Origin of the sequence: Rhodococcus sp. T2V (assembly GCF_029269925.1) — a bacterium.
Taxonomy (GTDB): Bacteria; Actinomycetota; Actinomycetes; order Mycobacteriales; family Mycobacteriaceae; genus Rhodococcus_F; species Rhodococcus_F koreensis.
Genome location: NZ_JARJBD010000076.1, coordinates 1 through 50,289, shown reverse-complemented (window position 1 = coordinate 50,289; position 50,289 = coordinate 1). Strand labels below are relative to the sequence as shown.

Below are 50,289 nucleotides of genomic sequence, written 5' to 3'. Positions count from 1 at the left end.
CGGTGGGTCGGTCGGGTATCGACCGCACTGCCCGCAGCAGGGTGTCCCGGCTGACGGCGACTCCGAGTCGGCCGGAGAGTCGGGCGCCGGCCCGGCCCGCGGCGGCCAGGCCGATCGCTTCGATCATCGCTGTCCCCGCCGGTGTTCGCCGACTCCAGCGCTCGGTCAACCCCGCGATTTGCTCGGCGAAAGTTGTTGCCGCGCAGTCAGTGGTGTCGCAGAAGAACCGGCGGGCCCGGACATCGATCAGGACCGGATGCCCGCCGATCGCGGTGTCGGCCAGCTGTCGGCGATACCGCGAATGCACACGAGTGGCTTCACCATCGCACCGCGGGCACCACGCTCGGTCACCTCGGGAACGGGCCTGGATTCGGATCGTCGATCCGACTCGCCAAACACCCACAACATCGATACCTGCCAGATGCGGGAGTAAGACCCGCACATCGTCTTCAGCGCACTCGGAGAATCCTCACCCGACCTCGTCGATGCAGGTCAGTGACACGCCAGGAGGCTTCACGAAATTTGCGCCAGATCCAATTACGTGACGGACAAACCCCTCAACCTGGGGAATTAGATGACCGCTGACACCCACCGTGTGCCCGAGTGCTGATCTCGGGAGTGTGGGTGTGGCCGTTCTTCGGCCGCACCCCACCATTCATTCCGTCGCGCCCGGGCCACGGACCGCAGGCCTGGTTGGGTTTGGGGGCACTGATCGACTTCTGCGGAGAGATGAGCACGCCCTTGTCGTGCCGCTCATTGACATGCCTCGTCCCGCCGAGCCGGACGAGGGGATGTTTCTCGCGCCGGCACGGGGGTCGATGACGCTGCGGCGCTTCTACGCTGGGGGGGGACCACGATCAGCGGCGGGAGACGATCATGAGTTACGAAGCGATCTACGACGGGGTCCGGTATCCGCTCGCCGATGCGGCCACCGCCCACGGCCTCGAGGACGCCATCCGCGGCCTGTTCGACAACGGCAACGGCGGTTTCGTCGGTTTCGTCAGCCAGAACTCGACGGTGCGCCTGTTGATTACACCGGCGACGCCGGTCGCGATTCGGGGCAGCGACGAGCCGAACCCGAGCGTCGTCTACCGCTGGTAGCCCCGCCCACAGCCGGCACCAACCGGCGGCCCCAGCCGAGAGACGGTGCTCGCCATGTCGACGGCCAGAGCACCAGCGGAGAGTGAACCGTCAACGGTGAGGCGGATCGGCCCTCCCGCCCTCCGGTCACGCGGGATCGCGATGGTCAGCTAGGCCGGCCGGGTCGGCGCCAGAAGTCGTCTCCCATGAAGGGTTTTCGTACCGGCCGGTCTGCGTGATGGGGCCCGGGGCCGGGCACCCTCTTGTATGGGATCGAACGCAGGCAACCCCACCAGCTCGCCGGCCGCGACTCTCGGCGGTCGACTGTTGCAACTGGTCGGTGACCGGGACGCCGCCCGGTTCTCGCGCGAGGTATCCCGGGTGTGCGCGGAGCTGCACCCGACCGGGGGTCGGCCGGTGTACGGCGATGTGCTCGCCTGGGTCGTCGACGCCACCGTCGGTGTCATCGTCGCGCGGCTGGGCGGCGCGGGTCCGGAGGAGACGGTGATCCTCGACGTCCGCTTCACCGATGGTCGACGGTACGTCGACGGTGAGGCTCTGCCGGCGTCGGAGCGGTGGGTGCTGCGGACCGTGGCGGAGTTCCTGGCCGAGGATGTGGTGGAAGGGGAGCGGTCGCTCACGGCCGCCGAACAATTCGACATCGCCCTGCGCGCGGAGATCTTGGCCGATGCCCTGATCTGGCTGGACTTCGTTCTCGATGTCGACCTTCCCGACCCACCCGACATGGCTGCCGTGTAGAAGGCGCATCCAGGCTCGGAAAGTGTTTCGGGCCGGGGCGTTTTCGTGCGACGGGCGGGTGCCGGTTCGGGTGCGCGGGTGTTGAGCTCCCGGTGTGGGGACCGCCGGTCGATTCTGTCACTTGTTGGGGCTATGTGATGCGCGGAGGGCGGTGGTGGGCGGTGAGCAACAGGTGATCGAACCGGGTGCGGAGGCCGGTGTCGGGTTCGAGTTCGCCGAATGCGGCGACGATCCGTTCGGCCAAGGTGCGGAGCCGGGTATTGGTTTCCTGGGAGCGCCAGGTCAGGATGTCGAACGCGCGGTCGGCGGGAATGCCGTAGACCAGCATCAGCGCGCCCTTGGCCTGCTCGATCATCGCACGCGATTGTTCGAGGGCGGCGACGGTTTCGTCGACCGAGTCCTTGACGTCGCTGCGGTGGGAGTCGGTGATGTCGATGTAGAACCCGGTCGTGCCGATCACGGCGCCGGTGTCGTCGTGCATGCGGTCGCCGACGACCACGACCTGGTGGATTGTGCCGGTGGTGTCGATGATGCGGTGTTTGCTGCTGAAGGGTTCGGCGTCGTTGATCATCCGGTCCAGGACCCGGGCGACGTGCGGGTGGTCCTCGGGGTGTTTGTGGGAGAGCAGCAGTTCGGTGGTCGGGGTGACCTCGCCGGGCCGGTAGCCGTGCATCTGGGCGACGGTGTCGGACCATTCCCACCGCTGCCCCTCCAGGTAGAAGCGGAAACTGCCCACCCGTTGCGGCTCACCGCCGCCGAACACCTGCTCTGAATCCACGCCCTATTTTCTAGCAAATCGATAGCTCGAAAGTTGCACGAGTTGCCGGGGCGGGCCACGCCCGTTGGCCGGTACACCTTCGACGAGGGTGGCCACCGCACCTGTGACGTGCGACCTGGGGTGCGGGGCGAGCGTGCGTGCGCTCCTGCGCGGCCCCACGAAGGGAGAGGAGAGCGACGAATCTCGGCCTACGCGGCGGAGAGGTCGCGCCCCCTACCGGGACCGAAGGGCCGCCGTTCGGCACACTCTGGTTGCGGCGGCAGGAACTGCGGACCCTGCCTGCAGCGTGGCTGGCCCGAAAGTCACGGAACTCTGCTCGGGGCCCGCGGCGCTCCACAGACCCGCAACGCTCACCCGGGTGCAGTACCCCGCCACTCGACGAGGTGGCAGGGGTACACCGCAGGTGAGAGGAGGTGTTCTCCTGCGCATCTGGCGGTGCGCGGTCTGTCGCCCACCCGTTCGGCCCTGCTGCTCTCGTAACCGCACCCCTGCCGTTTCCGGCCCGTCTGACGGGGCACTCGGCAAAAGGGCACATTCCCCGGGAAACGGCGTCCCCGCCAGGTCGGTCCGGGGACCGAAACATGGAGGCACGGATGAGTATGCGGGTGTGTGACACCGTCGATCACGACGAGATCCGCCGGTGGATCCAACTGCATCGTGGTGCGCCCGCCCGGGTTCCGGACCCGGCGGCGGTGTGCTCGGCGGAGGTGCTGCTCGTCGACTTCCTCGGGGCCCGGTCGGGTCACTATTTCGAGCACATTTCGTGGGCGGAATGGTTCGCCTGGTCCGATGATCACCGGCTGTGTTTCCGCTGCCCGGCCGATCCGGAGAGACTGTCGTTTCACCTGTTCCCGCGCGGAGCGGCACCGCCGACCGTCCATGCGGTCAACCTGAGCCCGTAACCCGAACCCGGCAGCCCTGCTCCGGGTGGCGGGCAAGGGGAGTACGGCGGCGTCCGAGAATGGGTTGGCGCGACTGTGCGGCTGCGTGGCGGTGTTGCTCGGTATCCGGCTCAGCTGAGGATGCCGGCGGGGTGTGGTTAGAAGTCCTCGTCGATGCAGGCCAGCCGGTCGCCGGCCATCCCGGCCTGCCCTGGGGCGGTCTGGGTGTGCTGGTCGTGGACCACCACGGACTTGGCTTCCCCGGGACGGAACTCCCAGTCGACCGTCGTCGAGGCCTGGGCGTTGCCGCCCGGGTCGGTGGTGATGTCGAGCCAGATCTCGTTCTGCGGGTTGGCATAGGCCGGATCGGATGACGGGGCTTGTGGGGTGGCGGCGGGGTCGACGGTGTTCTGGTAGTGCGGTCCCGAGTCCGCCGGGGCCGGCCCGCAGGGTTGGGTGTGCACGTGCACCCCGAAGTCACGATTGGGTGCGAGGCCGGTGGCGTCGAGGGTGATGGTGGTGCGGCCGTCGTTCTCGTCGGATTCGATGTTCACGGTCGATCCGACCGGGACGGCGGCCTCGTTGTAGGTGAAGGCGTTGTTGTCCTCGGTGAGGGCGGTCCCGGGCAGCACGAAGGCGCCTCCGGAGGTGTCGGGGACCGGCAGCATGTCGGTGGCCGTCGCGGCTGAGGATGCGGGCGGTGTTTGGACGGTGGGTTCCTCCGTCGCATCGTTGCTGCCGCATCCGGCGACGACCCGGGCGGTCAGCGACACGCCGGCGAGAACTGTGGTGCTGCGTCGGGTAGCCATACTTGTCGCAGTACCCGGGACCCGGAGATGCCGAATCACGGTGCCGTTCCGGGTCTGCCGCCCGCGGGCAGCGCTACGCCCGGCCGCACGCGCACCGCGGCGACAGTTCCCCTGGTCCTGTGGGATTTCATGGAACATCGCTGAGCTCGCCGGACTACCTGATACTTCCAGTACTGTCATCAGGTCCGTACCGAAGAACGCGAGGAGTGGATCTGTGGCACGCAAGGTCGTGGTCGAACTGGTCGACGACATCGACGGCACCGTGTTCGGTGAGGACGGCGAGAGCATCAGCTACGCCGTCGACGGCGTCGAGTACGTGATCGACCTGAAGGACGAGCACGCGACAGAGCTCCGCGAGATCTTCGAGTACTACATCGCCCACTCCACCCGGGTCGGAGGCCGTAAACACCGCTCGGACCGGACGGCCACCCCGGGTCCCACGCGGCGGCTATCGGGGGAGGCGAAGAAGATCCGGGCCTGGGCGCTCGAGCAGGGCTATACGCTCTCCTCCCGCGGTCGTATCCCCGCTGAGATCGAGCAGGCCTACCGCGACGCCCACTGACCATGGGTGTGACCCGGTGGCAGGGTCGTTCGCTGTCGGCGAACGCCCCCGGTCGCGGAATGCCCGCGGAGGGTCCCATGCTGAAGAGGCCGACGATGGCGTGCATACCCCGGGTACCCAGACCAGAACTGTCGCTGCGCGCGGCCACGTGCTTTCCTCTGGACTATCTACAAGTCCTCCACCGGCACCGATTGAGTATCGACACGGGCGCGATTGTTCCCCTGACCTGAGATCTGTGCAGGTAGAAGGCTCAGTCAGCGGTGATTGCATCGATCAGCGATCGTGGTCTCCATCCTCACCCGGCACCTGGTTGCCGCGATAGGTTAGCGTGTCGGCACAGATAAGGGGGAGTTCATGTTTGCTTGGTTTCGTCGGCCCCGCCGACCCACACGATCGCACTCTTCTGCCGAGCGCAACGAGCGGTTGATCGACGAGGCGCTGGTTGCGGCGCTGACCGGTGATCAACGCGAGAAGTACATCGAGGCCTTGCTCGAGCGGGCCGAGGTCATGAAGGAATTCAACATCGACGGTGTTCGGTCGTGTTCCCGCGGCGTCACGCCGCGGGGGCAGCTGGTGCGCTCGCCGGAGGAGATCCGAGAAGAGACCGCGTTTCTGCGCAGCCAACTGAGTTCGCAATAGGCGCCAGCACAAGCACGGTGCGGGCAACGCACAGCTGACAACCAGAAAGGGGCGTGGCGATTTCCCTTCTACCGTGGAGACGACGTGCCGCCACGTGGGGTGGGAGGTGTCAGACCCACCGCCCTGGACCGGACAATGCGACGTAAAGGGTGCAGCGTCTGACGATCTCGCGGACGGCGTCGGCGTGAGCCCCCGTCGGTATCAGCCTTGGTTGTCTGGCACGACGGTACCGACCCGGTCATGATTGGCCGCCCGCCCCGCGTGACTCGACATCACCTCACCCGCGCGCACGATCACGGCTCAGACTTCGCCGTGCAGCACACAATGCATCCTTACCCAGGCGGAGTGGGTGTTTCTTCGTTGTCGTCGACCCGGGCCGCGTGTCTCGGCGGGTTGTGCTGCCACCTCATCGGGAGGCGAAACGTGGTGACTGTTGGTGCGGGATAGGGACGAACCCCTGAAGGAACGGTTCGACTGCGACAGTAGACCATCCGCCCCGGAGTGTGGGTCCGGGGCGCCGAGGCGAAGGTATCAGCGCAGGGTGACGACGGTCGTGGTGCGACAGCCCGTGGCCGCCCACCATCCACCACCCGATCATCGCACCGCCGACTGCGGTCTCGGTTGTCCGATCCGCACCTTCTCGCTGAGCGCTGGTAGCGTTGTGCAGCTAATTGCGGTGTGTGCATTCGTCTATCGGATTTCTCGCCCCGGACGGGGCAGGGAAGGTGTGGGTAGTGGCTCAACAACAGGCGCGGGCGGTGGCGACCCGAGCGCAGATCGTTCGTGGAGCGGCGGAGACGTTCGAGAAGCAGGGCTATGTCGGAGCCAGCCTCGGAACGATCATCGAGAACACCGGCCTCACCAAGGGTGCGTTGTACTTTCATTTCAGGTCGAAGGAAGAGTTGGCGCGGTGCATCGTCGCCGAGCAGCACGCCACCTCCATCGCCTCGGTCGCGGCGATCGGCCGCGAGCAGGCTCCGGCGATCGAGCAGATCGTGATGCTCTGCCATGAGATGGCCCGGCAGATCGTGCACGACCCGATCGTGCGCGCCGGCATCCGGATCACCCTGGAGCTCAGTGCCGACGAGGACGGCCCCACCGATCCCTACCTGGACTGGATCACTACGTGCGAGCAGTTGGCGCGGCGCGCCCTCGTGGAGGGCGATCTCGAGCCTGGCATCGACCCGCCGCGGTTCGCCCGGTTCGTGATCGGTGCCTTCACCGGTGTCCAGACGGTCTCGCAGGTGCTGGCGCACCGCACCGATTTGGAGCAGCGGGTCGACGACATGTGGACGTTCCTGCTGCCCGGGATCATGCCCACCGGCCGGCGTCCGGACATCGATCGGATCCGCAAGGCGCGCTGCATCGGCGCACCCCTTGCGCGGGTCGCCGCGCCGCTGCCGCCGCGGCGTTGAGTCGTTCAGCGGTGGGCAAGCCGCACGTGTCCGGTGGCAATCTCGCTCCCTGCTTGCCGGATCACCGCCCGCACCGACAGCGGATCCGCATCGAGGGCCCGGACACCGACGGTGGTGTGCTGATCGAGTTCGGCGAAGCGGTGGAACACCGCGTCGATCGACGCCAGGTGTGCATCCGGGACCTGCAGCGCCGCGAACGCCCCCTGCCGCAGTACCTCCAGGAGCAGCATTCCGGGCAGGTGATCGAGCGGATGGTCGAACAACACCGGGTGCGTCACGTCGACCCGCACCTCCCACTCGCCCCGCCCGGTCGGCCGCCCGAGCACCACGTCCCGTTCGTCGACCTGCCCCACCACGGCGGGTGCGATGGCGGTGCTACACCGCGCTGGGCCGGGGGTGCGCGGCCCGGCGGTGCCCCAGCGCGCCCTGCTGTAGGCGGACGGCGGGAGGGCCACGGCGACACCGGATGCCGATCCGATCTCCCGACCGGCGAACCAGTACCGCAGCTCGATGCGGAAACTCGTCACCACCTCACCGCGGTGCACCAGATCAGACAGCGTGGTCTCCGCCGTCACGTCCGCGGCTGACATCCCGACCCGCAGCGCGTCGAGGTGAGCGCGAACATGCATCTCCTGCATGACGAATCGCCAGCTCGGTGGCACCCGGTATCGGGTGTGGGCAAGGTAGATCGCCGCCTGTCGCAGCGTTTCTGCCAGCAGCATCGGGTCGAATCGACCGTGTTTGGCGCGGTAGAAGCCGTGCAGTCGGGGCCACTGCGCCGCGAGGGCGAACCGGTTCGGCTCACCGAGCTCCGCGCAGTCGGTGAGGAAGACCTCGGCGATGGCCTGACGGTGCACGTAGCGGCGGGCGACGGTCCGCTCGAACGAGAGGACGGGTAATGCCTCACGAACCGGTTGGCGAGCTTGCGTCACGTACCCCTCCACAGAAACCGACCGGTCCGTTGTGCCGGGAAGCCGAACTATAGAACTGGAGTCGGACATGTGAGCAGTCGGGGTCGTCGGCGAGGCGGATCCGACGAGAACCTGCGCCCTTCGGTGAAGTGTGACCGCGACGTCGCCGGCCTGACCCGGGGTGGTCGCCTCTGCCCACACCCATGGGCCGGTCTCCGGTGGCGCGACCTGGTGTCGTTCCGGCGCCGTTGCTCATCTGCCAGGAGGTGCCTGAAGATTCGCCTGCCCTTGATGCGAGCAGGCGTTGATGGGAGCTGAGCGCACGACGATCCGTGATGGTGCTCGGGTGTGGCCGCGGCGACGCACTTACCCGCCACCACATCGGTCAAATCCCTACCTGCGCAGCAGATATGGGCGCCGCTGGCGCCATCGGCCGGCAGTCGATCGACCGCGCCGTGCATACCGTAACCGCTGACTGTGGTCACCCGAGTTCGCCCCAGCCGACCCCCACGACGAGTCCGACTGTTGCGACATTCACCGGAATCTGCCTGCCGATCAACGGGGCCAGACCAAACGGCGAAACTCAACGTACGTCTGCGGCGGTGTTGGAGCCGGCGTTGCCCGGTCGCACCATCATCGCCAACGGCTCTCCCGTGCCGTCGGGTCCGTGGTCGACGAACGCGCACAGCGGGTGGAAACCGAACCCTCTCTTGTAGGTGGCGGCAGCCCTTTCCTTTTCCGAGTGGGCGGTGACCAGGGTGGCGTCGAGGTCGATGATCAGCGGATGGCCGGCGTCGATCTCATGGTCGGGAGCCTGTTCGCCGGCGGCGTTCCAGGCGATCCGTCGGGCTGTCGAACGGGCGGAGTTGATTGCCGCCAACGCTTTCGGGGCGTCAGCGGCCAATGCGGCAATCAGTCTCGAGACGGTGGGATCGGTCGCAACCAGGCCGAAGGCTGCGGGTTCTTCCCGCAGCAGCGCGATATCGGCCAGGCAGTCGCCGCCCAGGGCGAGTGCCATCGTCAGATCGGCGATGATCTTGCCCGGATCGTGGGAGGTCGTCGGTTTACGCCACGGCTCGAGCGCACTCGACAACGCGGTCGTCAGACCTGCCATCTCTGCGGTGCGTAGCAACAACACCGCCCCGGCGTGCGACACGACACCAGTTCCGGCGGGGTCAACGGACAGTGTGGCGGGCACCACGAAATAGACTTGCCCACAAGAAAGGTGCTCGAACGCAGTGAAGATCGGCCCTTAGCAAGCCATATTCTCCCAGTTCAGAGCACCTTTCTTTATGATCAACACGCGGCCCGGGCATGACCAGCGTGAAAGCGCGAGGTTAGCGATCAGCCTCTTGCTGCTCGCCGAGCGTCTGGTCGAGACCCTCGACCGTGACCAGCTCATCCGGAACCTTGAGGATATGAAGAGCGCCACCATCAACCACGAAGTCCGACGCTGTGACATACCCCGACTCGTCGGAGGCAAGGTAGAGGGCGCAATAGCCGATGTCCTCTGGTCGTCCAAAGCGACCACGGAATTTGGGTGCGATGAAGCTCACCCGCCCCTTGCTCACTGAAGCGCGCATATTCGGCGTTGCGATAAAGCCGGGGCTGATCGAGTTCGCTCGAATACCGTGATCATAACCATCGGCCGCGATCTGACGCGTGAGCGCGATCACGCCGGCTTTAGCAGCGGCGTGGCTTGCTTCGGGCACGCCATACCAGCCGCGCTGCCCTGCGCCCGAGGCTGTGTTGACAATCGAGCCTCCGCCACGCTTGACTAGATGTGGCCAGGCAGCCTGCGTCGTCCACAGAACTAGATCGAGTTCATTGCGAATCGTGAATGACCAGTCTTCAGGTGTGATCTCACCGACTAAGCCAAATTTCGGCAGGCTGGCGTTGTTGTAGAGAATATCGATTCCGCCGAATTCGGCAACGCCCCGCTCAATCCAGTCGCGTGCGGCATCTGGATCACTGAGGTCAACCGGAGCGAAGGAGACCATTTCTCCGCCGGCCTCTCGAACTATTGCGGCGGTCGCTTCGGACTTCTCGGCGTCAAGGTCGCAGCCAACGACGCGGGCGCCCTCTGCGGCGAACAGCCGCGCAGCAGCGCTACCTTGGCCGCCGCCGGTCCCAGTGATGAAGGCGATCTTTCCCGCGAGCCGACCGGGTCGCGTGATCTCTGATGACATAGCTTCACTCCTTGTGAGCGCCGAGTGGGCGCCGCGAAAATTGTGGGCAGTACGTTCTTTACGTTCTGTTGGCGTTGGGTCCAGTGCGGCGGGTGTTTCCGAGGCCAACTCCCGGCCTAGGCCGAGGAGATTCGTGACTCGTCGACCACGCGAGGCCGTGCGAATCTAAGGGCTAGCAAACACTATCCAGTGCTTCTAGAACAGTAATCTAGAACTACAATCGAATCCATGTCAACACTGCGGCGGCAGCCCGAGGTAGGCTTGTCGAAATTTGCAGCACACTTATAAGATGTCCCTGCTAACGCAGGGATGTGGTCGGGTCACAGCGTCCAGCCTCAATCGACGGACTGTCTTCGGCGGAACTGTAAGCGGCAAGAGAAGGCACACTGCCAGGTTGTAATAGTCCGACGTTCGTCCTGATTTTCGTCAAGGAGCGACCGCTTCTAGAAGTGGGATGCCGCGAGATGCCGGAAACCATGCTCGAAGGTGTTGTGTTCGAGGTAGTTGTCCGTGTTGAACGCCGACAGAGGGCCCAACCGACCTTTCGCATTGCGACTTCGGATCCGGCCGCGGCGGTTTGAGATGATGTTCTAGATCTGCTTTCCCGCAGATGCTTTCGAGTGATCCGGTGCGAACACTCCTGTCGGTCAGCAGACGGAGCACTTCGGTGTCGTGGGCGCGGTGCGCGCCGAGCAGCAGCATCAACGTGCCGCGCAAGGTTGTCGGTGAGGGCGGGGATCTTCGTGCTCAGCCCGCCGCGGAGGCGTTCCGCCCCAACTCGGTCAGCGCTGACGCTGCCGAGAGCCCCACCGGCCTCGGTCAAACCCTCTTATGCCAAACCTCCTGGATATCTCGACGTGATGCCACCAGGATCGCTTCACGAGCCTGGGTGCACGACGTATCTACTTCGCGCGCCCAATTCGCCGCATCCGAGTGCGTCAGCTGGACCGGAATGGGCAGAACGCGGTAGGGAAAGGAGCGAAGACCCCCGAAAGGGTGTGTGGACCTTCCTGCATTGGTGTTCTTCGACTCCGATTGTTGGACATAGGCGGCCGCGGGGCATATAGTGCGCTTCTACAATCGATTGCATGCCCTGCCTGGGTCAGCACCTTGGTGCGGCGCAATGTACACGTAGACAAATCATTCAATTGGTACGGCATCGTGAGCCCGACCTGGTGTGCGTAGACGAACACGCTGCTGGTTCACATGTAGCCGGGCCGAAACAACCGGCATGTGGTGTCCGCGGGCACCACCACCGCACGTCTTACCCCGGAGCCTCACGTGTGCGGAGTTCGGTTAGAGCGAGGAGGAACAATGCCCGACAAAGGGGAAGCAATTTTGTGCCTGGTGGCTGACTGGGGTGGCCGACATCCGTCAGCGTGGCGTGACGCGGACGCGCCGAACGACCCGCCCATGAACTTCGATTACATTCGGCGCGTTGCGCAGACAGCGGAGCGAGGTAAGTTCCACGGGTTGTTTCTGGCGGATTCTCCTGCGGTAGGATTTCTCGGACACCAGGTCACCACGGAGGCTCTCTCGCGAACACACAAGGGCGTTCGCGGACCTGAGCCGCTCACGTTGCTTGCTGCTTTGTCGGCGCACACCGAGCATCTCGGTCTGCTGGCGACGGCCAGCACGACCTACTGCGAGCCTTTCAACGTGGCGCGGATGTTCGCCTCTCTGGATTTTCTCTCTGGCGGGCGCGCAGGGTGGAACGCGGTTGCCACGGCGTCGACGGCCGCAGCCCTCAACTTCGGACGCGAGGAGCACTTGGGTCATGCCGAACGTTACGACCGCGCGCAAGAGTTTGTCGATGTCGTGACTGGATTGTGGAACAGTTGGGAGGATGACGCCTTCCTGAACGAGAGGGATTCCGGGCGGTACTTCGACCCCGATAAGCTTCACGCTCTGAACTACCACGGGAAATACTTCTCGGCGGCAGGCCCATTAGATATATCGCGCTCACCGCAGGGCCAACCTGTGATCGTCCAGGCTGGATCCTCCGGACCCGGACGTGCTTTTGCTGCACGAAACGCGGAGGTCGTGTTCACACTTCAGGCCGACCCTGAAAAAGGCAAGAGCTTCTATACAGAGGTCAAGGAAGAGGCTGCCGCTTTCGGGCGAGATCCCGGTCAGGTGAAGGTCCTTCCGGGGCTGGCGTTGATCGTCGGACACAGCGAAGCCCACGCGCAAGAGAAGTTGGAGCACCTCGATTCGCTAGTGCCTGAGGAAGTCGGACGAGAGATGCTTTTGACAGTGCTCGGGAGGGATGTGGATCTGTCCGCTGTGGCGCTCGATGACCCTGTCCCGGATGTGCCGATGTCCGAAGTCGGTTCGCAAGGTGCGCAGAAGTACTTCCTAGACATGGTAAGGAGGGAGAACCTCACCGTCCGTCAAGCGATGGGCCGCTCGACACGTACCTCCGCGCATACGGTCGATCCAACCGGGGCGGCCGACATCATCGAGGAGTGGCTTGAGGCCGGGGCGGCCGACGGTTTCAATCTGATGTTCGCAGACGCGGTCGACTCACTCGAGATCTTCGTCGACAAAGTCGTCCCGGAGTTACAGCGGCGGAATCTTTTTCACACCGAGTACAGAGGTAAGACGTTGCGGGAAAACCTGGGGCTCTCGCGTCCGACTGCACGCCACGGCGCATGAAGATCGAGCCGGCGGTTTACGTCGCCGGGTAGAGGCGAACAGCCGGTGTCCACTCGACTTCCCACAGCCAATCCAGGGGCAAGTACAGGGTGAGGCGGCGGGCCGAAGACGCGATCCGGGCCGGTGCAGATACCAGGGTCCTGCGGATGGTGGCGGTCGTTGTCCCTGGCCAGCCGTTGTCCAGTAACGGCACCGGTGGCGCGGGTGAGGTTGAACGCACCGACCGCGAATTCCAGTCGGGAACTGCTGGCGTGTCCTGACGGCAGGCGTGCGAGCGCGGAGTTTTCAGGTTCGCGTGGACCTGTTCGACGATGGCGTGCCCGCGGTGGCCCCTGTCCGGGACGTCATAGTCTGTAGTGTTGAAGAGCGCGAGAAATTGCCAGACGTTGAACATCCTGCCCATGTTCCTGGCCTGCAGATTGAGGTCGGGGATGCGGCGCACCACCAACAGTCCCCGTGCCCCTTGTGGAGGCGGGCCAGGTGAATGCGGTGAAGTCGATCTCGGCGGCCTCGACCCGGGAAATCCACCGGACGCTCGGTTCGCGAACACCGCTTTCACCGTTGCGGTGATCCCGCACGGTTTGCCGAGACGTCGGCGCCAGGCGCGCAGTGCCGCAGACACGGTCGTGCCCGTAGAAAGCTGACTCGGTCCGCGCCATCTCAGACCTTTGCGACACCTGCGGGCGCAGGCGACCGAGCTTGGCGAGGGCGTCGCTGCCCATGGGAACCGTTCGTGGGGATCCGCAGTCATCGCGGCGCAGGCGCTGCCCGACCGTCATTGGTGCCTGTCCGTCGATGGTGCTGAAAATCAACGCGTTTAACCCGCGCACCCCGGTGTATCCGAAGTCGGAGCCCTGCTTCCGGTGCCCGTGCACCGGGATTGACGGTGGGGGTACCGACCCGACGAAGGTCCTGGGACAGCGTCGTTATTGTCCAGCACACGCCCGCCGACGTCGAGCCATCGATCAGCGGTGTCCGTTCGAGGCCATCAGGAATCGGGTGGCAACGACACCGAGTTGGCGGATCTATGCGAAAGTGAACGACCGCAGGAGTGAGCCCAGTTTCGACGGGAAATATGGGGCGGTCAAAGAGCGCATCTGAAAACTCGGGGTGATCGGCGTGTGACTGGTGAGGAATGGGTGAACTCCTGGTAGGTCAGTAGGTGCTTACGCCACGACCCGACCAGGAGTTCACTTGCCATCATCGCTCATCGCACTGTGTCCGTCATGCCCTACCCCGGATCAGGGGATCGGGCATCGGTGCGCGGTGTACTCGTCATCGTCGGTGACCGACGCTCAATGGGCGATTCTTGAACCACTGCTTCCTCCACCCGGCAACACCACGGGCAGTGGTGGTCGTCCCGAAAAGCACTGCCGCCGTCTGGTACTTGATGCGATCTTCTATGTCGTTCGAGGTGGGATCGCCTGGCGGCAGTTGCCGACGGAGTTCCCGCCCGCGACCACGGTGTACGCGATCTTCGTCCGCTGGGTCCGGGCAGGAGTGTGGCAGCGGATTCACGACGCGCTACGCGACAGGGTGCGGGTCCAGGGCGGCCGCCACCCGCTGCCGTCCGCGGCGATCGTCGACTCCCAATCGGTGCAGGGTTCCGACACCGTGCCCGGGTCGAGTCGTGGATACGATGCGGGGAAGAAGACGAACGGCCGTAAACGGCACATCGCTGTGGATTCGAGCGGGCTGTTGTTGGCGGTCGTGGTGACGATGGCCGGGATCCAGGACCGGGACGGCGCGGTCCGGCTGCTGGCTGCGATGCGCGCCCAGTGCTCGACGATTTCTTTGGTCTGGGCCGACGGCGGCTATGCGGGCAGGCTGATCGATTGGTCGAAACATGTTCTGTCCCTCACGGTTCAGGTTGTCAAACGCACCGACGATGTCAAAGGATTTAAGGTTCTGCCCCGGCGGTGGGTGGTCGAGCGGACCTTCGCCTGGATCTGCAAACATCGCCGATGCGTCCGCGACTACGAGACCAGACTCGACCACCACGAAGCCATCGTCTACATCGCCATGATCGCGACCATGTCACGCCGACTCGCCCGCACTGCGTGACACGAACCAGAGTTCTCAGACGCGCTCAAAGATCGTAGGCATGGTGCTGCGCTGCAGGAGCGCCACGTCGTCGAGCCGTTCGGGCCGACGACCACGTGCGCGGACACGAAAGGATATATCCCGGGCGGGATGCGAACCCTTGTCGGTCGGTACTTCTTCATCCGCCAAAGATTTCGAGCAAGCAGATGGTGTGCCGGCTTCCGCGCCGGGATCATTGCCCGCGGGGAGGGGGAGAATATCGCCCGACTGCCGCGCACCGACGGTCACCGCCGAAGGCGGGTTGATCACCTTGGTATTGAGTCACGACCAGACCGTGAAAATATGATTTGGGTATGCGCTCGCTAGGTCGCGAATTTCTTCTTGCGTGCAGCTCGATTCGGGTATGACTTGCCACAACCGCTTTATAAAGTTGTGTGTTGTCATTCCGAAGTTTATGAAGATTTCCTCCTTGGGGGCGCCCCCGTATGGTGCCCATCTTCTGGCGAAATCGATGATGAGGTTTGCTTCACTCTCCGGATGTTTGCGCTTGCGGTTGATTTCGTTCCATACGCGGCGGTGATGATGACGAAGACGGCGCTTCTTCTGATAGCTCATGGGATTTGCGTACCTATCCGGGCACGAGAGACGATTTGAAGATTGAGATGTCCTGGTAGGAGGACGGCAAGGTGAGCGAGTGCACGCGATTATGCCCGCTTGACCGAGCTTGGTGGAGACGTGCATCACGGGAGTGTGAAGTCGATGATTGTCGCTAGCCTGCTCGCGACAGCAGATCATCGAGCTGTGCAGAGGTATGGTCACGCCCCGTCGCGGAACATCGTCTCAGGCGGAGATGTCGTCGGAATTGAGAATTCTCGATGACGAGATTGGGAGATCATGATGTCCTTTCGGAGTGGCCCGGCACCACTTGGTCCCTCTCGTTGGCGCTAGAGTCACGCCGCCGCAGTGTAGGTCCGCAAGCGATCTGGGGTGGTGCCGCGCCGTGAGCTGCGGTTCGCCACTTGTTTCGGCCGTGCTCGAGATCGGCAGGGGTCGAACCATCGCGCGGCCGCCATCTGTCCTGATCCCAGTCGAGACGGAAGCCTTCCCCTGGGGTGAAGCCCTGCGACTCAGAGCATTCCACGACTCCGGTGTCCTGCAATCGATTGTTGTCAGATTAAGCGGGGTGCCGAATGTTGTCAACCCCTGGGCTAGGCCCGTTTGTAGCGCTGTTCCTGCGTATATGTAACGTGGATTCTTCCCGCGCTTCCTATGGTTGACAGGAAAGGGTTACAGGCCTAATACTCAAATCGCACACGATTGCATCATCCTCTTGAAGGGTGGAGAATGCCGAGGGGGGATATGTTCAACCTTTCGATCCGCGGAACACGTCCCCAGGTTGTCGTCGGCATTGCGGCGTTCGGTGACGCAGTGCCTGGCAATAGCCCGTCGAGCGATGGCAACTTGCCGAGCAAAGTGGGTGCGTTCCTGCCATGGACCGACGAGTTCTTTCAACCTGGTCGGGCGGCCCTGCGCAGCTGCGAGTACTGGTCGACCACGGTTAACGAGGAGGATGGGTTGCGCGGGCGCGACGTCGATCTCGTGATCAAGGACGACGCTTCGAGTCATAGCTCGATGGTGGAGCGCACCGCGCCGATCAGCCTGCCCGCATCCGTGGTTGCCGAACGAAATCAACTACCGCTCGTTGGACCCGTCAGTGGTCGATCCGACGCTCCACCTGCTCGACGAGCCGACTCTGGGCCTCAATTGCAGACTGCGCGGATCGGTGATCGGATGGCCGAGAGCGGCAAGAGGACCCTGATCGTCGAGCACACCGTCCGGTTCGGCATGCGATGGACGACCGATGGAATCGAAGGCGATACGGTAAGCGGCACGGCCGAGGCCGCAGCATCCTGCAGCGAGTCCGAGTCACTGCCATACCGCACCACACGAACCGAGGCGGCATCGGACCTCCCCCAGTGCGGTGTAATGCCGGATGAACCAACCCGTTAGGATGGCGCACGTGCGAGAACCGACGCTCCGAGATGTCGCCGACGCCGCCGGTGTGCACACTGGAACGGCCTCGCGAGCACTGAATCCGGAGAAGCGGTACCAGGTTAATGCGGAGACCGTACGCCGTGTGCTCAAGGCTGCCCAGTCTCTCGGATACACGCCGAATCCGATCGCACGCAGCCTTAAGACCGCGCGGTCCCGGACGGTGGGTGTGATCATTCCCGATCTGACCAACCCCCTTTTTCCGCCGATCGTCCGTGGAATCGACGAGGTTCTCGGTTCGCACGGCTACAGCGCATGGATTGTCAGTACCGACAACGATCCCGAGCGTGAGAAAAGGCTGGTCGAATCGCTCCGATCGCGCCAGGTCGAAGGTCTCATCATCGCGACGGCACAGCTCGAGCATCCCCTGCTTTCGACGCTCCACCAAAAAGGAGTGAAGGTCGTTCTTGTCAACCGAGGGGTCGAGAAATTGGAAATCCCCTCCGTTACGCCGGACGACGCGGCCGGTGTCATCCTCGCGGTGGACCACCTCGCCGAGTTAGGGCACACCCGTATCGCCCACATTGGGGGTCCGCAGACCACGTCAACCGGTACATCTCGGGCGCGTGCCTACCGGCACGCGATCCGCGACCGGCGCCTGGACGACGACCCCTCTCTGCTCATCGAATGCTCGGACTGGAAAGAACGCGACGGTGCGGCCGCGTTGCGATCGCTGCTCGACCGCAACGTCAAGTTCACCGCCATCGTCGCCGGGAACGATCTCCTCGCCTTGGGCTGCTACGACGTGTTCGCTGAGCGGGGCATCCAGTGTCCGGACGACATTAGCGTGGTCGGGTTCAACGATATGCCTTTCCTCGACAAGTTCCGCCCACCGATGACTTCGGTGCGAGTGCCTCAATTCGACGTGGGAGTAGAGGCCGGGCGCATGCTTCTCGACCTCCTGAAAGAGCCTAATCGGCACCCACGCTCAATACTTTTGCCGGTCAGCCTTGTGGTGCGAGGATCGACCGCGACCGCCCCGCGCTAAGCGCTTCTCTATACCGCAAGCACCCCACCACAAATCCTTCTCGAGGCGGCGCGGCGGGTCGGGCCTAGCATCCGCGCAAAGGACGCAGCCGATCCGCTCGGGAATGCGGCAGATGTGATCGTCGAGCGTCAGGCGACAACCAGCGTCCCGGCCTATTCGGTCAACGCTTCGTTTCCCTCGATCGCAACCCTCACCCGCTAATCCGACTATTGACCACGAATACTCTACCAGCCCAATCAAATACGAAGAGGAGTCCTTCATGAGCGAGTCCACGAGAATCACGGCGGTCACGAGTAACCCCAAATTGTCCGAAGAGGAGATCTTCGCCGGACATCTCGGGGGCAAGCTATCGGTCGAAGCGACGGTGCCCCTCGACACTGCGCGTGCTCTGTCGATTGCGTACACCCCCGGCGTCGCAGAGGTCAGTCGTGCGATCGCGACCGACCAGACCCTCGCCAAGCGCTACACCTGGGCGGACCGTCTGGTCGCTGTGGTCTCTGACGGTTCCGCGGTCCTCGGTCTCGGCGACATCGGAGCGCGCGCTTCACTGCCGGTGATGGAAGGCAAGTCAGCTCTTTTCAAGGCATTCGCCGGGCTGAACTCGATTCCTCTCGTGCTCGACACCAACGATGTCGACGAGATTGTTGAGACGTTGATCCGGCTGCGCCCAAGCTTTGGTGCGGTGAACCTCGAGGACATCTCCGCGCCCCGCTGTTTTGAAATCGAGCGCCGCCTTGTCGAGGCGCTCGACTGCCCGGTCATGCACGACGACCAGCACGGCACCGCGATTGTGGTGCTCGCCGCGCTCAATGGCGCCGCGAAGCTCCAGGACCGCGACCTCAAGGGGCTGCGCGTGGTGATCTCCGGTGCTGGGTCTGCGGGCGTGGCCTGCGCCAACATCCTGTTGGCGGCCGGAATTGAGGACGTTGTCGTGCTCGACTCCACCGGCATCGTGTCCGTTAGCCGGGAGAATCTTAACGACCATAAGCTGAACCTCGCGGGCCGCACGAATCCGTTCGGCCGAACCGGCGGGATCGCGGAGGCACTCGATGGTGCCGATGTGTTTATTGGAGTATCCGCCGGCACCGTCCCAGAGGAACTCGTCGCGACGATGGCCGATGATGCCATCATCTTCGCGCTAGCGAACCCGGATCCGGAGGTGCACCCAGACGTTGCGAACAGGCACGCGGCGATCACTGCGACGGGCCGCAGCGATTTCCCGAATCAGATCAATAACGTGCTCGCCTATCCGGGGGTGTTCAAAGGTGCGCTCGACGCCGGTGCGCGGCGGATCACTGAAGGTATGAAGATCGCTGCGGCCGAGGCCATCATGTCGGTCGTCAGTGATGAGCTGGCAGCCGACAAGATCGTCCCGTCGCCGCTCGACCCGCGCGTGGCCCCCGCGGTGGCTGCGGCGGTCGCGGCCGCCGCGAAGGTCGACGGCGTCGCCTAAGCTTATCTCGGTTGTAGGTGGGTCGTATCGGCGAGATGCGCTTGCGTGCTGAAAGAATTGGACTTCTCACAGAGCCGGTTCGGTCCCCGCGAAGGGCATCTCGTCGGTGCACCTATCCCATTACGTTCCAGCAGGCGGCCACATTCATCGAGTACACCGACGCGATCTAAGGCGAGCGGATTGGCAGGCCGAGAAGACCCGGCCGGCTGATGGTGCGGCGAAGCCCGACTGCGCAATCATGAAGGCGATCTGGTTACCCTGTTCGACACCTGGCAGGTTCCACACGTTCTTCACCACCAGTCCCGGCCGTGCACGGCAACGTGACCGTCGACAAAGTCCCCCGCGGGCGCGCGACCAGCGAGCAGGTCCACGCGGACTTGGAGATCTCCGTCCATGCGCAACTGCCATCGGGACGATTCAGCGCGCACGCCGCCTGGCTGGAACCGGCTGGGGTGGCATTAACCCCCCAGGCGCCGCTGCCCGCATACCGGGACGCGGCTGCCAAGACCACCCCGCCCGGAGCCTCTGATCTCGCAATTGCCACAACACTGCCCCGGAAATACGAGTCGAACTGCGTACTCGAAGTACGGTGGCACCGATAACCATCGCTCACCTACCCATTCGGCTCTGCCGGATCCTGAACCGAAGCCCCAGTGGGGTGCCCGACACAGCCGTCGGGCACTCCACCAGCCCCAACGAAGTCCAAAATCGTGTGTCATGCGTTGCGCGGCGCACACATGAAGACAACGGCCGTTGCCGCGACGAGCACTGCGGTGATGGCAATGACTCCCGAGATGGTGACAGGTAGCAGCACGGCACCGATCGCGGCGCCGATGAACATCGCTGCAACAGAGCCGAGTCGACGGTGTGGTTGTGTCCCCGGCCCACCGGCGAGTACGCTGTCGGCTGCCAGCCCGGTCAGGGTCAGCGTCAACACTGTCGTGGTGAGGTCGGGGGCCCCAAGTCGTCGAACTGTGGAGTTTTGCAGCCCGAGTGCCACTGCGAGAACGGCAACGGTCACCAGAGCTCGGTGACCAGAGTAGACAAGGATGCCAAGACCACTCAGGATTGCCGTACTTGCAAGAATAGCGGCCTCCATCCCCAGAGCGGCGGTGAGCCACAACCGGGGTCTGTCAGACATGTGCGCCCCAAGTCTGCCGCCCAGGACTGCCCCGGCAGCAAACGCAAGAATGGCGACGATAGCTGCCGGCGCGGAGACCCCGGAGCCCTGTTGTAGGGAAAACCCCATAAAGACGACATTGCCGGTCATATTTGCGACAAAGGCGTGACCGAGTCGCAGGTAGCTGACGGCATCTACCAAGCCCGTGACAACCGTCAGTACCAACAATGCGCCGACGAGCCAACGCCGTTCGAGCGGCAGATCAGCTGCCACCGTGGTCCTCCGATTCGCTCATGGGCTCCGACCATCTCACTGGGACCGCACGCCGGCCGCCGTTGCCAGCCGCCTCCACCAGCGAAGTGCGTTGATCACAGCGATTTCCGCACTCGCTGCGAATGGACAAACGGCGTATGGCGATCGGGTGTTCGCTGCGCGACTAGCGATCTCGCCGCTCCATGCCACCCATGGGCGGCTTTGACGTTGCTCCTCGTGCTTAGCCCGCAAGTTCCGGCGACTGCGGACACGCGAGTGGCCAGATTTCCCACGGCACGTGCCACCTCGTCGTGGTCGTGTTCTCTGCCTGGTGAGGTGGCTGACACCGTAAGGGTCATAGCAGGATTTGCATGGGCGATTCGACGATGTCGAGGAAGGTGCGCATCCATTCGGCAGCGGTGGAGCCGTCGAGGGGTCGATGGTCGACCGATAGGGTCACATGTATGACGGTTCCGACCTCGAGCTGACCGTCGACGACGACGGGTTCCTGACGAGCCGCGCCCACCGCGAGGATCGCCGACTGAGGCGGGTTGATGATGGCCGCGAACTCCTCGGTACCGAACATGCCGAGATTCGAGATACTCAACGACCCGCCCTCAAGGTCGGCCTGGCGCAGCTTGCCGTCGCGGGCCCGCGCTACTAGATCCTTTGTCTCCGAGGCGATCGCGGAGATGCTGCGCTGCCCCACATTGCGGACCACCGGGGTGACCAGGCCGCGTTCGGAGGCGACGGCCACGGAGATGTCGACCGTGTCGAACGTGCGGATCGTGTCTTTGGTCCACATCACGTTCATCGCCGGAACAGCCGTGTGGGCCTGAGCGGCGGCCTTGATCACCAGGTCGTTGACGGACACCTTAGTGTTGCCGGCCTCGTTCAGTTCCTTACGCAGAGCCAGGAGCCGATCGACGCGGGCACTGCCGCGCACGTAGAAGTGCGGGGCGGTCTGCTTGCTCTCGGCCAGCCGAGTGGCGATCGCCTTGCGGATGCGTGAATGCGGCTCCTCGGTGTAGCCGGTCACCGCCGGCGCCGGCGCGGCAGGGACGGTGGGCGCCACCTGTGGTGCGGCGGGTTCGGTGCGGACCGGGTGCGAGACGGGTGCATTGCCGTTGCGCTGTCGTCCATCGAGCAGTGCAACGATGTCGCGCTTGACGATGCGCCCGTTCGGGCCGCTGCCCACGATGTCGGTCAGGTCCAGATTGCCCTCCCGCGCCAGCCGGCGCACGAGGGGGGTGAGGAACCGTCGAGACTGCTGCGGGTCGGCGGTGCCGCCCGGGGCGGGGGCAGCCGCCGTGTCGGCGGGGGCCGCGGCCGGTGCATCGGCGGGGCCACCGAAGGACCCTTCGGCCAGCACTCCCAGTTCCCGAAGGACGGTGTCGAGATCGGACACGATTTCGCCCTCGGCGCCGGTCAGGGCGATCGGGGCGCCGACCTCCACCGAGGTACCGGGGTCGACGAGGTACTTGATGATGACACCGGCGGTCTCGGCCTCGATGTCGACGGCGGCCTTATCGGTCTCGACGGTCGCAATCGCGTCGGCCTGTGCGTACGGGGTGTTCTCCGGGATCTGCCATTCGGCGAGGATCGCCTCGGTCGAGTCGGCAGCCACACCGGGCATGCGGAGCAATGTGGGCATGTCTCAGGACTCCAAGATCTCGGTCAGCTTGGCGGTGACCTCGTTGGACTGTGCGATGGCGGCGCGTTCGAGGACCTTGCTGATGGACGGGGAGGCTTCGCCGCCGGTCACCCGTTCGATGGGGTGATCGAGCCAGTCGAAGAATCGCCGCTGGATCTCGTCGGCCAGCCAGGCGCCGTAGGAGGTGCCGATCGCGCCCTGCTCGGCGATGACGACCCGGTTGGTCTTCTTGACGCTCGCCTCGATGCTCTCCCAGTCGATGCTGGCGCGATCGAGCCAGCGCAGGTCGATGACGTCGGCGTCGAATCCACCCTCGTCCACGGCGTCGAGGACGTACGTGGTCATGGCCAGGTAGGTGATCACGGTGACCGCGGATCCCTCACGGCGCAACGCGGCCTTGCCGATGGGCAGCAGGTAGTCGAAGTCGTCGACCGGTGCGTCGCCCTTGGCGTTGTACAGGTCGACGTGTTCGAGGACGACGACCGGGTCCTTGCACCGCAGCGCGGTGTTCATCAGGCCGACGTAGTCGAACGGGGTCGACGGCGCCACGATGCGCCAGCCGGGAGCGGTGGCGAAGATGCCCGCCGGGTCCATCGAGTGCTGGGAACCGTAGCCGGTGCCCATCGCGACCTTGCTGCGCAACACGAACGGGACATCGTTGTCGCCGCCGAACATGTGCCGTGCCTTGCCGATCTGGTTGAACAACTGGTCGGCAGCAACCCACATGAAGTCGGCGTACATGAACTCGACGATCGGTTTGTAGCGTCCGTCCAGTGCCATCCCGCCGCCGAGGCCGGTGAAGGCGTTCTCGCTGATCGGCGTTCCGAGGATCCGGTCGGGGAACTTCTCGGCCAAGCCACGAGTGGCTCCGTTGGTGCCGCCGTTGAGCCGGTGGATGTCCTCACCCAAGATCACCACGGAGTCGTCGGTTTCCATCTGTCGCCCGAGGACGTCAGCGATGGACTCGATGAACTTCGACTGACCAATTTCGCCGCCGAAGGAGTCACGGTCGACGAACTGCACCCCGTCGAACTCCGAGAGATCGCCGCGCACACCGACATCCCGGAAGTCCGGATCCGGCCACTCGTCCGGCTTGATCCGTCGCTGCCCGGGCTTGCCGCCTGGCAACGGCTCGAGGAGGATGTCGCCGAGTTCGGCCATCACCGCCTTTGCGCGAACCGAAACCTGTTCAATCTGGTCGGCGCCGAGGATTCGGCGACGCTGCAGGTGCCCGGCCAGCTGTGCGATGGGATCACGGTCGCGCCAAGACTTCTCCTCATCCTTGCTGCGATAGCCGAAGGCGCTGCCGGGGAAGGCGCCGTTCTGATGGAAATAGCGGTAAACGTCGACCTCGATCATGGTCGGGCCCTTGCCCGCACGCATGTGCTCGAGTGCCTCGTTCATCGCGGTGTGCACGGCGAGCACATCCATGCCGTCAACCTTCCAGCTGGGAATGTTGAAGCCCAGACCCCGCGCGGACAGACGCGATTCAGCGGTCACCTCTTCGACGTTGGTCGAGACCGCGTAGCGGTTGTTTTCGATGAAGAAGCAGATCGGGAGTTTCCACGCGGCGGCGAGGTTGAATGTCTCCAGTGTGGACCCGATGTTGGTCGCGCCGTCGCCGAAGTAGGTCACGGCCACCGCGTCGGTGCCCGCATGGCGGTGGGCCCAGGCGTAGCCAGCGGCCAGCGGCACTCCGCCACCGACAATCGCGTTGGTGCCGATCGCGCCGGCCTCTTCCCACTGCAGGTGCATGGACCCGCCCCGGCCATGGCCGAATCCGCGGTCGAGTCCGCAGATCTCGGCGAGGCTGCGCAGCAGGACCGTGCGGATGTCGTCGGTGAGGTCCTCGCGCGGATCGATGCCCTTGGGGGCGACGTGGTGCAGCGCCTTGGCGAGGAACTGGTGGTGCCCGCGATGGGATCCATTGACCGAGTCATCGGAGTTCAGAGGCAGAACGGATCCGACCGCGCCGCCCTCCTGCCCGATGCTCGAGTGCGCCGGGCCGTGAATCAGGCCCTGTCCGGCGAGGTCGAGGACATATTCTTCGAACACCCGGATCAGGGTGAGGTGGCTGAACATGTTCTCGAGCAGTTCGGGTGCGGCGGCATCCCAATCGTCGGTGGTCGTTTCGACCTCGACCCACGGGGACGCGGGTTCCAAGGGAGTATGGGTGCTCATGAAGTCTCCAAGCAGATTGAGTCGGCTGACACAACCATAACCGTGTAATGGATCCAAAATCTAGTTCTCGCTGGAGAATCAAGGGAGTATCGTGGTGAATACGCCAAAATGGCGCCATATAGAAGTTGACGGAGTTTGGAGTGATGGAATGAGCCCCACCGGCGCCGGCCTACCCGGAGTGCAACGACTCGACCATGTCGGCATCACCGTCCCGGACCTCGAGCAGGCGCGGCGCTTCTTCGTCGACGTGCTCGGCTGCGAGTACATGTACACCCTCGGCCCCTACCTGGACGAGCAGGGCAACTGGATGCACGAGCACCTGAACGTGCACCCCCGCGCGGTGATGAACCAGCTGCACTTCTTCCGGTGCGGCGGGGCCGCGGTATTCGAGGTCTTCGAATACAGCGCCCCCGATCAAGACACCACGGCGCCGCGCAACAGCGACGTGGGCGGGCACCACGTCGCCCTGTACGTCGACGACCTGGACAAGGCCGTCGACTACCTGCGCGAGAACAACATCACCGTGCTGGGCGAACCCACCGTCAGCAAAGGTCCCAGCGAGGGACAGCGCTGGGTCTACTTTCTCGCCCCCTGGGGTATGCAGTTCGAGCTAGTGTCGTATCCGAACGGCAAAGCATTCGATCGTCAGAACTGAAGGCAGAAGACGAAACGTGTTAAACGACGAGCCGCCCGCGGCAAGCAGCAGCGAGGCCGCGAGCGAACGTGTCGCGAAATACCTGCGCGCGCAAATTCTCTGTGGCGCAATCGCTCCCGGTGAGCGAATTCGACAAGAGGATATTGCGGAACAGTTCGGTCTGAGCCGCCTGCCGGTCCGTGAAGCCCTGCGCATGCTCGAAACCGAGGGACTCACGGAGCTGCAGGCCAACAAAGGGGCGCGGGTACCCCACCTGACGATGAGCGAGGTCGATGTCATCTACCGCATGCGCGAATCCCTTGAGCCCCTCGCGCTGTCGGAAAGTCTGCCACTGCTCGATGCGGCTGACATCGACCGCCTCAAGTTCACCCAGGATCGGATCGAGGCCAACACCGACATTCAGGAGTTCCTCGACCTCGATCGAGAATTCCATCTGATCAGTTACTCGGGTTGCACGGTCGAACCTCTGTCGTCGTATGTCGTGCGGTTGTGGAACACCACCCAGCACTATCGGCGGGCGTTCGTCGCCCTGTCCGGGCCCGGGCGCATGTGGATCGTCAACGCCGAGCACCGACTACTCTTCGACGCCATCGTCCGCCGTGACGGGGTCGACGCGGGGAACATCCTGCGGGGACACATCCGCCGCACGCGAATCGAACTAGCCCAGCACCCAGACATCTTCGGACCCGGCAGGTGAACCGCACGTACCTGAATATACCGCCGCCCAACAAATGGCCACCCTAATCGTCGCGAGAACTTCTATGCCTTCGCGCTTGCCGTCGTTGTTCCCCGAGCCGGTAGGGTGAGTACGTCGCTCCTATCGGCGCGGCACAGCTGGGATTGAGCACCACAGTTGCTAGAACAGGGCCGACAGGTGCCCGCCCTACTGCGCACCCTGAACAAACTGAATGCGTCAACACTGCGGAACCCAATGCCCCAGCGCCGAGGCATTCAGCACCATCCGGACTACAGGACTATCAGCGGATTCCTCGTCCTCGGGAAGGCCACCGGAACCGGGCGCTCGCCGAGATCTCTCGCTGGATCCGCACCCCATCACAAGGGCCTCAGGTCGCAGCGACTCGACCACGTATCGTCACGTGAAGAACAACAGGCTCGCGGTGGTGGGGTTCGTCGGGGCCTTCGCGCCATCCCGAGACCCGGCCCGGTCAAGGAACACTATGACCGGCGCCGCAGGTCTGGAACGCCGCGACCGCGCAACGCCTTCAAGGTTCCTACGCAAGCTCTATCACTGCCTACACCCCGACAAAGACCGAACGACGAGTCGAAGGCGTTCCCAGACTATCCCGGCACACCAGAACCGGTTGCGGATTGACTCCTACGCTGATCGCAGGTCTATCAGCGGTCCATCGACGCAACCACACCAGGACGTCATATCAGGCTGGGCGACCGCAGCCGCCCTCGGTCCTAGCGCCGCTGGAAAGATGACGGGATGACCTGATCACGCGTACCGCGCAACGTCGAGCCACCGGTGATGATCGATGACGGTGATATGCCGGCGAGCAATTCGGACATGCCCAAACAAGATCACGATGGTATATCGCCGTTGGCGAGGCGCGGAGCCGCGATGAATCAGTAGTCCGCATCGGTATACCGAATAACGCCTCGCAGATTGAGTCCGGCCCGCATGTCCTCGAACCCTTGGTTCACATCCTCGAGGCGGTATTCCGTGGTGATCAGCTCGTCCAGCTTCAGCCGACCGGAGCGGTAGAGATTGAGCAGCTTCGGCACCTGTGCGCGTGGACTCGACCCTCCAAAGATGGCCCCGTGCACGCTCTTCTGCAATAGAGTCAGCTCGGACATGTTGAGCTTCACGTCGTCCTCGGCGTAGTCGCCCATTCCCGTTACGACGACGCGGCCGCCCTTGCCGGTCAATGTCAGGGCTTCCTGGATGTGTTCTCCATGAATCACTCCAACGGTAATCACCACTAGGTCGGCGAGTCGACCCCAGGTGAGATCGGGCAGTGCCGCAGCTGCCTCTTCCATGTTTGCAAAGGCGTGGGTGGCCCCGAACTCGAGTGCCTTGGTGCGCTTGAACTCGATGGGGTCCACCGCGACCACGAAACGTGCACCGGCGGCGGCCGCGCCCTGCACTGCATTGATGCCGATGCCCCCGATTCCCATGACCACAACAGTCTCACCGGGCCGCGTGTTCCCGACGTCGGTAGCCGACCCCCATCCTGTGGGAACGCCACATCCGAGCAACGCAGCTTTGTCGAGCGGGATGTCCTTCTCGATCTTGATCACGGACGCCTGGTGAACGGTGACATAGGGCGCGAACGTTCCCAGCAGGCACATCGGAGCCACATTCCGTCCGTCCAGGGTGTGGACCCTGTAGCTGCCGTCAGCGATGGATACTCCGGTCATCAGATTTGCGCCCAGATCACACAGATTTTGCTTCCCAGCTGCGCATGGCGGACAAGTGCCGCATGCGGGAGTGAATGCGAGGACCACGTGATCACCCTCGGCGATTCCTTTGACGCCGGGGCCGATCTTGGTGACGACTCCGGCGCCCTCGTGCCCACCGAGTACAGGGAACGAGGCGACTGGTGAGCTGCTGATGTGCTCTTCGGAGTGGCAGAGGCCGGACGCTGCGAGTCGAACCTGTACCTCACCCTGGATTGGATCCCCTAGGTCGATTTCTTCAACTTCCCACTTGCCGCCGACCTCGTTCATGAGCGCTGCTTTGACCTTCATCTCCACCTCACTGTGTTGATTCATCTACGCGCAGAGGGCGCATGGATCGAAGACCGGCGGGACTATGGCATGCATCACAAGCCGGGTGACAGAATTAAATATTAGAAAAACGTTCGAGTCAAGCCCTCGCTGCGCAGTCGCGGCTTGCTCTTGACGCAATGAAAACTGTTTGCTCTAAGCCGAATTAGAGATAACCGGTGCTACGGAACGGCGAGCCGCGCGCAACACGCAACACGCGATGAGGCGCCGATGGACGTGTTCGTCCGCCGGCGCCTCGATCTCATTCCTCGCACGCTACCTTCGTGGCACACCAAGCCCCGTTGAACGGTCGGCAGGTCGATCACAGGGTTTGCGTTGACCAATGTTGCAGTGAAGGATATTTAGTTGTCCCGTAGCGCCGGGTAATCGGTGTATCCCTCGGGGCCAGTGGCGTAGAAAAGATCGTTGACGGGTTCGTTCTCCCCGTGCCCCCCCTTCCATCGGTCGACCAGGTCGGGGTTTGCCAGAGCTGCTCGGCCGACCACCACGCCGTCGATGAACGGAAGTTCGACCAGGCGCGCCGATTCTTCGGATGTCGAAGGACTGCCGAAGAATCCACTGTTGACGAGAAGCTTGCCGGCGAACTTGCGCTGTAGCTCCTGGATGAGCTCGCCGTCGGTCTGTGCGTGCAGCACCGACAGGTATGCCAGGCCCAGTGGGCGCAACTGGTCGAGAAGCGTTCCGTAGGTCGCCAGTACGTCGTCGTGGTCGGGCTCGAGGGCGTCCTGGATGTTGTGTTCGGGTGAGATGCGCAGTCCGACGCGGTCAGCGCCAATGGCGTCCACGACGGCCTTGGTGACCTCGACGGCGAATCGCGCACGATTTTCCGGCGACCCACCGTAGTTGTCGGTACGAACATTGGACGAAGGAGCCAAGAATTGGTGAAGGAGGTAGCCGTTGGCTGCGTGAACTTCGACACCGTCGAATCCAGCCTCGATGGCCCGCCGAGCCGCGTCGGCGAACTCGGAGATGGCGCCGGCGATGTCTTCGCTCGTCATTTCCTGAGGCAGCGGGAACTGCTGACCGCTGGCGCCCATGAACATCTGACCGTCGATAGCTATCGGGCTCGGCGCGATCACTCGCCGTCCACCGTTGAGGTCCGGATGTGCGGTACGGCCGCCGTGCTGAATCTGCACAACAATCTTGCCGCCTTCGGCGTGAACGGCATCGACGACATGCCGCCAGCCGGCTGCCTGCTCGTCGGAGGCCAGACCTGGCTGGCCGCCGAATGCTTGAGATTCGAAACTGGGGTAGGTGCCTTCGGTGATAATCAGGCCGAGGCTTGCGCGCTGCCGGTAGTACTCGACGATCAGTTCCCCGGGAATGCCGCTCGAGTCGGTCCTGGTCCGAGTCATCGGAGCCATGACGATTCGATTGCTCAGTTCGATCGCGCCGAGGCGGAGGGGCTGAAACAGAGTTGCTTCTCTGAGGTCTGGTGAATCGGTGAGGGTCATGGAGTTCCTTTCGAACTGACTTCCGGCATCGGGGCCGGGTGGGCATTGTGAACGTAGCAGATATACGTATATACGCGTAGAAGCGTATCAAGCCGGACGGTGATAAGAGGGGGAGATAGACTGTTCACGTGCCCACTCCACTCATGCATCCAGGCAGCGAGGACTTCAACCTTTTCCAGATCATGGGGGCTCTCGCGGACCCCGTTCGACTCGGAATCGTGGTGACGCTCGCAAGCCGCTCCGACCTGTCATGCAACGGCTTCTATCCGGACCTCACGCCATCGGTTCTGACACGTCACTTCCGGATCCTGCGCGAGGTCGGACTCATTCGTCAGCGCGATGTCGGGACTCGCCGGGTGAACGTCCTCCGCCGGGATGAGCTCGACACTCGATTCCCCGGGTTGCTCGACCTGGTAGTCAAGGAAGGAGCTGACTACCTCATCCCTGACTTCGGTGTTGCCGTGGCACAGTAGGTTCAGACGGGAATTTCTCCGATTTCCATCACGCGAATCTCGGTGTATTCCCGAAGGCCTTCGACGCCGTTCTCGATGCCGATACCGCTCCACTTGACCCCACCGAATGGAACATCCGACGGAGGGGGCAGGTGCGCGGCGTTGACCTTCACGTGGCCGGAGTCGAGACGGTCAGCAACGCTACGTGCAGCCTCGACATCGTGCGACCAGACCGACGCACCGAGGCCGTAAGGAGAGTCGTTTATCCGTCGAACAGTTTCGTCGATATCGTCGTAAGCGATGACGGGAAGCGCAGGACCGAACTGTTCGTCGTCGACGATGCGAGCCCCATCTTGCACGTCGCCAATGATGGTCGGTTCGAAAAAGTAACCATTTCCCGGCAATCGGTGACCACCTGCAGCAATCGTTGCTCCCTGCGCCTTCGCCTCACGGACGAGCGCGTCGACATGGTCACGTTGGAAGTCGGTGGTAAGTGGACCCATCTGGACGTTCGGATCAAACCCGTCTCCGACGCGAATCGATCGTGCACGTTCCGACAGCGCTTCGAGCAGTTGTGGGTACAACCGTCGTGGAACGTAGACACGTTTCGTCGCTTCGCAAATCTGTCCGGCGTTGATGAACGCAGACCAAAAGAGGGGTTCGATCAGGACGTCGATGTCCACGCCGTCCAACAGTATTGCTGCGTCGTTGCCGCCGAGCTCCAGTGTGACCCGCTTCAAGTCGGCTGCAGCTGCCGCCGCCACCGCTTTACCTGTACCGATCGAGCCGGTCAGGGCAATCTTGCGGGGCGTTCGGTGTTCCACCAGTTGCTTGCCCAGCGGTTCTTGACCGCTCACCACGTTGAAAACGCCCGGTGGAAGCGCTTCGGCGAAAAGCTGACCCAGGGCAAGGGTGGTAAGTGGTGTGTGTGGTGACGGCTTCAGCACCATGGTTGCACCGGCGGCCAGAGCGGGAGCGATCTTCCACATTGCAAGCAGAATCGGTGCGTTCCATGGAGTGATCGCGGCGACGACGCCGACCGGACGATGGGTTATCTCGAACGTCCGGCCGGGGTGGTGAAGAACTTCGCTGTGCGGCTGCGTGAGGTCCGCGTAATAATCAAGCCATGAGCTCGACCCGATGAGTTGGCCGACGGACATCGGGAGCGGGCCACCCTGTTCCTTGGTGAGTATGGCTCCGAGTTCAGGAGCAGCTGACCGCAAGAGGTCTGCCGCGTGGTGCAACGCTTTCTGCCGAACCTCGTGATCCGACGACCATGTGCCCAGGGCTCGGTCTGCCGCGAGCATTGCGCTATCGAGCTGTTCGGCCGAGCACTGTGGTGCCACACCCATCGGGGTTCCCTCGGCGGGATTCAGGACATCGAACTCGCTAGTCCCGGCGACGGATCGCCCGTCGATGGTCATCACTGCATCAGCCATGCTGAGTCACCCTTTCGATTAACGTAGCTGTTCGACTACAGTCATGGCCGGCTGGGGGAGAGGATCAACGATCCTGCAGCCGAAAACATGCCGCCTACTCCCTGTGCGAAACTGAGTTCGACGTTCGGAACAGGAACCTCTGCGGTGCCCCGGACCTGGCGAACTGACTCTTGAATCGCGAACATTCCATACATTCCGGTGTGGGTGTAGGCAAGGCCACCGCCGTTGGTGTTCATAGGCAACTTGCCGCCGGGCTCGGTATTCCCCTCCGCAACGAAAGCGCCTGCCTCACCGGGTTTCACGAAGCCCAGGTCCTGAAGCCCGTAAAGGGGGATGTGGGCGAAGGCGTCGTAGACCATGAGGTGGTCGATGTCGTCCGGACCGACGCCCGCCTGGCGGAATGCTTCCGAGCCGGAATCGCGGAAAGATTGAGAGGACGTGAAGTCATGCATCTGCGACACTGCACTGCTCTCGACGCTTTCGCCGGTACCCATGATGTAAACGGGCTTCCCGGGAAGGTCCGCAGCGCGCTCCGCCGACGTGACAATCAGTGCGCCTCCCGCGTCGGTGACCACGCAGCACTCAGCCCGGGTGAATGGGTAGGCGATCATCGGCGACGCCAGAACCTCATCGACCGTGATCGGTGCTTTCCGGAATGCGCGGGGATTCTGGCTCGCCCACTTACGTTGTGCAACTGCAACACTCGCAAGCTGCTCATGGGAGATGTCCATATCCTTCATGAATCGCAGCGCAGGAACAGTAAACATCGTTGCGAAGGAACCGGTGCCATAAGGCCGTTCGAACTGCCCCATCGAACTGCTGGGCGCAATGCTGATCGGACCTTCACCCACTCGCGAACGTCCCGATTCGCCGTGCGTGATGAGAACAGCGGTCGCCATACCTGCGGTGATGGCTGCAGCGGCGTGGCGGACATGCAGGAAATACGAGCAACCACCAACCATGGTCGAGTCGACCCAACGCGGACGAATTCCCAGTACATGGGCAACTTCAGTCGGCCAGATATTAGGGCCTGCAACGCCATCGATGTCAGACGGCGATAGTCCGGCGTCGCGCAGTGCATTGCGCGCGGCTTCGAGATGCAGACTCAACGCAGACTGGTCGGGGAGAACGCCAATGTCGTCAGTCTCAGCTGCACCGACGATCGCGATCGATCCAGGTTTCATGCGGCAACCCCGGCGGGAGTGAACACGGGCACCGTAATGCCCTCGCGCTGCTGGAAAGCCACCTTCAAGGGCATGTCCAAAACAAGGTTCTCCGGCGTATTCGGGATTCCGACGATGTTCGTCATCATTCTGGGACCTTCCGCGAGTTGGACGACGGCTATGGCGTATGGAACTTCGTCCAAGAAGCCAGGAATGGGAACGTGGCTGATGTTGTAGGAGTACAAAGTTGCGTCTCCCGAGACGGTTACCCACTCGACCGGACCGTCGATGACGAACGGCGAGTAGAGGCGAGGGTAGAAGAAGTATCTTCCGGTCGTGACGCAGCGCTGGATTCGCAGCTCACCGCGGGCTGCGCCGTCCCAGAACGGCTGTGTCTCCGGCGTTGGTTCCGGCAGGGGTTTGGGCATGATTAGCCATCCTCGATGTTTGCTAGCGGTAGGGCGGTGTGAAGTGCAGCGCGAGTGGTCCGCCGACCACGACCGTCCCCGCGGCTGTGAGCTCATTGATGCGTTCGTTCGAGATGCCTGCCTCCGTCAGGAGCTCGGCGGTGTGTTCGCCGAGTCCTGGCGCATTCGGACGCGGGGCTTGTGGAGTTCGCGAGAACCGCGCATAGCGACCAGGTTGGGTGTACGCGACTCCGTCGAGCGTCGTGCTGCGCTGCATCAGACCCTGTTCGTGTAGGTAGTCGTCGGCAGCGATCTCACGAGCGGTACGCGTCGGAACGGCAGGGATGTCGTGTGAGGCGCACCAGCAAAGCGCTTCGGCTGTGTTGCGGCTCGCAATTTCGGATTCGAACGTCGACGGATTGATCCCGGTCTCGCGATCAACGGCCTGAACACGAACGAAACCGTCTTTTGTGCTGTAGATGTAATCGGCGGGGTTCGGTCCGGCGAAATCCCGGCCACCCACGGGGGGAGCGGGGCGAGTGGTGTATTCGGTGAGGGCGCTCAACTGTAGGAATGCGGCGGTGCCCGCCAGTGAGGTCGAGAGCTGCCTCACGTGACCGAAGCGAGTGCGATCGAGCAGACCGAGGACTGCGGTAAACGCACCGATCACTGCAGTTGTGTGGTCGTTGACCGGCACGGAGAGAACCACCGGCTCTGCTTCTCCGCCTTGGGCGATCATGGTCCCGGCAGCTGCTTGCAGGACAGTGTCGTAGCCGGGTAGCGCGGCCAGTGGACCGCTCTCACCGTAGGCTGTGACGCCGAGACTGATCGCTCGCGGGTTCAGAGACGCGAGTCGATCGCTACCGAGTCCTAGGCGATTCATGACCCCGAGGCGGAAGTTGTTCACGACGACGTCCACGTCGGCGACGACCTCACTGAGAGCGGCGCGACCCTCATCCGTGCTCAAATCGATTGCAAGACTTCGAGTACCGCGGTTGAAGATGAATCCTGTCATCCGCCATGGATCGCCGGAAGGTGGCTCGACCTTGATGACGTCGGCGCCGAGTTCGGCCAACAGTGCTGCGGCGTACGGGCCGGCAACGAAGGTTCCGAGTGACGCTACCCGTACGCCATCCAGAGGTCCATTGCCGTTTCCGGCAGCGGGAGGAGCTGGATCGCCTGCTCGTCGGTGCACTGAGGTGATCGGCACATTGGGCAGACGAACTGATCCGAGACGAGAGTGGTCGATGTTCCGGACCATGCCGATCGCCGCTATCTGCTCACCGGCGAACCATTCCTCGCGTGTTTGCAGCAAGGTGCACGGAATGTCGGCGGCTTCCAGTATGGAGATCCAGTCTTCGGCTGACTTGGATGCGAACAGCTCAGTGAAGTAGCGCTGTGCCCACTCGTAGTTGGTCGGAGTCCACAGTCCGTCGAGTCGCCCACCTACCCGCTCGTCGTCGAGGAGGTGGGTGGATCCGGTCGCTTCAAGTGTGGCGAGACCGAACTTCGGTCCCAGTGCGCCGACGAAAAACCACTTGCCGTCAGCAGCACGGTAACGGGTGTATAGGGCATTGAGACCACCGGGTCCAATAGCGCGCGACGGCGTCGGAAGGCCTTCCTCGCGTGCATACAGATAGCCGAGGAAGATGTTGGCGGCATGTGCGCCGCTGACTTCGATGGTCTGGCCCTTTCCTGACCGTTCGCGTTCGATCAAAGCGGCGGTAGTGCACGTGGCAGCCCAGATGGCCTGCGTGATCGTGACATATGGATAGACGTGGGCTACCGGATTCCCGGAATACGAGGCTTGGATGGCTGACAGACCGGTGAAGGCGTGTAGTAGCTCCGGTGACTCAGCCCCTCCATTCCAGGGAGTGTAATCGCTGGTGTACGGCGGGGTGACGGTCACGATCGTGTGAGTTGAAGCCGCCGTGTGCGCGTCAGAGATGTCGTCGACGAAGCAAACGTCGAAGTCTGAATGTTCCGTATCGTCGGTGCTATGGGCTGCGGTGGGCTCCACAAAGGACTTGGCATGATCGGCGAAAACCAAATCCGGCCGGTTGGCGTCCGCGGCGATCGATGCGTCAGGCGTGACACGAACAACGTCCGCGCCAAACTCGGCTAGCAGTCCGCTACCGAGTCGACCGGCCAAGCCGGTGGTGAGGTCGAGGACACGGATGCCCTTCAAAGGCTTCATGTGGTCACCCTTCAGAGCAGCTGGCGGTGTCGGCTCACGAAGATCGCAGTCGACGGCCCTACGCGAGATTGTTCTAGAATAGTGCTTCAATATTTTCTCTGAGTCAAGAGTCACACATTCTGGGTCGGCGTGACTGTCGTCGCGTTGCTGGGTCGACTCACGCGTTGCCGAACTGCATGGAAGTGCTCTGCGACGAGTTTTTCGTATGCGTTGACCAGAGTAATGTTCTAGTATTAGATTCTAGTTCTGATCAGCGCCGCCCACTTCGCGCATTCGGCCAACGGCTGCCATCCCGATGCCGTACCCCGCGCAAGCGTCGTTGTACACACCACATCAGAGCGAACCAGCTCGAAAGGACGGCATCAAATGTCAGAAAGATTGGCAGGCCGCGTTGTCATCGTCACCGGCGCAGGGCGAGGTCTCGGAAGAGAACACGCTCTGCTGGCCGCGCGCGAGGGTGCCTCGGTTGTCGTCAATGACCTCGAGGACGGCGATGGGAAGGGACCTGCTCACGACGTAGTGGCGGAGATCGTGGCGTTCGGAGGCCGAGCAGTCGCAGACGGCCATTCGGTTACCGGCTGGGATTCGGCAAAAGAGATCATCCAGACAGCGCTCACTTCGTTCGGCAGACTCGACGGTGTAGTCAGCAATGCAGGATTCCTCCGGGACCGCATGCTGACGAATATGTCCGAAGCCGAATGGGACGATGTCGTCAAGGTCCACCAGTACGGAACGTTCTACATCTTGCGGCATGCCGCCGAGTACTGGCGGGCACAGCACAAAGCCGGTGAACACGTCGACGCCTCGGTTGTCACCACGACAGCCATTTCCGGGTTGCATAGTCACATCGGACAGGTGAACTACGGAGCTGCAAAGGCTGCTATAGCACTAATGACTCTGGCGTCTGCTCGTGAACTGGGCCGCTACGGGGTCCGCGTCAACGCCATCTCTCCGCTTGCCCAAACGAGGCTCACCATGGGGATTTCCGCGAGTGGCGATCACGAGGCCTCTGATGCGGGGCCTGATCTGTCGCCCGGCCACGTTTCGCCGCTGGTTGTGTGGTTGCTCGGCAACGGCAGCACCGCTACTGCGCAGGTCTATGGGGTATTCGGACGAGAAATTCACCGCTACCACACCGGATGGCAGGCGGCCGAGGGCGCGCACTCCGACTACGACTGGACAGTCGAGTCGGTGGGAGCGGCAGTGCAAGGATGGCCGGATCAGTTCGATCCAGGCCGGGTTCCGGGACTCCCCACCGAAGTAGCGACGAGCTGATCGTTATGGAAATCGGAAACCACCTCATCGGACATCAGTTGCAGTCCGTGGCGAGCACCTGGGACGATAACGACACCAGGCTCTATGCAATCGCCGTTGGTGCAGGAAGTGCTGATCCACTACAGGAACTACACTTCACAACTCAGAACAGTCTGGATGTAACACAACGTGTGCTCCCGACCTTTGGCGTGATCCAAGGCTGTCAAGTGGGTATCGGCGGACCGCTGACAGAGCTACCCGACCTCGACCTTTCGCGTATGTTGCATGGCCACCAAGAGATCGAGCTACATCAGGATCTGCCAGTTGCTGCGAGCGTTGTCACGAGCGGAGAGATCACCGCCGTATGGGACAAGGGCAAGGCAACTGTGATGGAAACCGAGACTGCGATCACCGACGCCGAAACAGGAGTGAGGTATGTGACCTCTCGTCAATCGCTATTCTTCCAAGGATACGGAGGCTGGGGTGGTGAACGTGGGCCTCGGGCCGCGAACGCGGTTCCAGATGCGAAGCCGGATCTGACTCTGACCTTTCAAACCCGAGCGGACCAAGCTCTGTTGTATCGGTTGACCGGCGACTGGAATCCGCTTCACTCCGACCCCAAGTATGCGCAGGCTGCAGGTTTCCCTCGACCGATCCTGCACGGCTTGTGCACTTATGGAATAGTCGGTCGTCTCCTGCTTAACGAACTCGGCGGTGGGGAAACGAGTAGTTTGCGTAGCTTCGGTGGCCGTTTCTCAGCTCCGGCCTATCCAGGAGACGATCTGACAGTCAACGTATGGAGTACTGGGAAAGAGCACACCTTCGTCGTCACCAACCAGAACGATGAAGTCCTTCTCTCGAACGGTTCGTTCGCCACGAACTGACGGTTCGACTAGCCTCGTTACTGCTCGATTGCAGGCCGCCGCGTAACCTTGATCGGACCGGGTCGACATATGGACTTGACCCGGCCCGATTTGGACGCGGCTCTAGTGGCCGTCAAGCAGGCGCGGAAAGGATCTGTGGGAACGGTGAGCCAAGCGGCGAGACCAACGTCGACTGAAAGTCGGGACCCGAACCAGGCAACGGACCGCAAGGGCGAGTGGCGCCGTTCCGCCCAAACCAAGTCAGCAGTAACCGATGCAGCTCGCAGGCTATTCAACGACCAGGGATACGAGAACACGAGCATCCACGACATCGTTCGCGAGTCCGGTGTAAGTGTGGGGAGTATCTATCATCAATTCGGTGGGAAAAGCGAAGTCCTCCGGGCGCTAGTGAACATGTCGATGTCGCGACATAAAGCTGTGTCCTCTCAGGCGGTCCAAGACGCAATTGCCGATGGCGAAACCGACCCACTCCGTATATACGCTGCCGGAGCAAAAGCGTTTCTGCTCGATACCTGGGAGCATCGTGACATCGATCGTGTGTCTCTGAATTTCGAGGGACCGTCCGACGTTCTAGCAGTATCGCGCGACGACCTTGCACGATTCATTGCAAGCTCCAGCGAGATCGTTCTCGGCAATGCCCCGCTCCCGGATTGCGATAGTTACGCTCTGTTCGGAGTTCTCACCGCCGCCGCACGCCGGCTAGTTGATATCGATGAGCGTGACATGGCCGCTGCTGTAGTCGACTACTTTATCGAGTTGCTTTTGCGAATGGGATCGTCCAAGCCATAGGTGAACCTGAATTCAGGAGATGCGAGGCACTCACTGCGCCCCATGTTCCATCCATGCCGACTCCGATGGCCGGCGGATGTCGACTTTGCACCTCGGTGAAGCATGCCGACACTAGTAGGACTTTGTTGGGTGGGGAAAGTGTGATGGCACAGCGGGCAGGTACCGATCCCAAAGAACAAGTGCGCGTGGGAGTTCGCGGAGAACTGCATCGAGGGTCAGTCCCTGCCCAGCTGCTTTTTGAGTGAGCCATACGCAGGGTGGTGAGAAAACAAGCGTGCGGCAGTGACGAGGGTGGCGTGGTGGCGCAAACCGAGTCAGGATCGCCCTTCGAAATGCCCCAGTCCGAGCCCGGTTGCCGACGACGCGGCCGCGATCACCACCTAGCGGCGGTGGTCCGCGCTCCCCGGCAACGAGCGGCACCGCCGTAAGTGGCAGATGGCCCTGGAGATGATCGAACGAACTCGTCGGATGAGGCCGGATCCCGCCGGTCGTGGTCGGCAGCGCCGGGTACGGCGAGGCGGTCGCGTTCCGTCATGGCATGACCGAGCGCGGCATCGACGTTGTTATCGCCGTCAAGGGGGTCCACCAGCGCCCACGTCGCCGACGCCCCGACAGGGGTGCCGCCGTACTCGGGTCGCAGCCGGCCACTGACCGGGCGTTATGGCCGGCCCACCACCTGCAAGAGCTGGGGCCTGGCCGCCGGAGAGTCGGCCTTGCAGGCGGTGACCTGGCGGCGCGGCAGCAAAGCCGACCCGGCCAGTCCGACGGCGGCGATGCAGTCGTGGGTTCGCGGTGCTGCGTATCCGTCCTGCGAACCGAACCATCCCCGCGGCGAGGACGGAACCCTGCCCGCCCCTGCCCGGGGTGTGGTTGCTCGCTGAATGGCCTACCGCTGCTGACGAGCCGACCGACTACTGGCTCGCCACACTCCCCGAGGACACCGCGCTGCCCGAGCTGGTTCGGTTGGCCAAGATCCGCTGGCGGATCGAGCACGACTTCCGGAAACTGAAATCCGGTCTCGGACTCGACCAATTCGAAGGGCGAACCTGTCTCGGCTTTGCGCCACCACGCCACCCTCGTCACTGCCGCACGCTTGTTTTATTACCACCCTGCGTATGGCGATGCGGTCGAGGGTCGGATCGAGCTTGGTCGATGGCGCCGGCAACTACACATCTGCGGACGCGGAAGGTCGAGCACAATCACCTCCGGGCGGCATCGAGTCTCTGTTCACCAGCGGTCGAGGACAAGTCGCTACCTGCAGATGGCGACTGTGGCCGTACCTGTGCATCAACGAATTGCGCAGTGCACCAACCTTGTAAGGAATTTATCACTGCAACGGAAGCAGCGTTGTTCAGTTGCTCGACGGTCATCGCCAGCTCGCTCAACGTACCCTCGTCCAGCAGTCGCTGTCTTTCGACTCCAGGTAGACATCCACTCTCCAACGGTGGGGTCACCCAACGCCCGTCGACGAGCACGGCAAGGTTGCCCGTGCAAGTCTCCATGACCTCACCTGCTTCATTCGTGAGCACCACGTCATCGAACTGCGGCATCGATTCCAGTCGACGGGTGTAAGGAGTACGGAGGCTGGTCTTGTGTCTCGACCAGCAAGTTGCGGTGTCGATCGGATCAGGATGCAGCGCCAGCTTCAGCGGACGAGAGTCTGGGCGAGGGAGGGCAGTCTCGTCGATCTCGACATGACCATTGCGAAACAGCATAATTCGCACGCGCGACGCCGACTCAAGATGGGTTAGGTGAGCTTCCAGTGAACGGCGAATCAGTCCTGAGTCGTACGCGAACCCGAAGTAATGGGCAGAATCCTCGGCCCGTCGCAAATGTGCATCGAGCGACTTAACTACGCCGTGTCCTTCGTGACGCATGGTCTCGATCAGGTGGAAGTCTTCGGGTCGTGACTGCAGTATCTGCGCTTTCGTCAGTACTTCCGCATACTCGGATGCTGCGTCGGAGTTCCACGTGATACCCCCGCCAGCACCATAGGTGGCCGCACCCGTACTGCGGTCTACCACCACCGTGCGAATCGCCACAGAGAATCTTGCGCGAAAACCGGCGTTGGCTGGAGCGACTATGCCGATTGCGCCGCAATAGATTCCCCGCGGCCCATCTTCGATCTTCTTGATCAGCTCCATGGTGCGTTGCTTAGGTGCTCCGGTTATTGACCCGCAAGGAAACAGCGCCCGAAAGATTTGAGACAGTGGCATCTGTGCATCATCGAGTTCGGCGGTGACATCGGAGGTGAGTTGATGGACGGTCTCATATCGTTCGGCCCTCAACAGCGCAGGTACAGAGACAGTCCCGAGGCGTGCGATACGGGCCAGATCATTGCGAACCAGATCGACGATCATGATGTTCTCGGCCTGCTCCTTGGGGCTAGCTGTCAACCGCGCAACAGCGAGGTTGTCCTCGGATCTGGTACGTCCTCGACGGGCCGTTCCTTTCATTGGCTTCATCCGCAGTTGGGACCCTTGCAGTTCGAAGAACAGCTCTGGGCTGGCGCTGGCGACCGTATATCCACCGATCTCTAGGAAGGCGTTGTAACGCCCCTTCTGGGACAGTGCGAGGTCGCGGTACAACTCGGCGCTGTCGCCGACGAACTGTGTAGTAAATCGTGTTGTGACGTTGCATTGGTACGTCTCGCCCGCCGCAATGTGTGCACGAACAAAGTCTATTGCGCGTTTGTGCTGCTGTTCATCCCAATCAGGTGTCCAGGACACGCTTCTGTTGCGGCGCGATTCGGCCGGTCGGACCGGAGGGATCTTGACGGGTTCATTGGCGATTCCAAACCACACCAGAGGGAGTCCCGGCTCCGAAGGAACAGTCGGAAGCTCAGCATCCAGGGCGCTGGCAGCCTCGTAGGTGACGAAACCGAATGCCCAATAGCCTTCATCCGACAGCCGCTGCACATCATCGAGCGCGTCCGCGACGTCCTCTGGACGCCATGCAACGATTTCACGCTCGATGCTGTCAAACCCCAGAGCTGTTCCCGCGACGAGATCGTCGAACCGTGCGGATGCCGTGTTCGCTCGCTCCACATCCGACTCCTCGACATGGCGGGACTGATTGAAAGGATTTGCTTGCGGAAACTCCACTGGCGAATGCCAAACTTGCCGTGCAGTACGAAACTATTCCGACGTGCAACCTGGCGCCTTGGACAGAGTCCGCGGTTGTAGACCACTTGGCACCAACTATGTCACACGATGGCACTGACACGACAGTGCGGTGGTACTCCGTCGACTCCCTCCGCGACGACAACGCAGGCCCCGCACAGGGAATCCGCCGCCGGCCGGGGTCGCCAACTCAGACGATGAACTGCGACAGATTCTCGAAGACTGCAACTCTCGCGTTTTGAGGCCGGGCGAGCCCATTTGTTCTGCAACACAACGGCCGCGATGTGTATTTGATGCGCCCTCCAGTGACTGCACTCCAGCGATCGTGCAACCCTCAATAGACACTGCGAACCGACTTAGAACACCGTGTTGAATCATGGCGGAGATTGGTGAAGGTCTCGCACTGCACCGTTGTCAATACTTTGCACCGATCGAAGGAGATTTCCTCGTGAGCGTAGACACCTCGATTCCGGCGGCAACCGTGCCGGTTCCCGCCCCCAATCTCACGGCTGAGCAGATCATCGCCGCTGCTGTTGCGCTGCGTCCGCAACTTCGTGCGGAACAGGCGGCCACCGAAGAGCGTGGACGGTACTCGGAAGAAATTCACCACCGGATCGCCGAGGCAGGCCTGTATCGCATGCTTCAGCCTCGCAAGTTCGGCGGATACGAGACCGATTTGGTCAGCTATGTGCGGGCAATGATCGAGATTTCTCGCGGGTGTCCGTCGAGCGGATGGCACCTCTCGGTCGCTTCGGGGCACCCGTTGATCGTGGGCAAGTTCTTCAGCGAGAAAGCGCAAGCTGAGTTGTTCGGCGAAGGCCACTTTCTCGCTCCGATGAGCGGCGCTGGAATCGGCGCCAGCTTCAAAAAAGTCGACGGTGGCTATGTCGTCAATGGCAAGTTCGCTTTCGCTTCGGGCATTCCGTACGCCACCCATTTCATGGGATTCCAACCCGATCCGGAATCGGAGACACCTCGCAATTTGGTTTTCGCCATTCCGCGGGGCGAGGGCTACACCATGCTGGATGACTGGGGCGACCTTATCGGTCTGAAGGGAAGCGGATCCAACAGCGTCGAAGTGCATAACGCCTTCGTGCCCGATCACTTTGTTGCACCGCTTGTCTCACCGCCGACTGAGACCATCGACACAAAGGGCAGCGTGGGGTACAAGCTTCATGGAAACCCTCTGTTCGCGACTTCATTCTTGGTCCTCGCTTCGCTCGAATTCGCATCGATCCACGTCGGCACAGCCCGAGCTGCTCTCGACGAGTTCGACAGCATCGTCTCCAAGACCAAGGTCATTCGGGGTGTCGAAACACCCCCCCGTTACGAGAATGCCGACATCCAGCGGGTATACGGAACGGCGCTTGCGAAGATCGACGCGGCCAACTCCATAGTGCTGCAGGTGGCACGGTCTATCGAGGACTCCGTCGCAGCGGCTGTAGGAGGAGGCGACCCGGTTACCCCTGAAACCACATTGCGTCACTACGGCGAGCTTGCCATGATTTGGGATTTGGTATGGTCGGCTGTAGAAGAGCTGTACCGAAAGTCCAGCTCCACCGCATCGCGAGACGGACAAGCAATGCAGCGGTACTGGCGGGACCTGTGCGCATTCCGCAGCAACGGGATTCACCAGTTCGACTTCCGCGCTCAAGCGGCAGCCCATGCGCACTTCGGCCTGCCCATCCGATTCTGGTGAGACAGCTCAAGGCCCTTGGTAACGACTGAACTAAGGAGAGGGATGGATATCGGCTTGCTACTCTTGAGGCTGCTTGTCGCGGCGACCCTTTGGGTGCATTCCACGCAGAAGCTTCTGGGTTGGTTCGGCGGTCCGGGAGTAGCCAAAGCGAGTGAGGGCTTCGAGGGGCTTGGAATCCGACCTGGACGGCCGATGGTTCTATTTGCCGTTGTCGCTGAGTTGAGTGGTTCGGTCTTGCTTCTACTAGGCCTCGCAACTCCTGCCGGCGCAGCGATCATTGCGGGAACGATGTTGGTTGCCGGACTGTTGGTGACCATCGCCAAGGGCACGCCGTGGTACATCTTAGGTGGCGGGGAGTACCCATTCTTCCTTGCCGTTGTTGCGGCGGCGCTCGCATTCACGGGGCCGGGTAGATGGTCACTTGACGCTGCTTTCGACCTTCCATGGACATCGGTTGGTGAGGGCACCTCTACTCTCATCGGGGCCGCAGCAACGGCAATTGCCATTGTGGCGGCGCTCGTGCCGGTTGCGCGAGCCCGCACGGCGGCGTGAAGACAAGAGCGTCGACGACAAGGTGGTTTGTATCAATGGGAAAACTGGAGGCACCGATGGCCGACGAGACGCCAGGACTCAGTCCGCGAGCATGGGTTCGTGAACAGACCGAGACCATTCTCGCAACTGGGACAACCGACGGCCAGGAGGTGATGGGAAAACCGGTCGTACTGCTGACCCTGCGCGGCGCAAAGTCCGGACAGCTTCGGTACACGCCGTTGATGCGCGTCGAGCACGAGGGTGAATATGCCGCGGTGGCATCGAAGGGCGGGGCACCTGAACATCCGTTGTGGTACTACAACATCAGGGCGCATCCCGAGTTCACGCTCCAGGATGGGAAAGTTACCAAGACCTACCGGGCTCGCGAGCTGTCCGGGGACGAACGGGCGAAGTGGTGGGACATAGCAGTAGAGGCGTACCCGCCTTATGCCGACTACCAGGCGAAGACCGAACGCGAGATACCCGTGTTCGTGTTGGAACCGATCGCCTGACAGCAGATCTCGCTCCCTCAGCGCCATCGACGACGGCGATTTCAAATTGGCAATCCCCGATCATCGCGTGATTGTTCCTTCGATGGTCGGGAGTTCTCCGTTTGAGATCGCACACGGACCCGCGTTCGATCCAGGTGACGATCGCAAGGCGCATTACTTCCCGAGTGGACCATTGCAGGGGTTGAAGGTGCACTTCTGCAGGAGATCGAGGCACGATTGTATGACGGCACCTTCACGACATGTCCGAGCGTCCGACTCGTCGCATCCATCCCTCCAAACCGATGTGGGTTTGAACTTCCGCATTGGCGCGTGAGCGAAGCTGGCGGTCGCGATCCTAGTGGACAATAGTCGTATTCGGATCGGGTAGGCGGATTGCATTGCGAACAGCAGGTAGAGCTTGTCCTCGTTGGTGCGTCGTTCGGCGATGGCGGTCAGCCACAATATGTGGGTCTGCCGCGGGCAGAGTCACGAGCAATCATGTCGTCGTGAACCGGCGCGTCCGACCTGCGACGTCGTCGGAGGTTCCTGGCAAAGGCCGACCAGATCCTCAGCCGCGAAAACATCTGCCGGACCCGGTTCTCGCCAGCCGTGACGCTGCCGTGACTGGGTAGTTCGTCGGTGATAAATCGGTACCCGAACCCTGGAAGGTCTGCGTGGACATCGACGACCACGCTGACCAGGAGAACGTCATCCCAGTCGCGCTGTGAGGCCGGATCGCGGTATCACTCGGATAACCTCAGGTGGAGAAGTCCAGCACCCGGGGCAGGTCATTGCGCCGGGGATAAAAACGGCGGCGAGACCGAGGGCCAGAGAATACGGCATTCTGGGGGCGGTTCGCAAGCGAGGAACATGGCCGCCTTTCTCAGGAGTTCGCTTCTCCTGTTCGCGCAGACGGTGGAGTTGGCGCAGCTCATGGAGTTCCGCGGACCTCCGATGGTTACGCCGGGGCGAACCGTCCTCGATGTTGGCCGTGTTGAGCCAGTTGTGGAACACGGCCGCGAAGATTCCGCAGTCCTTGGCTACCTGCGTCCAAAGCGCTTGCCACTTATGGACAACCGGCACGACATGACGGCGAAACCCTGAGGGATAGGGCCCGACCATGATTGACGATCCGTCCAAGCTCGAAGGAATCCTCACTTGTCAGAAGTCAGCCAAAGTTGGCAGTCCTAATCGTCCTACCCCGCAGCTTTCCTGGTTTGTATAGTCCGCACAATGCGCGTCCGATCTTATTGAGTTGCGGACCATAGGTTTCGAGCAATCCGCAATCTAGCTTTGAGTACAGAGAGTTGCGGCAGGAATTAGCCGTGCCGGCGTCGGGATCAATCGGTGAATCCGACGGCATTGCGGTCGCATTGTCACCCCCATTCCGATGCGCATCCGCATGCCATGCGGAGGTTGTCGCACTCCGCACCCTAGAACAGATCGCAGCATGCGACGACGAGAGGACGGGAATGTCCCTTCAAGATCGAATCGATGAGTACGGCTCTCCACTGAGCTTGCTGTTCAAGAACAGCCCTCCGTGGAGCAGGAACGACACCTTTCCCTTTTATCCGGTAATTCATACCAACTGGCGCGACGAGCAGCGCGCGTGGACTGAAACGGCCGTCCTTTTCAATCAGTCGTTCCACATGCCCGATCTATTCATCAGCGGCCCCGATACTGTCCGGTTGCTGCAGGAAACATCGGTCAACAGCTACAAAAACTTCCGTCTGGGCCTAGCCAAGCAGTACCTCGCCGTCAACGAAGAGGGCTACTTCCTCGGAGACGCGATCATGGTGCCCCTGCACAACGACGAAGTCGTTGTTACGGGAGTTGCATACGCTCTCAACTGGCTCGAATACCAGGCGGAGGTTGGCGGATACGATGTCACGCTGCACCGTGAGGCTGCGAGCAAGGGGCGAACGGATATCGAGAAGCGGTTCTACCGCTACCAACTCGAGGGCCCTAACGCTTGGAAAATCCTCGAGAAGGCAGCTGGCGGGCCACTCGAGCGTATCCGCTTCTTCAACACCGCGGAGTATACGATCGGCGGGCTCCAGGTCCGCGCACTGAACCATACGATGGGCGGAGTGCCGGGCAAGGACGCGACGGGACTGGAGCTGTTCGGTCCGTTCGCGGAGACCGAAGCGTTCCTGAAGATCATTCTCGAGGCGGGTGAGGAATTCGGTCTGTTGCAGGGCGGTTCGCTCGCTTATGCCTCAGCGCAGACGGAGTCCGGGTGGATGGGTGGGGCGCTTCCTGCGGTGTACACTTCGCCGTCCCTTGAAGGCTACCGACGCTGGTTGCCCGACACCGCTCTGGAGAATATGGGTCTGGCAATGCGCAACGGCAGTTACCTGCCGGACACCGTCGAGGGTTACTACTGCACCCCGTGGGACTTGGGGTATGGCCACACTGTCAAGTTCGACCACGACTTCATCGGTCGGGAGGCACTCGAGAAGATTGCTGCGGCACCACCGCGTAAGAAGGTGTGGCTCTCCTGGAACGCGGAAGACACGGCGAGGATTCTGGTCGAAGGCGAACTGGGACAAGTAGGGGCTCCGAAGCCTCTGGAGTCACCTGGCATCTTCAGTCATGACGAGGTTCGCAAAGACGACCGTCTCGTTGGCACGACTCAGTGGCACGGGTACACCGTGAATCTGGGTGGTTGGGTTGCCCTCGCATCTGTGGACACAGAACTGGCCGTCGATGGCGTTGAGCTCGAAATCGTGTGGGGCGATGCTGAAGGCGGCGTCCACAACCCTCGATCGCCGCAGCACACTCTGACCACTGTTCGGGCGAAGGTCCATACAAAGTCGCCGATGAGCTGATGCGTTTGGGGCTGGAACGCGAGCCCCGACCACCGCCGGGCGGGCATCCGCCCGCCCGGCGGTCTCATTGACATACACAAGGAGACCGACGATGGTGAGTCGACCAACCAGTTGGGATTCGAACCAGCGCGGAAAGGCGCGCGACGTTCTCGGACGTCTCGGGTTCGAGGTGATCCCCTTCAAGAAGACCGAAGAAGCTGTTCTCGCACATGTGCCGGTCAGCGTGCCGCTCACGGTTACGGCGTCGCCGGCGAAGGGGCAAGACACTACGGTCGCGCTCGCGGTCGCGCTGACTGCTCGTGGATACGCGGTTACACCGCACCTGTCTGCGCAGTTGGTTCGCGACCGGGCTCATCTCGTCGATGTAGTTGCGAGGTGTCGAGACGCGGGGATCACGAGTGCGTTCGTGGTCGGCGGCGACCGCTCCGAAGATACGACAGATTTTCACGACGCGTTGGCTTTGCTGCGTTCCCTACAAGACCTTGAGCACGGTTTCACGGACATCGGAATCGGAGGGCATCCGGAAGGGCACCCAGCTGTCTCCGAAGAAGTTCTGTACGAGGCTCTGAAAGCCAAAAGTGAATTCGCCACCCACATCACGACACAAATCGTTTTCGACCCCAAAGCGATCTTGGCTTGGGCCAATGAGGTGAAGTCCCGGGGCATCGACCTACCGATAAAGATTGGAGTACCGGGCGCAGTGCACAGACAGAAGCTTCTGCGTGTGTCGACAGGGCTGGGTATCGGACAGTCGGCGGCCTTTCTTCGAAAGCAGCAGAACATGTTCTGGCGTTTCTTCCTACCGGGAGGATACCGGCCGGACAAAATCATCCACGGACTCACTCCACATCTCGGCGAGTCCACACACTCGATTTCGGGCTTTCATGTCTTCTCGTTCAACGATCTGGAGCCCACCGAAGCGTGGCGGCGGCGGTTTGTGGAGAGCTTGGGCGGTAAGACTGCTGCAATACCTCGAGAGATATGACCTAAAATACTGGAGGACAACCGATGTCACTTACTTCTGTGGCCTCAACTCGCGCAGAGATGCCCGCACCGACAGCAAGTGAAAATGGTCGCTTGGTGGTTCGATGCCAGGACCGTCCCGGGGTAGTTTCGGCCGTGAGCACATTCCTGACGAAGGCCGGTGCTAATATTACGGCCCTTGATCAGTTCTCGAATGACGAGGGTGGCACGACCTTCATTCAAAGGACAGAGTTCGGGCTGCCAGGACTTTCGGTTGTCCGTGACGAATTGCACAGCGAGTTCGCAAAGGAAGTAGCCGAAAAGTTTGGCATGGATTTCAGCTTCACGGAGGCCGCCAAACCGAAGCGGGTTGCAATCTTGGTCTCCAAGACCGATCACTGTGTACTCGACTTGCTGTGGAGGCACCGTCGAGGAGAGCTCGACATGAATGTCTCGATGGTGATTTCCAACCATCCCGACCTTGCCGGCGAGGTTCGGGCGTTTGACGTCCCGTACATCCACGTTCCCGCGACCAGTAGCAATCGCGAGGAAGCCGAATCAAGAATTCTCGAGCTACTTCGTGGCAATGTCGATCTCGTTGTGCTCGCGCGATACATGCAGATCATCACCCCGAACTTCCTTGAGCAGGTGGGTTGCCCGCTCATCAACATCCATCACTCATTCCTTCCGGCGTTCATCGGCGCCGGTCCCTACCGGAAGGCAAGGGAACGCGGCGTCAAACTTGTTGGTGCAACTGCTCATTACGTGACTTCCGAGCTCGACGAAGGTCCAATCATTGAACAGGATGTCGTACGGGTCGACCATCGACACCGTACGGACGATCTCGTCCGACTGGGAGCTGACGTCGAACGAGCAGTGCTGTCCAGAGCGGTGCGTTGGCATCTCGAAGATCGGGTTGTGCGGGACGGCAAACACACGATCGTCTTCTGAGTCGTCATGACTGTTCGACTACCTGACAGCACAGCTCCTATGCGACGGAAACATACCACGGATGTACTGGAACTCCGATCGAGGGAGCGGTGCAAGGTTGCCGGAATCTTGAACGTGACACCGGATTCCTTTTCGGATGGAGGCCTGTACTCGGAAACTAGACGAGCCGTGGCGCACGGTCTCGAGATGATCGCGGCGGGAGCAGATTTTGTGGACGTCGGCGGCGAGTCCACCCGGCCAGGTGCGGTTCGCGTCGGTGTCAACGAAGAGCTCCGTCGCATCATTCCGGTCATTGTGCAATTGGTCGATGCGGGCGCTGTCGTGAGTGTGGACACTACGCGTGCGACCGTTGCCGACGCTGCCCTCGCAGCGGGTGCCTCGATCATCAACGACGTGAGCGGCGGATCGGCAGATGAAGCAATGGCATCGGTCGTGGCCTCTGCCGGAGTTCCGTGGGTCCTGACACATTGGCGCGGACCGAGTCGAACCATGGCAGGTGCAGCCCATTACACGGATGTCATTGCCGAGGTGAGGGCCGAGCTGCTTGCCCGCGTCGAGACGGCCCTTGCTGCGGGCGTCGCATCCGAGCAACTCGTTCTGGATCCAGGGCTCGGTTTCGCTAAGCGACCCGAGCACGATCTTGCCTTGCTCGCCGGCCTTCAACGAATTGTCGATCTTGGTTTTCCTGTTCTCGTCGGCGCCTCGCGTAAGAGCTTCATCGGGTCGGTACTGGCCGGATCGGAGAATCCGCGCGACCGCGCAGTCGATCGGGACTCTGCCACAGTGGCGACAACCGCTCTCGCCGCGCATGCTGGGGCCTGGGCGGTTCGAGTTCACGATGTGAGTTCGAACGTCGATGCGGTTCGTCTTGTGGCCGCAATGCGATCGTCCACCATGTGATTCTGGAACACTTCACTATTGGAAGGCGTATCGAGGATTCACCCTTTGCTCCAGTATGGAACGAGAGGTTCCCGGATAGGGGCTGGCAGGTCCCCGATGAGCGCGGCGTACTGGCCGGTGTGAGGTAGCCAGGTGAGGATGCCGACTCGATGCTTGTCGACGTTTTGAAGTCTCGATCACCTCTCTCGCCCAGAGTAGGCTCTTCCAGTGGTTCTCTCAGACGTTCCTCCGCATCCGGTTGCTGACGGATGAGACCGTCGTTCTACGCCGTCTCTGGCAAGACCTCCGATGACCCGACACGGTTCCGGCAGAGCTTCTTCAGCACAGTCGAAATGAACTCGGACCGTTGTTTATCCACAGCACCATGGCGAACCACCCCGCAGCGCGAACGCCATTTCAACTCGTCGGTGACCTGCGGGGTGATTGGACGTTCCACGGTGTTCAACAGAGTCTGCCGGGTATGATCGTCGAGCATTGAGACGATTTGCGCGCTGGAAGGAACAGACGAGGGCCAGGTCTGCGGACGATTGGATCAAACCTTCCAGGCAGTCTCCTTCTAGAGTCGTTGGATTTTCTTTCCGCTCACGTGTATGCACGTTGACGTCTCTCAGATGCGGCCTGGTGCAACGGAACCCATGCAACGGGTTCGTACGCGTATAGTCGCGCAGCGCCGTTCTCAGGGCCGCATCCGGATCCGCCGGCGTTTGGGCGATCGGTGTTCGAGCGAAGGCGTAGGGGAGGCGCAATTTGCTCTGCACGCCAGACATTGCGATATCTCTACGTCCTGACGGACCTTCCGACGGCGCGAACTGTGACGGCTGTGCTCAGAGTCCCCCTTCGCTATCGTGCACAGCACGTCGTTCTCCACCTCGGTCTAGTAGCGTGTCGCTGCTTAGTTCTGCCTTGTTTCGTTTAAGTTGGAGGCGGCA

The 50,289-nt window shown here is 62.2% G+C and carries 41 protein-coding genes and 5 pseudogenes; 27 read left to right on the top strand and 19 right to left on the bottom strand.

What is annotated here, in order from left to right:
- A pseudogene (locus tag P3H15_RS40105) lies at positions 1 to 307 on the bottom strand (ISL3 family transposase); the annotation flags it as partial.
- A gap of 569 nt (positions 308 to 876) precedes the next feature.
- Here P3H15_RS40105 and P3H15_RS40100 point away from each other — a divergent pair.
- Together P3H15_RS40100 and P3H15_RS40095 are read left to right on the top strand one after the other, a co-directional pair.
- Entirely contained in the window at positions 877 to 1,101 is a 225-nt protein-coding gene (locus tag P3H15_RS40100) for a hypothetical protein (protein ID WP_276142353.1), read from the top strand.
- A 246-nt stretch (positions 1,102 to 1,347) separates the two neighbouring features.
- Entirely contained in the window at positions 1,348 to 1,839 is a 492-nt protein-coding gene (locus tag P3H15_RS40095) for a hypothetical protein (protein WP_276142352.1), read from the top strand.
- Positions 1,840 to 1,969: 130 nt separating this feature from the next.
- On the opposite strand, the gene P3H15_RS40090 is transcribed toward P3H15_RS40095, so the two are convergent.
- On the bottom strand, positions 1,970 to 2,617 hold the full coding sequence (locus P3H15_RS40090) for a PAS and ANTAR domain-containing protein (protein WP_276142351.1): 648 nt from the start codon (positions 2,615 to 2,617) through the stop codon (positions 1,970 to 1,972).
- 593 nt (positions 2,618 to 3,210) lie between these two features.
- On the opposite strand from P3H15_RS40090, the gene P3H15_RS40085 reads away from it, so the two are divergent.
- A complete protein-coding gene (locus P3H15_RS40085; protein WP_276142350.1) occupies positions 3,211 to 3,519 on the top strand; it encodes a hypothetical protein in 309 nt (102 codons plus the stop codon).
- Between the two features lie 137 nt (positions 3,520 to 3,656).
- Here P3H15_RS40085 and P3H15_RS40080 read toward each other — a convergent pair whose 3' ends face one another.
- The gene (locus tag P3H15_RS40080; protein ID WP_276142349.1) at positions 3,657 to 4,307 is read right to left on the bottom strand and encodes a superoxide dismutase family protein; all 651 of its coding nucleotides are present in this window, start codon (positions 4,305 to 4,307) and stop codon (positions 3,657 to 3,659) included.
- A gap of 214 nt (positions 4,308 to 4,521) precedes the next feature.
- On the opposite strand from P3H15_RS40080, the gene P3H15_RS40075 reads away from it, so the two are divergent.
- From P3H15_RS40075 to P3H15_RS40065, 3 genes are all read left to right on the top strand, one after another.
- Positions 4,522 to 4,869: an Lsr2 family protein gene (locus P3H15_RS40075; RefSeq protein ID WP_276142348.1), complete on the top strand. Its 348-nt coding sequence runs from the start codon at positions 4,522 to 4,524 to the stop codon at positions 4,867 to 4,869.
- A 423-nt stretch (positions 4,870 to 5,292) separates the two neighbouring features.
- The gene (locus P3H15_RS40070; protein WP_276142347.1) at positions 5,293 to 5,508 is read left to right on the top strand and encodes a hypothetical protein; all 216 of its coding nucleotides are present in this window, start codon (positions 5,293 to 5,295) and stop codon (positions 5,506 to 5,508) included.
- A 725-nt stretch (positions 5,509 to 6,233) separates the two neighbouring features.
- Positions 6,234 to 6,923, top strand: a complete 690-nt coding sequence (locus P3H15_RS40065; protein ID WP_276142356.1) for a ScbR family autoregulator-binding transcription factor — start codon at positions 6,234 to 6,236, stop codon at positions 6,921 to 6,923.
- A 5-nt stretch (positions 6,924 to 6,928) separates the two neighbouring features.
- On the opposite strand, the gene P3H15_RS40060 is transcribed toward P3H15_RS40065, so the two are convergent.
- The 3 genes and pseudogenes from P3H15_RS40060 to P3H15_RS40050 all read right to left on the bottom strand — a co-directional run bounded on the left by P3H15_RS40060 (position 6,929) and on the right by P3H15_RS40050 (position 10,023).
- Complete coding sequence (locus tag P3H15_RS40060) at positions 6,929 to 7,855, bottom strand: ScbA/BarX family gamma-butyrolactone biosynthesis protein (RefSeq protein ID WP_276142346.1); 927 nt, start codon at positions 7,853 to 7,855, stop codon at positions 6,929 to 6,931.
- A gap of 571 nt (positions 7,856 to 8,426) precedes the next feature.
- Positions 8,427 to 9,035, bottom strand: a pseudogene (locus tag P3H15_RS40055) (transposase); the annotation flags it as partial.
- A 136-nt stretch (positions 9,036 to 9,171) separates the two neighbouring features.
- Positions 9,172 to 10,023, bottom strand: coding sequence for an SDR family NAD(P)-dependent oxidoreductase (locus P3H15_RS40050; RefSeq protein WP_276142345.1), 852 nt, complete (start codon positions 10,021 to 10,023; stop codon positions 9,172 to 9,174).
- Between the two features lie 1,314 nt (positions 10,024 to 11,337).
- On the opposite strand from P3H15_RS40050, the gene P3H15_RS40045 reads away from it, so the two are divergent.
- The gene (locus P3H15_RS40045; RefSeq protein WP_276142344.1) at positions 11,338 to 12,681 is read left to right on the top strand and encodes an LLM class flavin-dependent oxidoreductase; all 1,344 of its coding nucleotides are present in this window, start codon (positions 11,338 to 11,340) and stop codon (positions 12,679 to 12,681) included.
- A 16-nt stretch (positions 12,682 to 12,697) separates the two neighbouring features.
- On the opposite strand, the gene P3H15_RS40040 is transcribed toward P3H15_RS40045, so the two are convergent.
- A complete protein-coding gene (locus P3H15_RS40040; protein WP_276142343.1) occupies positions 12,698 to 13,126 on the bottom strand; it encodes a hypothetical protein in 429 nt (142 codons plus the stop codon).
- Positions 13,127 to 13,929: 803 nt separating this feature from the next.
- On the opposite strand from P3H15_RS40040, the gene P3H15_RS40035 reads away from it, so the two are divergent.
- Positions 13,930 to 14,745 carry an IS5 family transposase gene (locus P3H15_RS40035; RefSeq protein WP_276142355.1) on the top strand — a complete coding sequence of 272 codons (816 nt, stop codon included), beginning with the start codon at positions 13,930 to 13,932 and terminating at the stop codon, positions 14,743 to 14,745.
- A gap of 15 nt (positions 14,746 to 14,760) precedes the next feature.
- Here the strand turns inward: P3H15_RS40035 and P3H15_RS40030 are convergent, their stop codons facing one another.
- A complete protein-coding gene (locus P3H15_RS40030) occupies positions 14,761 to 15,033 on the bottom strand; it encodes a hypothetical protein (protein ID WP_276142342.1) in 273 nt (90 codons plus the stop codon).
- Positions 15,034 to 15,045: 12 nt separating this feature from the next.
- Positions 15,046 to 15,339 (bottom strand): hypothetical protein, encoded by a 294-nt coding sequence (locus tag P3H15_RS40025; protein ID WP_276142341.1) that lies wholly within the window; start codon positions 15,337 to 15,339, stop codon positions 15,046 to 15,048.
- Between the two features lie 744 nt (positions 15,340 to 16,083).
- Between P3H15_RS40025 and P3H15_RS40020 the strand changes: the two genes are divergently transcribed.
- The 4 genes and pseudogenes from P3H15_RS40020 to P3H15_RS40005 form a co-directional block, all read left to right on the top strand.
- The gene (locus P3H15_RS40020) at positions 16,084 to 16,734 is read left to right on the top strand and encodes a hypothetical protein (protein WP_276142340.1); all 651 of its coding nucleotides are present in this window, start codon (positions 16,084 to 16,086) and stop codon (positions 16,732 to 16,734) included.
- Between the two features lie 10 nt (positions 16,735 to 16,744).
- Positions 16,745 to 17,764, top strand: a complete 1,020-nt coding sequence (locus tag P3H15_RS40015; protein WP_276142339.1) for a LacI family DNA-binding transcriptional regulator — start codon at positions 16,745 to 16,747, stop codon at positions 17,762 to 17,764.
- Between the two features lie 259 nt (positions 17,765 to 18,023).
- Entirely contained in the window at positions 18,024 to 19,217 is a 1,194-nt protein-coding gene (locus tag P3H15_RS40010; protein ID WP_276142338.1) for an NADP-dependent malic enzyme, read from the top strand.
- Between the two features lie 258 nt (positions 19,218 to 19,475).
- Positions 19,476 to 19,675 (top strand): annotated as a pseudogene (locus tag P3H15_RS40005) (IS1380 family transposase); the annotation flags it as partial.
- Between the two features lie 257 nt (positions 19,676 to 19,932).
- Here the strand turns inward: P3H15_RS40005 and P3H15_RS40000 are convergent.
- The 3 genes from P3H15_RS40000 to P3H15_RS39990 all read right to left on the bottom strand — a co-directional run bounded on the left by P3H15_RS40000 (position 19,933) and on the right by P3H15_RS39990 (position 24,424).
- Positions 19,933 to 20,610: a YoaK family protein gene (locus tag P3H15_RS40000; protein WP_276142337.1), complete on the bottom strand. Its 678-nt coding sequence runs from the start codon at positions 20,608 to 20,610 to the stop codon at positions 19,933 to 19,935.
- Between the two features lie 334 nt (positions 20,611 to 20,944).
- On the bottom strand, positions 20,945 to 22,243 hold the full coding sequence (locus P3H15_RS39995; protein WP_276142336.1) for a dihydrolipoamide acetyltransferase family protein: 1,299 nt from the start codon (positions 22,241 to 22,243) through the stop codon (positions 20,945 to 20,947).
- Positions 22,244 to 22,246: 3 nt separating this feature from the next.
- Positions 22,247 to 24,424 carry a thiamine pyrophosphate-dependent enzyme gene (locus tag P3H15_RS39990; RefSeq protein ID WP_276142335.1) on the bottom strand — a complete coding sequence of 726 codons (2,178 nt, stop codon included), beginning with the start codon at positions 24,422 to 24,424 and terminating at the stop codon, positions 22,247 to 22,249.
- Positions 24,425 to 24,572: 148 nt separating this feature from the next.
- Between P3H15_RS39990 and P3H15_RS39985 the strand changes: the two genes are divergently transcribed.
- From P3H15_RS39985 to P3H15_RS39975, 3 genes and pseudogenes are all read left to right on the top strand, one after another.
- Positions 24,573 to 25,079, top strand: coding sequence for a VOC family protein (locus P3H15_RS39985; protein WP_276142334.1), 507 nt, complete (start codon positions 24,573 to 24,575; stop codon positions 25,077 to 25,079).
- Between the two features lie 16 nt (positions 25,080 to 25,095).
- Positions 25,096 to 25,776, top strand: coding sequence for a GntR family transcriptional regulator (locus tag P3H15_RS39980; protein ID WP_276142333.1), 681 nt, complete (start codon positions 25,096 to 25,098; stop codon positions 25,774 to 25,776).
- Between the two features lie 321 nt (positions 25,777 to 26,097).
- Positions 26,098 to 26,224: pseudogene (locus tag P3H15_RS39975) on the top strand (IS110 family transposase); the annotation flags it as partial.
- Positions 26,225 to 26,669: 445 nt separating this feature from the next.
- On the opposite strand, the gene P3H15_RS39970 reads toward P3H15_RS39975, so the two are convergent.
- Together P3H15_RS39970 and P3H15_RS39965 are read right to left on the bottom strand one after the other, a co-directional pair.
- The gene (locus P3H15_RS39970) at positions 26,670 to 27,794 is read right to left on the bottom strand and encodes an NDMA-dependent alcohol dehydrogenase (RefSeq protein ID WP_276142332.1); all 1,125 of its coding nucleotides are present in this window, start codon (positions 27,792 to 27,794) and stop codon (positions 26,670 to 26,672) included.
- Positions 27,795 to 28,174: 380 nt separating this feature from the next.
- Positions 28,175 to 29,287 carry an alkene reductase gene (locus P3H15_RS39965; protein ID WP_276142331.1) on the bottom strand — a complete coding sequence of 371 codons (1,113 nt, stop codon included), beginning with the start codon at positions 29,285 to 29,287 and terminating at the stop codon, positions 28,175 to 28,177.
- Between the two features lie 128 nt (positions 29,288 to 29,415).
- Between P3H15_RS39965 and P3H15_RS39960 the strand changes: the two genes are divergently transcribed.
- Complete coding sequence (locus P3H15_RS39960; protein ID WP_276142330.1) at positions 29,416 to 29,760, top strand: helix-turn-helix transcriptional regulator; 345 nt, start codon at positions 29,416 to 29,418, stop codon at positions 29,758 to 29,760.
- A 2-nt stretch (positions 29,761 to 29,762) separates the two neighbouring features.
- Here the strand turns inward: P3H15_RS39960 and P3H15_RS39955 are convergent, their stop codons facing one another.
- From P3H15_RS39955 to P3H15_RS39940, 4 genes are read right to left on the bottom strand one after another with little or no spacing between them, the layout of a single operon-like run.
- Complete coding sequence (locus P3H15_RS39955) at positions 29,763 to 31,178, bottom strand: aldehyde dehydrogenase family protein (protein ID WP_276142329.1); 1,416 nt, start codon at positions 31,176 to 31,178, stop codon at positions 29,763 to 29,765.
- A 41-nt stretch (positions 31,179 to 31,219) separates the two neighbouring features.
- A complete protein-coding gene (locus tag P3H15_RS39950) occupies positions 31,220 to 32,362 on the bottom strand; it encodes a thiolase (protein WP_276142328.1) in 1,143 nt (380 codons plus the stop codon).
- Positions 32,359 to 32,769, bottom strand: coding sequence for a Zn-ribbon domain-containing OB-fold protein (locus P3H15_RS39945; RefSeq protein ID WP_276142327.1), 411 nt, complete (start codon positions 32,767 to 32,769; stop codon positions 32,359 to 32,361). Before P3H15_RS39945 ends, P3H15_RS39950 begins: the two co-directional genes overlap by 4 nt.
- A gap of 22 nt (positions 32,770 to 32,791) precedes the next feature.
- The gene (locus tag P3H15_RS39940; protein ID WP_276142326.1) at positions 32,792 to 34,945 is read right to left on the bottom strand and encodes a CoA transferase; all 2,154 of its coding nucleotides are present in this window, start codon (positions 34,943 to 34,945) and stop codon (positions 32,792 to 32,794) included.
- 366 nt (positions 34,946 to 35,311) lie between these two features.
- Here P3H15_RS39940 and P3H15_RS39935 point away from each other — a divergent pair, with 366 nt between their 5' ends.
- The 4 genes and pseudogenes from P3H15_RS39935 to P3H15_RS39920 form a co-directional block, all read left to right on the top strand.
- A complete protein-coding gene (locus tag P3H15_RS39935) occupies positions 35,312 to 36,220 on the top strand; it encodes an SDR family NAD(P)-dependent oxidoreductase (RefSeq protein ID WP_276142325.1) in 909 nt (302 codons plus the stop codon).
- A 5-nt stretch (positions 36,221 to 36,225) separates the two neighbouring features.
- Positions 36,226 to 37,083: a MaoC/PaaZ C-terminal domain-containing protein gene (locus P3H15_RS39930; protein WP_276142324.1), complete on the top strand. Its 858-nt coding sequence runs from the start codon at positions 36,226 to 36,228 to the stop codon at positions 37,081 to 37,083.
- Positions 37,084 to 37,188: 105 nt separating this feature from the next.
- Positions 37,189 to 37,872, top strand: a complete 684-nt coding sequence (locus P3H15_RS39925) for a TetR/AcrR family transcriptional regulator (protein ID WP_276142323.1) — start codon at positions 37,189 to 37,191, stop codon at positions 37,870 to 37,872.
- An 867-nt stretch (positions 37,873 to 38,739) separates the two neighbouring features.
- Positions 38,740 to 38,962, top strand: a pseudogene (locus P3H15_RS39920) (transposase); the annotation flags it as partial.
- Between the two features lie 109 nt (positions 38,963 to 39,071).
- Here P3H15_RS39920 and pabB read toward each other — a convergent pair.
- Complete coding sequence (gene pabB / locus P3H15_RS39915) at positions 39,072 to 40,976, bottom strand: aminodeoxychorismate synthase component I (RefSeq protein WP_276142322.1); 1,905 nt, start codon at positions 40,974 to 40,976, stop codon at positions 39,072 to 39,074.
- 466 nt (positions 40,977 to 41,442) lie between these two features.
- Here pabB and P3H15_RS39910 point away from each other — a divergent pair, with 466 nt between their 5' ends.
- The 7 genes from P3H15_RS39910 to folP all read left to right on the top strand — a co-directional run bounded on the left by P3H15_RS39910 (position 41,443) and on the right by folP (position 49,360).
- A complete protein-coding gene (locus tag P3H15_RS39910; protein WP_276142321.1) occupies positions 41,443 to 42,693 on the top strand; it encodes an acyl-CoA dehydrogenase family protein in 1,251 nt (416 codons plus the stop codon).
- 42 nt (positions 42,694 to 42,735) lie between these two features.
- The gene (locus P3H15_RS39905; protein WP_276142320.1) at positions 42,736 to 43,245 is read left to right on the top strand and encodes a DoxX family protein; all 510 of its coding nucleotides are present in this window, start codon (positions 42,736 to 42,738) and stop codon (positions 43,243 to 43,245) included.
- Between the two features lie 56 nt (positions 43,246 to 43,301).
- A complete protein-coding gene (locus P3H15_RS39900) occupies positions 43,302 to 43,736 on the top strand; it encodes a nitroreductase family deazaflavin-dependent oxidoreductase (protein ID WP_276142319.1) in 435 nt (144 codons plus the stop codon).
- A 1,451-nt stretch (positions 43,737 to 45,187) separates the two neighbouring features.
- On the top strand, positions 45,188 to 46,546 hold the full coding sequence (locus P3H15_RS39895) for a hypothetical protein (RefSeq protein WP_276142318.1): 1,359 nt from the start codon (positions 45,188 to 45,190) through the stop codon (positions 46,544 to 46,546).
- Between the two features lie 91 nt (positions 46,547 to 46,637).
- On the top strand, positions 46,638 to 47,531 hold the full coding sequence (locus P3H15_RS39890; protein ID WP_276142317.1) for a methylenetetrahydrofolate reductase: 894 nt from the start codon (positions 46,638 to 46,640) through the stop codon (positions 47,529 to 47,531).
- A 59-nt stretch (positions 47,532 to 47,590) separates the two neighbouring features.
- Positions 47,591 to 48,460: a formyltetrahydrofolate deformylase gene (gene purU / locus P3H15_RS39885; RefSeq protein ID WP_276142354.1), complete on the top strand. Its 870-nt coding sequence runs from the start codon at positions 47,591 to 47,593 to the stop codon at positions 48,458 to 48,460.
- 39 nt (positions 48,461 to 48,499) lie between these two features.
- Complete coding sequence (folP, locus tag P3H15_RS39880; protein ID WP_276142316.1) at positions 48,500 to 49,360, top strand: dihydropteroate synthase; 861 nt, start codon at positions 48,500 to 48,502, stop codon at positions 49,358 to 49,360.
- Positions 49,361 to 50,289 lie beyond the last annotated feature (929 nt).

Bases quoted from the DNA above. Each gene is read 5' to 3' on its own strand.
- P3H15_RS40100 (WP_276142353.1), top strand. From the start codon at position 877: ATGAGTTACGAAGCGATCTACGACGGGGTCCGGTATCCGCTCGCCGAT.
- P3H15_RS40095 (WP_276142352.1), top strand. From the start codon at position 1,348: ATGGGATCGAACGCAGGCAACCCCACCAGCTCGCCGGCCGCGACTCTC.
- P3H15_RS40085 (WP_276142350.1), top strand. From the start codon at position 3,211: ATGAGTATGCGGGTGTGTGACACCGTCGATCACGACGAGATCCGCCGG.
- P3H15_RS40080 (WP_276142349.1), bottom strand. From the start codon at position 4,307: ATGGCTACCCGACGCAGCACCACAGTTCTCGCCGGCGTGTCGCTGACC.
- P3H15_RS40050 (WP_276142345.1), bottom strand. From the start codon at position 10,023: ATGTCATCAGAGATCACGCGACCCGGTCGGCTCGCGGGAAAGATCGCC.
- P3H15_RS40045 (WP_276142344.1), top strand. From the start codon at position 11,338: ATGCCCGACAAAGGGGAAGCAATTTTGTGCCTGGTGGCTGACTGGGGT.
- P3H15_RS40025 (WP_276142341.1), bottom strand. From the start codon at position 15,339: ATGAGCTATCAGAAGAAGCGCCGTCTTCGTCATCATCACCGCCGCGTA.
- P3H15_RS40020 (WP_276142340.1), top strand. From the start codon at position 16,084: ATGTTCAACCTTTCGATCCGCGGAACACGTCCCCAGGTTGTCGTCGGC.
- P3H15_RS40010 (WP_276142338.1), top strand. From the start codon at position 18,024: ATGAGCGAGTCCACGAGAATCACGGCGGTCACGAGTAACCCCAAATTG.
- P3H15_RS39995 (WP_276142336.1), bottom strand. From the start codon at position 22,243: ATGCCCACATTGCTCCGCATGCCCGGTGTGGCTGCCGACTCGACCGAG.
- P3H15_RS39990 (WP_276142335.1), bottom strand. From the start codon at position 24,424: ATGAGCACCCATACTCCCTTGGAACCCGCGTCCCCGTGGGTCGAGGTC.
- P3H15_RS39985 (WP_276142334.1), top strand. From the start codon at position 24,573: ATGAGCCCCACCGGCGCCGGCCTACCCGGAGTGCAACGACTCGACCAT.
- P3H15_RS39970 (WP_276142332.1), bottom strand. From the start codon at position 27,794: ATGAAGGTCAAAGCAGCGCTCATGAACGAGGTCGGCGGCAAGTGGGAA.
- P3H15_RS39965 (WP_276142331.1), bottom strand. From the start codon at position 29,287: ATGACCCTCACCGATTCACCAGACCTCAGAGAAGCAACTCTGTTTCAG.
- P3H15_RS39955 (WP_276142329.1), bottom strand. From the start codon at position 31,178: ATGGCTGATGCAGTGATGACCATCGACGGGCGATCCGTCGCCGGGACT.
- P3H15_RS39950 (WP_276142328.1), bottom strand. From the start codon at position 32,362: ATGAAACCTGGATCGATCGCGATCGTCGGTGCAGCTGAGACTGACGAC.
- P3H15_RS39945 (WP_276142327.1), bottom strand. From the start codon at position 32,769: ATGCCCAAACCCCTGCCGGAACCAACGCCGGAGACACAGCCGTTCTGG.
- P3H15_RS39940 (WP_276142326.1), bottom strand. From the start codon at position 34,945: ATGAAGCCTTTGAAGGGCATCCGTGTCCTCGACCTCACCACCGGCTTG.
- P3H15_RS39935 (WP_276142325.1), top strand. From the start codon at position 35,312: ATGTCAGAAAGATTGGCAGGCCGCGTTGTCATCGTCACCGGCGCAGGG.
- P3H15_RS39930 (WP_276142324.1), top strand. From the start codon at position 36,226: ATGGAAATCGGAAACCACCTCATCGGACATCAGTTGCAGTCCGTGGCG.
- P3H15_RS39905 (WP_276142320.1), top strand. From the start codon at position 42,736: ATGGATATCGGCTTGCTACTCTTGAGGCTGCTTGTCGCGGCGACCCTT.
- P3H15_RS39900 (WP_276142319.1), top strand. From the start codon at position 43,302: ATGGCCGACGAGACGCCAGGACTCAGTCCGCGAGCATGGGTTCGTGAA.
- P3H15_RS39895 (WP_276142318.1), top strand. From the start codon at position 45,188: ATGTCCCTTCAAGATCGAATCGATGAGTACGGCTCTCCACTGAGCTTG.
- P3H15_RS39890 (WP_276142317.1), top strand. From the start codon at position 46,638: ATGGTGAGTCGACCAACCAGTTGGGATTCGAACCAGCGCGGAAAGGCG.
- purU (WP_276142354.1), top strand. From the start codon at position 47,591: ATGCCCGCACCGACAGCAAGTGAAAATGGTCGCTTGGTGGTTCGATGC.
- folP (WP_276142316.1), top strand. From the start codon at position 48,500: ATGCGACGGAAACATACCACGGATGTACTGGAACTCCGATCGAGGGAG.